Origin of the sequence: Mesorhizobium sp. B2-3-7 (genome assembly GCF_006442695.1) — a bacterium.
GTDB lineage: Bacteria > Pseudomonadota > Alphaproteobacteria > Rhizobiales > Rhizobiaceae > Mesorhizobium.
This window is the reverse complement of record NZ_VFVV01000003.1, coordinates 164505-218212: the sequence shown is the minus strand read 5'-3', so window position 1 is coordinate 218212 and position 53708 is coordinate 164505. Positions and strand designations below refer to the sequence as shown.

General features: G+C 63.0%; 61 protein-coding genes (2 of these 61 cut by a window edge). 28 read left to right on the top strand and 33 right to left on the bottom strand.

Annotated elements, in window-relative coordinates:
- Positions 1-369, bottom strand: partial view of a carbohydrate kinase family protein gene (locus FJ940_RS07915; RefSeq protein WP_140560979.1) — the 5' portion only. It extends 576 nt beyond the left edge of the window; only the first 369 of its 945 coding nucleotides appear in the window; its start codon is at positions 367-369; its stop codon lies off the left edge, out of view.
- A 282-nt stretch (positions 370-651) separates the two neighbouring features.
- On the opposite strand from FJ940_RS07915, the gene recA reads away from it, so the two are divergent.
- Entirely contained in the window at positions 652-1749 is a 1098-nt protein-coding gene (gene recA, locus FJ940_RS07910) for a recombinase RecA (protein WP_010909075.1), read from the top strand.
- A gap of 304 nt (positions 1750-2053) precedes the next feature.
- Complete coding sequence (alaS, locus tag FJ940_RS07905; protein ID WP_140656066.1) at positions 2054-4720, top strand: alanine--tRNA ligase; 2667 nt, start codon at positions 2054-2056, stop codon at positions 4718-4720.
- A gap of 150 nt (positions 4721-4870) precedes the next feature.
- Here the strand turns inward: alaS and FJ940_RS07900 are convergent, their stop codons facing one another.
- Both FJ940_RS07900 and FJ940_RS07895 read right to left on the bottom strand, forming a co-directional pair.
- Positions 4871-5497: a glutathione S-transferase N-terminal domain-containing protein gene (locus tag FJ940_RS07900; protein WP_140583362.1), complete on the bottom strand. Its 627-nt coding sequence runs from the start codon at positions 5495-5497 to the stop codon at positions 4871-4873.
- An 86-nt stretch (positions 5498-5583) separates the two neighbouring features.
- Positions 5584-6795 carry an NADP-dependent isocitrate dehydrogenase gene (locus FJ940_RS07895; protein WP_140493857.1) on the bottom strand — a complete coding sequence of 404 codons (1212 nt, stop codon included), beginning with the start codon at positions 6793-6795 and terminating at the stop codon, positions 5584-5586.
- Positions 6796-7008: 213 nt separating this feature from the next.
- Between FJ940_RS07895 and FJ940_RS07890 the strand changes: the two genes are divergently transcribed.
- The 3 genes from FJ940_RS07890 to FJ940_RS07880 are packed head-to-tail and all read left to right on the top strand — an operon-like array spanning position 7009 to position 8958.
- Positions 7009-7932 carry an RNA methyltransferase gene (locus FJ940_RS07890; RefSeq protein ID WP_140583360.1) on the top strand — a complete coding sequence of 308 codons (924 nt, stop codon included), beginning with the start codon at positions 7009-7011 and terminating at the stop codon, positions 7930-7932.
- Positions 7925-8713: a glutamate racemase gene (gene murI / locus FJ940_RS07885; protein ID WP_140493853.1), complete on the top strand. Its 789-nt coding sequence runs from the start codon at positions 7925-7927 to the stop codon at positions 8711-8713. The genes FJ940_RS07890 and murI overlap by 8 nt, the downstream gene beginning before the upstream one ends.
- A 59-nt stretch (positions 8714-8772) precedes the next feature.
- On the top strand, positions 8773-8958 hold the full coding sequence (locus FJ940_RS07880) for a DUF3008 family protein (protein WP_140493851.1): 186 nt from the start codon (positions 8773-8775) through the stop codon (positions 8956-8958).
- Between the two features lie 150 nt (positions 8959-9108).
- On the opposite strand, the gene FJ940_RS07875 is transcribed toward FJ940_RS07880, so the two are convergent.
- Positions 9109-9315 (bottom strand): hypothetical protein, encoded by a 207-nt coding sequence (locus tag FJ940_RS07875; RefSeq protein ID WP_140656064.1) that lies wholly within the window; start codon positions 9313-9315, stop codon positions 9109-9111.
- Between the two features lie 412 nt (positions 9316-9727).
- Between FJ940_RS07875 and rpsD the strand changes: the two genes are divergently transcribed.
- From rpsD to FJ940_RS07860, 3 genes are all read left to right on the top strand, one after another.
- Positions 9728-10345 (top strand): 30S ribosomal protein S4, encoded by a 618-nt coding sequence (gene rpsD, locus FJ940_RS07870; protein WP_140493847.1) that lies wholly within the window; start codon positions 9728-9730, stop codon positions 10343-10345.
- A 129-nt stretch (positions 10346-10474) separates the two neighbouring features.
- Positions 10475-11368, top strand: a complete 894-nt coding sequence (gene ttcA / locus FJ940_RS07865) for a tRNA 2-thiocytidine(32) synthetase TtcA (protein ID WP_140493845.1) — start codon at positions 10475-10477, stop codon at positions 11366-11368.
- Positions 11358-12185, top strand: coding sequence for an inositol monophosphatase family protein (locus tag FJ940_RS07860; protein WP_140656062.1), 828 nt, complete (start codon positions 11358-11360; stop codon positions 12183-12185). The genes ttcA and FJ940_RS07860 overlap by 11 nt, the downstream gene beginning before the upstream one ends.
- 46 nt (positions 12186-12231) lie before the next feature.
- Here the strand turns inward: FJ940_RS07860 and FJ940_RS07855 are convergent, their stop codons facing one another.
- The 6 genes from FJ940_RS07855 to FJ940_RS07830 form a co-directional block, all read right to left on the bottom strand.
- On the bottom strand, positions 12232-13500 hold the full coding sequence (locus tag FJ940_RS07855) for a multidrug effflux MFS transporter (protein ID WP_140631631.1): 1269 nt from the start codon (positions 13498-13500) through the stop codon (positions 12232-12234).
- A 141-nt stretch (positions 13501-13641) separates the two neighbouring features.
- Positions 13642-13977 carry a Grx4 family monothiol glutaredoxin gene (gene grxD / locus FJ940_RS07850; RefSeq protein WP_013532137.1) on the bottom strand — a complete coding sequence of 112 codons (336 nt, stop codon included), beginning with the start codon at positions 13975-13977 and terminating at the stop codon, positions 13642-13644.
- A gap of 153 nt (positions 13978-14130) precedes the next feature.
- Complete coding sequence (locus FJ940_RS07845) at positions 14131-14364, bottom strand: BolA family transcriptional regulator (protein ID WP_140493839.1); 234 nt, start codon at positions 14362-14364, stop codon at positions 14131-14133.
- Between the two features lie 122 nt (positions 14365-14486).
- Entirely contained in the window at positions 14487-15020 is a 534-nt protein-coding gene (locus FJ940_RS07840) for a hypothetical protein (protein WP_140656059.1), read from the bottom strand.
- Between the two features lie 47 nt (positions 15021-15067).
- Positions 15068-17299 (bottom strand): phosphoribosylformylglycinamidine synthase subunit PurL, encoded by a 2232-nt coding sequence (gene purL, locus FJ940_RS07835; protein ID WP_140656056.1) that lies wholly within the window; start codon positions 17297-17299, stop codon positions 15068-15070.
- 221 nt (positions 17300-17520) lie between these two features.
- Complete coding sequence (locus FJ940_RS07830) at positions 17521-18927, bottom strand: PLP-dependent aminotransferase family protein (protein WP_140656053.1); 1407 nt, start codon at positions 18925-18927, stop codon at positions 17521-17523.
- Between the two features lie 94 nt (positions 18928-19021).
- Here FJ940_RS07830 and FJ940_RS07825 point away from each other — a divergent pair, with 94 nt between their 5' ends.
- Positions 19022-19267: a DUF1127 domain-containing protein gene (locus FJ940_RS07825; protein ID WP_140493830.1), complete on the top strand. Its 246-nt coding sequence runs from the start codon at positions 19022-19024 to the stop codon at positions 19265-19267.
- Between the two features lie 18 nt (positions 19268-19285).
- Here FJ940_RS07825 and FJ940_RS07820 read toward each other — a convergent pair whose 3' ends face one another.
- The 6 genes from FJ940_RS07820 to purC all read right to left on the bottom strand — a co-directional run bounded on the left by FJ940_RS07820 (position 19286) and on the right by purC (position 22537).
- A complete protein-coding gene (locus FJ940_RS07820; protein WP_140493828.1) occupies positions 19286-19942 on the bottom strand; it encodes a Pr6Pr family membrane protein in 657 nt (218 codons plus the stop codon).
- Position 19943: 1 nt separating this feature from the next.
- Positions 19944-20354, bottom strand: a complete 411-nt coding sequence (locus tag FJ940_RS07815) for a hypothetical protein (protein WP_140517698.1) — start codon at positions 20352-20354, stop codon at positions 19944-19946.
- 41 nt (positions 20355-20395) lie between these two features.
- Entirely contained in the window at positions 20396-21064 is a 669-nt protein-coding gene (purQ, locus tag FJ940_RS07810; protein WP_140656050.1) for a phosphoribosylformylglycinamidine synthase subunit PurQ, read from the bottom strand.
- Positions 21065-21170: 106 nt separating this feature from the next.
- Complete coding sequence (locus FJ940_RS07805; RefSeq protein WP_246670994.1) at positions 21171-21395, bottom strand: hypothetical protein; 225 nt, start codon at positions 21393-21395, stop codon at positions 21171-21173.
- Between the two features lie 38 nt (positions 21396-21433).
- On the bottom strand, positions 21434-21673 hold the full coding sequence (purS, locus tag FJ940_RS07800; RefSeq protein WP_140517697.1) for a phosphoribosylformylglycinamidine synthase subunit PurS: 240 nt from the start codon (positions 21671-21673) through the stop codon (positions 21434-21436).
- 69 nt (positions 21674-21742) lie between these two features.
- On the bottom strand, positions 21743-22537 hold the full coding sequence (purC, locus tag FJ940_RS07795; protein WP_127282327.1) for a phosphoribosylaminoimidazolesuccinocarboxamide synthase: 795 nt from the start codon (positions 22535-22537) through the stop codon (positions 21743-21745).
- A gap of 275 nt (positions 22538-22812) precedes the next feature.
- On the opposite strand from purC, the gene FJ940_RS07790 reads away from it, so the two are divergent.
- Both FJ940_RS07790 and FJ940_RS07785 read left to right on the top strand, forming a co-directional pair.
- Positions 22813-23133, top strand: coding sequence for a DUF1476 domain-containing protein (locus tag FJ940_RS07790; RefSeq protein WP_140493820.1), 321 nt, complete (start codon positions 22813-22815; stop codon positions 23131-23133).
- A gap of 163 nt (positions 23134-23296) precedes the next feature.
- Entirely contained in the window at positions 23297-24070 is a 774-nt protein-coding gene (locus FJ940_RS07785) for an HpcH/HpaI aldolase/citrate lyase family protein (protein ID WP_140493818.1), read from the top strand.
- Positions 24071-24093: 23 nt separating this feature from the next.
- Here FJ940_RS07785 and FJ940_RS07780 read toward each other — a convergent pair whose 3' ends face one another.
- Complete coding sequence (locus tag FJ940_RS07780) at positions 24094-24648, bottom strand: alpha/beta hydrolase (RefSeq protein WP_140656047.1); 555 nt, start codon at positions 24646-24648, stop codon at positions 24094-24096.
- A gap of 244 nt (positions 24649-24892) precedes the next feature.
- On the opposite strand from FJ940_RS07780, the gene FJ940_RS07775 reads away from it, so the two are divergent.
- The gene (locus tag FJ940_RS07775) at positions 24893-25705 is read left to right on the top strand and encodes a VOC family protein (RefSeq protein WP_140493814.1); all 813 of its coding nucleotides are present in this window, start codon (positions 24893-24895) and stop codon (positions 25703-25705) included.
- 58 nt (positions 25706-25763) lie between these two features.
- Here the strand turns inward: FJ940_RS07775 and purB are convergent, their stop codons facing one another.
- The 3 genes from purB to FJ940_RS07760 are packed head-to-tail and all read right to left on the bottom strand — an operon-like array spanning position 25764 to position 28377.
- On the bottom strand, positions 25764-27071 hold the full coding sequence (gene purB, locus FJ940_RS07770) for an adenylosuccinate lyase (RefSeq protein ID WP_140522066.1): 1308 nt from the start codon (positions 27069-27071) through the stop codon (positions 25764-25766).
- Positions 27072-27130: 59 nt separating this feature from the next.
- A complete protein-coding gene (locus tag FJ940_RS07765; RefSeq protein WP_224519150.1) occupies positions 27131-27655 on the bottom strand; it encodes a hypothetical protein in 525 nt (174 codons plus the stop codon).
- Positions 27652-28377: a DUF2259 domain-containing protein gene (locus FJ940_RS07760; protein WP_140493810.1), complete on the bottom strand. Its 726-nt coding sequence runs from the start codon at positions 28375-28377 to the stop codon at positions 27652-27654. Before FJ940_RS07760 ends, FJ940_RS07765 begins: the two co-directional genes overlap by 4 nt.
- A 138-nt stretch (positions 28378-28515) precedes the next feature.
- Here FJ940_RS07760 and FJ940_RS07755 point away from each other — a divergent pair, with 138 nt between their 5' ends.
- Positions 28516-28770, top strand: coding sequence for a DUF2171 domain-containing protein (locus FJ940_RS07755; RefSeq protein ID WP_140493808.1), 255 nt, complete (start codon positions 28516-28518; stop codon positions 28768-28770).
- 11 nt (positions 28771-28781) lie between these two features.
- Here FJ940_RS07755 and FJ940_RS07750 read toward each other — a convergent pair whose 3' ends face one another.
- Together FJ940_RS07750 and FJ940_RS07745 are read right to left on the bottom strand one after the other, a co-directional pair.
- Complete coding sequence (locus tag FJ940_RS07750) at positions 28782-29801, bottom strand: P1 family peptidase (protein ID WP_140493806.1); 1020 nt, start codon at positions 29799-29801, stop codon at positions 28782-28784.
- Complete coding sequence (locus tag FJ940_RS07745) at positions 29801-30874, bottom strand: branched-chain amino acid ABC transporter substrate-binding protein (protein WP_140656045.1); 1074 nt, start codon at positions 30872-30874, stop codon at positions 29801-29803. The genes FJ940_RS07750 and FJ940_RS07745 overlap by 1 nt, the downstream gene beginning before the upstream one ends.
- Before the next feature lie 180 nt (positions 30875-31054).
- On the opposite strand from FJ940_RS07745, the gene FJ940_RS07740 reads away from it, so the two are divergent.
- From FJ940_RS07740 to FJ940_RS07705, 7 genes are all read left to right on the top strand, one after another.
- On the top strand, positions 31055-31582 hold the full coding sequence (locus FJ940_RS07740) for a flavin reductase (RefSeq protein ID WP_140493802.1): 528 nt from the start codon (positions 31055-31057) through the stop codon (positions 31580-31582).
- On the top strand, positions 31579-32508 hold the full coding sequence (locus tag FJ940_RS07735; RefSeq protein ID WP_140493800.1) for a MoxR family ATPase: 930 nt from the start codon (positions 31579-31581) through the stop codon (positions 32506-32508). Before FJ940_RS07740 ends, FJ940_RS07735 begins: the two co-directional genes overlap by 4 nt.
- A gap of 5 nt (positions 32509-32513) precedes the next feature.
- The gene (locus FJ940_RS07730; RefSeq protein WP_181171746.1) at positions 32514-33764 is read left to right on the top strand and encodes a VWA domain-containing protein; all 1251 of its coding nucleotides are present in this window, start codon (positions 32514-32516) and stop codon (positions 33762-33764) included.
- Between the two features lie 57 nt (positions 33765-33821).
- Positions 33822-34160, top strand: coding sequence for an XdhC family protein (locus FJ940_RS07725; protein WP_140560991.1), 339 nt, complete (start codon positions 33822-33824; stop codon positions 34158-34160).
- A gap of 6 nt (positions 34161-34166) precedes the next feature.
- On the top strand, positions 34167-34871 hold the full coding sequence (locus tag FJ940_RS07720; protein ID WP_140656042.1) for an XdhC family protein: 705 nt from the start codon (positions 34167-34169) through the stop codon (positions 34869-34871).
- On the top strand, positions 34868-36478 hold the full coding sequence (locus FJ940_RS07715; RefSeq protein WP_140493794.1) for a molybdopterin-binding/glycosyltransferase family 2 protein: 1611 nt from the start codon (positions 34868-34870) through the stop codon (positions 36476-36478). Before FJ940_RS07720 ends, FJ940_RS07715 begins: the two co-directional genes overlap by 4 nt.
- 254 nt (positions 36479-36732) lie before the next feature.
- Positions 36733-37575: an alpha/beta fold hydrolase gene (locus FJ940_RS07705; protein WP_140564733.1), complete on the top strand. Its 843-nt coding sequence runs from the start codon at positions 36733-36735 to the stop codon at positions 37573-37575.
- A 16-nt stretch (positions 37576-37591) separates the two neighbouring features.
- Here the strand turns inward: FJ940_RS07705 and FJ940_RS07700 are convergent, their stop codons facing one another.
- Positions 37592-38629: a DUF1176 domain-containing protein gene (locus tag FJ940_RS07700; protein WP_140656039.1), complete on the bottom strand. Its 1038-nt coding sequence runs from the start codon at positions 38627-38629 to the stop codon at positions 37592-37594.
- 142 nt (positions 38630-38771) lie between these two features.
- Here FJ940_RS07700 and FJ940_RS07695 point away from each other — a divergent pair, with 142 nt between their 5' ends.
- A complete protein-coding gene (locus FJ940_RS07695; RefSeq protein ID WP_140656037.1) occupies positions 38772-39278 on the top strand; it encodes a DUF1993 family protein in 507 nt (168 codons plus the stop codon).
- Positions 39279-39336: 58 nt separating this feature from the next.
- Here FJ940_RS07695 and FJ940_RS07690 read toward each other — a convergent pair whose 3' ends face one another.
- Entirely contained in the window at positions 39337-39501 is a 165-nt protein-coding gene (locus tag FJ940_RS07690) for a hypothetical protein (protein WP_140564678.1), read from the bottom strand.
- Positions 39502-39886: 385 nt separating this feature from the next.
- Between FJ940_RS07690 and FJ940_RS07685 the strand changes: the two genes are divergently transcribed.
- Both FJ940_RS07685 and FJ940_RS07680 read left to right on the top strand, forming a co-directional pair.
- Entirely contained in the window at positions 39887-40354 is a 468-nt protein-coding gene (locus tag FJ940_RS07685) for a hypothetical protein (RefSeq protein ID WP_140494990.1), read from the top strand.
- A gap of 121 nt (positions 40355-40475) precedes the next feature.
- On the top strand, positions 40476-41543 hold the full coding sequence (locus FJ940_RS07680) for an aldo/keto reductase (protein ID WP_140517684.1): 1068 nt from the start codon (positions 40476-40478) through the stop codon (positions 41541-41543).
- A 133-nt stretch (positions 41544-41676) separates the two neighbouring features.
- On the opposite strand, the gene FJ940_RS07670 is transcribed toward FJ940_RS07680, so the two are convergent.
- The 9 genes from FJ940_RS07670 to FJ940_RS07630 form a co-directional block, all read right to left on the bottom strand.
- Positions 41677-42705 carry a histone deacetylase family protein gene (locus FJ940_RS07670; RefSeq protein ID WP_140656034.1) on the bottom strand — a complete coding sequence of 343 codons (1029 nt, stop codon included), beginning with the start codon at positions 42703-42705 and terminating at the stop codon, positions 41677-41679.
- Positions 42702-43208, bottom strand: a complete 507-nt coding sequence (locus tag FJ940_RS07665) for a GNAT family N-acetyltransferase (protein ID WP_140517682.1) — start codon at positions 43206-43208, stop codon at positions 42702-42704. Before FJ940_RS07665 ends, FJ940_RS07670 begins: the two co-directional genes overlap by 4 nt.
- Before the next feature lie 52 nt (positions 43209-43260).
- Positions 43261-44190 carry a 3-keto-5-aminohexanoate cleavage protein gene (locus FJ940_RS07660; RefSeq protein ID WP_140656031.1) on the bottom strand — a complete coding sequence of 310 codons (930 nt, stop codon included), beginning with the start codon at positions 44188-44190 and terminating at the stop codon, positions 43261-43263.
- A 4-nt stretch (positions 44191-44194) separates the two neighbouring features.
- Complete coding sequence (locus FJ940_RS07655) at positions 44195-45580, bottom strand: aspartate aminotransferase family protein (protein ID WP_140493775.1); 1386 nt, start codon at positions 45578-45580, stop codon at positions 44195-44197.
- Position 45581: 1 nt separating this feature from the next.
- A complete protein-coding gene (locus tag FJ940_RS07650) occupies positions 45582-47222 on the bottom strand; it encodes a N,N-dimethylformamidase beta subunit family domain-containing protein (RefSeq protein ID WP_140656027.1) in 1641 nt (546 codons plus the stop codon).
- Between the two features lie 8 nt (positions 47223-47230).
- Positions 47231-47995 (bottom strand): amino acid ABC transporter ATP-binding protein, encoded by a 765-nt coding sequence (locus FJ940_RS07645; protein ID WP_140493771.1) that lies wholly within the window; start codon positions 47993-47995, stop codon positions 47231-47233.
- Positions 47992-48651 (bottom strand): amino acid ABC transporter permease, encoded by a 660-nt coding sequence (locus FJ940_RS07640; RefSeq protein WP_140522073.1) that lies wholly within the window; start codon positions 48649-48651, stop codon positions 47992-47994. Before FJ940_RS07640 ends, FJ940_RS07645 begins: the two co-directional genes overlap by 4 nt.
- Before the next feature lie 11 nt (positions 48652-48662).
- On the bottom strand, positions 48663-49310 hold the full coding sequence (locus FJ940_RS07635; protein ID WP_140493767.1) for an amino acid ABC transporter permease: 648 nt from the start codon (positions 49308-49310) through the stop codon (positions 48663-48665).
- Positions 49311-49372: 62 nt separating this feature from the next.
- Positions 49373-50155: an ABC transporter substrate-binding protein gene (locus FJ940_RS07630; RefSeq protein WP_140564664.1), complete on the bottom strand. Its 783-nt coding sequence runs from the start codon at positions 50153-50155 to the stop codon at positions 49373-49375.
- A gap of 135 nt (positions 50156-50290) precedes the next feature.
- Between FJ940_RS07630 and FJ940_RS07625 the strand changes: the two genes are divergently transcribed.
- From FJ940_RS07625 to FJ940_RS07605, 5 genes are all read left to right on the top strand, one after another.
- On the top strand, positions 50291-51250 hold the full coding sequence (locus FJ940_RS07625) for a LysR family transcriptional regulator (protein ID WP_140564662.1): 960 nt from the start codon (positions 50291-50293) through the stop codon (positions 51248-51250).
- A gap of 128 nt (positions 51251-51378) precedes the next feature.
- Entirely contained in the window at positions 51379-51627 is a 249-nt protein-coding gene (locus FJ940_RS07620) for a ParB N-terminal domain-containing protein (RefSeq protein ID WP_006206067.1), read from the top strand.
- 206 nt (positions 51628-51833) lie between these two features.
- Positions 51834-52790 carry an alpha/beta hydrolase gene (locus FJ940_RS07615; RefSeq protein WP_140656024.1) on the top strand — a complete coding sequence of 319 codons (957 nt, stop codon included), beginning with the start codon at positions 51834-51836 and terminating at the stop codon, positions 52788-52790.
- A 148-nt stretch (positions 52791-52938) separates the two neighbouring features.
- Positions 52939-53334: a GFA family protein gene (locus FJ940_RS07610; protein ID WP_140564659.1), complete on the top strand. Its 396-nt coding sequence runs from the start codon at positions 52939-52941 to the stop codon at positions 53332-53334.
- Positions 53335-53578: 244 nt separating this feature from the next.
- Positions 53579-53708 carry the 5' portion of a hypothetical protein gene (locus FJ940_RS07605; protein WP_140493757.1) on the top strand. Its footprint extends 68 nt past the window's final position, so only the first 130 of its 198 coding nucleotides appear in the window; it begins with the start codon at positions 53579-53581; its stop codon lies beyond the right edge, outside the window.

Here is a 53708-nt window from a genome sequence, read left to right as displayed (position 1 = left end):
CTGCTTTGCAAATGCCAGTTCATAAAGCGCCATGTCGGCAAAGCCGACGAGCAGTTCGCCCTCGCGGTCGATCAGCGCCGTATAGCTCGGCGTCGTGCGGTCGAGGAACACCGCGGACAGGTCGGCAATGCCTGCTTCGGCGATGGCGCGCGAAACCGTGTCGGCGGCGGCATCGCCGCCGCGCACCGACAGCAACGAGCCCGAGACGCCTCGCCGCACCGTGCTGCGCAATGCGTTGAAGACGCCGCCGCCAACGTCCTCGCGCATCGTGCCCGGGTTGGAGGCAGCCGGCACGTAAGCGCCGGACACCTGGCCGCGCCTGTCGATATGGGCGCCGCCCACCGCCAGGACTCTTGGAGATCTCACCATGCGCCGATATGACCTTTGTTGGCGGTCACGCACAAGCGCCATGCTGTGCGACGGAGCTTCGCAGGCAACAACCAGCGATTCGTGAGGCCGGCACGGCGAACCAGCCTGGCCTAATATTCGGGTCATGCTGGAGCCGAATCGTGAGACAAAAAAAGAACAAATCAGGATGTTGTTTATTTTTCAAATGCTTGATCCCTCTTGCCAAATGAGAACAAAAAAGGTACAAATAACCAAGGATTACGGATTGTCCGGCCTTCATTGACGACTACGGGGTGATGTATCATGGCTCAGAACAGCTTGCGGCTTGTAGAGGATAAGGCAGTGGACAAATCAAAGGCTCTGGATGCGGCGCTGTCGCAAATCGAGCGGGCTTTCGGCAAGGGCTCGATCATGCGGCTCGGCGCGAACGAGCAGGTCGTCGAGATCGAAACCGTGCCGACCGGCTCGCTCGGCCTCGACATCGCGCTTGGCGTCGGCGGCCTGCCGCGCGGCCGCATCATCGAGATCTACGGGCCGGAAAGCTCGGGTAAGACGACGCTGGCGCTGCACACGGTGGCGGAAGCCCAGAAGAAGGGCGGCATCTGCGCCTTCGTCGATGCCGAGCATGCGCTCGATCCGGTCTATGCCCGCAAGCTCGGCGTCGATCTCGAAAACCTCCTGATCTCGCAGCCTGACACTGGCGAGCAGGCGCTTGAGATCTGCGATACGCTGGTGCGCTCCGGCGCCATCGATGTGCTGGTGGTCGATTCGGTCGCGGCGCTGACGCCGCGCGCCGAAATCGAGGGCGAGATGGGCGATTCGCTGCCCGGCCTGCAGGCCCGCCTGATGAGCCAGGCGCTGCGCAAGCTGACCGCCTCGATCTCGCGCTCCAACACCATGGTCATCTTCATCAACCAGATCCGCATGAAGATCGGCGTCATGTTCGGCTCGCCCGAAACCACCACCGGCGGCAATGCGCTGAAATTTTACGCCTCGGTGCGTCTCGATATCCGCCGCATCGGCTCGGTCAAGGACCGCGACGAGGTCGTCGGCAACCAGACCCGCGTCAAGGTGGTCAAGAACAAGCTGGCGCCGCCCTTCAAGGTGGTCGAGTTCGACATCATGTACGGCGAAGGCGTGTCGAAGACAGGCGAGCTGGTCGATCTCGGCGTCAAGGCCGGCGTGGTCGAGAAGTCGGGCGCCTGGTTCTCCTACAATTCGCAGCGTCTCGGCCAGGGCCGCGAGAACGCGAAGCTGTTCCTGCGCGACAATCCCGATACGGCGCGCGAGATCGAACTTGCGCTCAGGCAGAACGCCGGACTGATCGCCGAGAAATTCCTTGAGAATGGCGGCTCCGAAGGTGGCGATGATGGGTTCGAGGATGAAGCCGGCGCGATGTAAGCGTTCGCCGGCGCAATTCAAGCGTTCGCCGGCGCGATCTAGCGTTCGGTTTATGGCCCGAGTTCGGCCATAATCCCGGTTCATCAATTTGAGCTTATGTAATCGAGTTCTGTAGTATTGCGTTTCAAACCGCCGGCCCCGTGCCGGCGGTTTGCGTTTTGGGTGGCTGGTGAACCGCGAATTGGCCGGCTTGCGTGTTTCTGGACAGGGTGCCAAGCGGCGGCTAAAAGGCCAGCTCCATCTTCTAAAGCAGAGCCCATTTTCCGCCGGTCCGGCCGGCGGCTCTCTCGAAAAGGCAGCATTCATGAGTGGCGTGAACGAGATCCGGTCGACATTTCTCGACTATTTCCGCAAGGAGGGTCACGAGGTCGTGGCGTCGAGCCCGCTTGTACCGCGCAACGATCCGACGCTGATGTTCACCAATGCCGGCATGGTGCAGTTCAAGAACGTCTTCACCGGCCTGGAGAAGCGGCCCTATTCGCGTGCCACGACCGCCCAGAAAAGCGTTCGCGCCGGCGGCAAGCACAACGACCTCGACAATGTCGGCTACACCGCGCGCCACCTGACCTTCTTCGAGATGCTCGGCAATTTCTCCTTCGGCGACTATTTCAAGGAGCGCGCCATCGAGTTGGCCTGGAACCTCATTACCAGGGAGTTCGGGCTTAAGAAGGACAAGCTGCTCGTCACCGTCTACCACACCGACGACGAGGCGGCCGGCTTCTGGAAGAAGATCGCCGGCTTTTCCGATGATCGCATCATCCGCATCCCAACCTCCGACAATTTCTGGGCGATGGGCGACACCGGGCCGTGCGGGCCATGCTCGGAAATTTTCATCGATCGCGGCGAGCACATCTGGGGCGGTCCGCCCGGCACCCCGGAGGAGGATGGCGACCGGTTCCTGGAATTCTGGAACCTGGTGTTCATGCAGTACGAGCAAGTGACGAAGGACGAGCGCATCGACCTGCCGCGCCCGTCGATCGACACCGGCATGGGGCTGGAGCGCATGGCCTCCATCCTGCAAGGCGTGGAAAGCGTGTTTGAGACCGACCTGTTCCGCCATCTGATCGATGCGGCGTCGTCCGCGCTCGGCCGCGGTCCCGACGCCGAGACCGTCGCATCCTATCGCGTCATAGCCGATCACCTGCGCTCGTCCTCGTTCCTGGTCGCAGACGGCGTGCTGCCATCGAACGAAGGCCGCGGCTATGTGCTGCGCCGCATCATGCGCCGCGCCATGCGGCATGCGCAATTGCTCGGTGCGAACGAGCCGCTGGTGTGGAAGCTGGTGCCGGCGCTGGTTCGCGAGATGGGTCAGGCCTATCCGGAACTGGTGCGCGGCGAACAGCTGATCACCGAGACGCTGAAGCTTGAGGAGACCAGGTTCCGCAAGACACTGGTGCGTGGCCTCGGTTTGCTGTCGGAGGCGACGGAAAAGCTCGGCGCCGGCGACATGCTGGACGGCGAGACGGCCTTCAAGCTTTACGACACCTATGGCTTCCCGCTCGACCTGACGCAGGATGCGCTGCGCCAGCGCAACATCTCGGTCGATCTTGCCGGCTTCACCAATGCGATGGAGCAGCAGAAGGCAGAGGCGCGTAAGCACTGGGCGGGCTCCGGCGAGGCGGCGACCGAAGCGGTCTGGTTCCCGGTGCGCGAAAAATCCGGCGCTACCGAATTCCTCGGCTACGAGACCGAGCAGGCGGAAGGCATTATCCAGGCGCTTGTCCGCGACGGCAAGACCGTCGACAGCGCCGGCAAGGGCGAAGCGGTAGCCGTAGTCGTCAACCAGACGCCGTTCTATGCCGAATCCGGCGGCCAGATGGGCGACACCGGAACCATTTCAGGCGAAGGCTTCTCGATCGAGATTTCCGATACGCAGAAGAAGGCCGACGGGCTGTTCGTGCATCTCGGCAAGGTGGTCAGCGGCACTGCCAGGACGGGTGCCGCCGTCGAGCTGAAGGTTGACCATGCGAGGCGCTCCAGGCTGCGCGCGAACCATTCCGCGACGCATCTGATCCATGAGGCGCTGCGCGAGGTGCTGGGCACCCATGTGGCACAGAAGGGCTCGCTGGTCGCGCCCGAGCGCCTGCGCTTCGACATCTCGCACAACAAGCCCATCTCGCCCTCGGAACTCGAGGAGGTCGAGCGCATGGCCAATGAGATCGTGGTGCAGAACAGCCCGGTGATCACGCGCCTGATGTCGGTCGACGATGCCATTGCCGAAGGCGCCATGGCGCTGTTCGGCGAGAAATACGGCGATGAGGTGCGCGTCGTGTCTATGGGCACGGGCCTACATGGCGCCAAGGCCAATCGCCCCTATTCGGTCGAGCTTTGCGGCGGCACGCATGTCAGGGCAACCGGTGACATCGGCCTGGTGCGCGTCGTGTCCGACAGCGCCGTCGCCGCAGGCGTGCGCCGCATCGAGGCGCTGACGGGCGAGGCCGCGCGCAAGCATCTCGACGAACAGGACCGGCGGCTGAAGGCGGCCGCGGCAACACTGAAAATCTCGCCGGCCGACGTGCCGGCGCGTGTTGAAGCCCTGCTCGAAGAGCGCAAGAAGCTCGAGAAGGAGCTCACCGAAGCGCGCAAGAAGCTGGCGCTGGGCGGCGGGTCGCCCGCTGACGCGCCGGCCGCCAACGAGACCGTCGCGGGCGTCGGCTTCCTCGGCAAGTCGGTTTCCGGTGTCTCGCCGAAGGATCTGAAGCCGCTCGCCGATGCCGGCAAAAGCTCGCTCGGCTCCGGCGTGGTCGTGTTTGTCGGTGCGGGCGAGGACAACAAGGCGAGCGTCGTGGTCGCTGTCACCGATGATCTCGTCGGCCGCTTCAGCGCCGTCGACCTGGTGCGCGTCGCCTCCGCGGTACTCGGCGGGCAGGGCGGCGGCGGCCGGCCCGACATGGCGCAGGCCGGTGGCCCCGATGCCTCGAAGGCCGACGACGCGATTGCTGCGGTGAGGGCGGCGCTGGAGGCGGCGTGATTCATTGCAGAATTGGGGGGCAACGCTCCAGGCCGGTTGCTTCCCTTCGAGGTCGCGCGGCCCCTCATGATGGGCGGCGCGACATCAATGATCGGTTATCCGCGAAATCGTTGACCTGAATCGAATATCGCTGCGCTGCGCTGTCGCAGATCAGCCGGCCTTTTCAGTCCTGGCAAAGCTTGTCTGTTTAGCAATACAATCCCACCAGTCCTGTATGTCGGCAAAGCGAGCCAGCAGTTTGCGCCCTTCCGCCACCCTGACGAAATAGCCGATGATCGGTGCCGCATGCAGGTCGGCGAGCGTCAGTTGATTGCCGAGCAACCACGGCCCCGGGGATCTCAATGATGAGAGCACCTGAAGGACCGCTCCTGCTTGTCGTAATCCGCTGACAATCAGCGCTTCGTCAGGCGACGCCTTCTCCAGCCGCTCCACGGCGACGTCCCAGACCATGGCCCGATAGCCATAAGCGTCGAGCATGCCGATGATCTGGTTCATCCGCGCGCGGCCGCGCGGATCGTTCGGCTGCAAGGGCGGTCCGTCGAAAGCTTCATCGACATAGCGCGTGATCGCGCTGGCCTCGAACAGGCGAAAACCGTCATGCTCGAAGGCCGGGATGCGGCCGAACGGGTGGTGCTCGAAATACCAGCCGGGGATGCCCTCGGCGGCAAAGACATCGACCGGCACAAGCTCATAGTCGACGCCCTTCTCCTCCAGCGCCATGCGCGCTATGCGCACGTAAACGCTGTAGTCCGCGCCGTAGAGGACCGGTTTGGCCATGTTGCCAGTCCTTTGCTTTCGATTTCGTTGGCCCAAAAAAGCGAAGGCTCCTTCCGGAGCCTTCGGCGTGTTGAACCCGCGGGTGCCTACGCCATCGCCTTCTGCAAATTCTCGTCGATCTTGTCGAGAAATCCGGTGGTCGACAGCCAAGGCTGGTCGGGGCCGATCAGCAGCGACAGGTCCTTGGTCATGAAGCCGGATTCGACCGTCTGGATGCAGACCTTTTCCAGCGTTTCGGCAAAACGCTTCAATTCGGCATTGTCGTCGAGCTTGGCGCGGTGGGCCAGCCCTCGGGTCCAGGCGAAGATCGAGGCGATCGAATTGGTCGAGGTTTCCTCGCCCTTCTGGTGCTGGCGATAGTGGCGCGTCACGGTGCCGTGCGCGGCTTCCGCTTCCACCGTCTTGCCGTCCGGCGTCATCAGCACCGACGTCATCAGGCCAAGCGAGCCGAACCCCTGCGCCACCGTGTCGGACTGTACGTCGCCGTCATAGTTCTTGCAGGCCCAGACATAGCCGCCCGACCATTTCAGGCTGGAGGCCACCATGTCGTCAATCAGGCGGTGCTCGTACCACAGCTTCTTGGACTTGAACTCGGCCTCGAACTCAGCCTCGTAGACCTCCTGGAAAATATCCTTGAAGCGGCCGTCATAGGCCTTGAGGATGGTGTTCTTGGTCGAGAGATAGACCGGGTAGTTGCGCAGCAGGCCGTAGTTCAGCGAAGCGCGGGCGAATTCGCGGATCGACTCGTCGAGATTGTACATGGCCATGGCGACGCCGGCGCCGGGCGCGTCGAACACGTCGTGCTCGATCACCTGGCCATCCTCGCCGACGAACTTGATCGTCAGCTTGCCCTTGCCGGGAAAACGGAAATCGGTGGCGCGGTACTGGTCGCCATAGGCGTGGCGGCCGACGATGATCGGCTTGGTCCAGCCGGGTACCAGCCGCGGCACGTTCTTCATGATGATCGGCTCGCGGAAGATGGTGCCGCCGAGGATGTTGCGAATGGTGCCGTTCGGCGATTTCCACATCTTCTTCAGCTTGAATTCCTCGACGCGCTGCTCGTCGGGCGTGATGGTCGCGCATTTCACGCCGACGCCGTATTTTTTGATGGCGTTGGCCGAATCGACGGTCACCTGGTCGTTGGTGGCGTCGCGATGCTCGATGCCGAGGTCGTAATATTCAAGCTTGAGGTCGAGATAAGGGTGGATCAGCTTGTCCTTGATGAACTGCCAGATGATGCGGGTCATCTCGTCGCCGTCGAGTTCGACGACCGGGTTCGCCACCTTGATCTTCGCCATGGAAAGAATGCCTCGTTGCTGGGAAATGGGACGGCCTTGCCCGCGTGGCGTTCGGCCGGGGATGCGCCCCTATATCAAAGCGTTTTTGGCCGCGCAAACGACGATCGGTCACGAAAGCGAAGCGATCGCCCCGCCATTTGCGAATGGTTCATTTTCGCGGCCGAATATGGCAGGGGACGCTGAAATGCCGCAAACAGCAGTTCATTGACAATCATGCCCGTCACCAAAGATTCCGATACCGCTTCAGTCGCCAGCCCCGCCATCATCCTCGTGGAGCCGCAGCTCGGCGAGAATATCGGCATGGTTGCGCGCGCCATGGCCAATTTCGGCCTGGTCGAACTTCGCCTCGTCAACCCGCGCGACGGCTGGCCGAACGAGAAGGCGCGGGCGGCGGCCAGCCGCGCCGACCATGTCATCGACGCCGTCAAGGTTTTCGACGATCTCGCCACGGCGATGGCCGACCTGAATTTCGTTTTCGCGACCACCGCAAGGCAACGCGACGGCTTCAAGCCCGTGCGCGGGCCGGTCGAGGCGGGCAGGGTGCTCCGGGCTCGCCATGGCATGGGTCAGCGAACCGGCATCCTGTTCGGCCGCGAGCGTTTCGGCCTCTATAATGACGAGGTTGGCCTCGCCGACGAGATCGTCACTTTTCCGGTCGATCCCGATTTTTCCTCGCTCAACATCGCCCAGGCCGCGCTTCTCATGTCCTACGAGTGGATGAAATCCGGCCTCGAGGACGAGACCAAGACCAACTTTACGGGTCCGGACATGAAGCCGGCCAGCAAGGAAGAACTGCACGGCCTGTTCGCCTATCTCGAAGGCGCACTCGAAGCGCGCGGCTATTTCCGGCCGGCGCCGAAGAAGCCGAAGATGGTTGACAATCTGCGCGCCGTATTGACCCGGGCGGGATTTGCCGAGCCGGAGCTCAAGGTGCTGCGCGGCATCATCTCGTCGCTGGACAGGTTCTCGCCGGCGATGCCGCGCGGCGACGGCTCTCCGGGAGATGATCCAAGGCGCCTTCCGGCAGCGGCGCGCGCCGGCGGTCCCGGCCGCAAGACCAATGCGGATCGTCAGGTGGCCGATGACGACGACAACCCCGCGCCGCCGCTCGGCGGCAAGGGAACCGACAATGACTGATCAGCCGATCCTGATGTTCGATTCCGGCATTGGCGGGCTGACTGTGCTGCGCGAGGCGCGCGTGCTGATGCCCGACCGCCGCTTCGTCTACATCGCCGACGATGCCGCCTTCCCCTTTGGCGCCTGGGAGGAACCGGCGCTGCGGGTCCATATTCTCGACCTGTTCGGCAAATTGCTGGACCGGTTCGCCCCGGCCATCTCGGTCATCGCCTGCAACACCGCCTCGACGCTGGTGATCGATGCGTTGCGCGAGAGATTTCCCGGCCATCCCTTTGTCGGCACCGTGCCTGCGATCAAGCCGGCGGCGGAGCGTACCCGCTCCGGCCTCGTCTCCGTGCTGGCGACGCCCGGCACGGTGAAACGGCAATACACGCGCGACCTGATCAGCAAATGGGCGCAGAAGTGCCATGTCCGGCTGGTCGGTAGCGACCGCCTGGCGGGGCTGGCCGAAGCCTATATGCGCGAAGGGTTCGTCGACGAGGAAGCCGTGCGCGCCGAGATCTCCCCGTGTTTCATCGAGCGCGACGGCATGCGCACCGACATCGCCGTGCTCGCCTGTACGCACTATCCTTTTCTGGTTAACCGCATGCGCAAGACCGCACCCTGGCCGGTCGACTGGATCGATCCTGCCGAAGCGATCGCCCGGCGGGCGATGTCGCTGCTGTCGCCGGTCAATGGGCCGTTGCCGCATGGTGAGCCGGACATCGCGGTCTTCACGTCCGGCAAGGCGGATTTTGCCACCAGCCGTTTGATGCAGGGCTTTGGACTGGCGGTCGCCTGATTTCCGGAACATTGGCGAGGCCGTTTCGTTTTCTCCCAGGCAATGAAGGGAGAAAAACCATGCCTGCCACCTCGAAAGCCCAGCAGAAGGCCGCCGGCGCCGCATTGTCGGCCAAGCGCGGCGAGACCAAGAAGAGCGAGCTCAAAGGCGCTTCCAAAGGGATGTACGAATCCATGAGCGAAAAGCAGCTCGAGGAATTCGCCGAAACCAAGCGCAAGGATCTGCCGGAGAAAAAGAAGCACTGAGGGAAGCGCTATTTGGCAACGACCTTCTTGAAGGGTTCGTCCAATGGCAAGAAATAGGCCGGCGACGGGGTCGCAGGCCTTGATGTTATTGTCGGGTCAATGGCCGACGTAATCAGCGCCAGTGGCGGCTGTTAGCGCCAGTGGCGGCTGTTAGCGCCAGTGGCAACGTCGCACTTTTTGGCGAATGACATGGCGGTGACCATGGCGCCAGACGACGCGCTTCCTGACCACGATCCGGCATACCTGATGAGGCCGGTGGCCTTGCCAATGCCTTGCCATCGCCGGCTCAGGAGTAATGACGGCCATCGATCCGGCCAACACCGTCGCACCAGTCAGGCTTAGAAAGAACTTCTTCATCCGAATTCAGGCTCCTCTGCTCAAGTCCCTTCCTGGAGCGGTTCAGCTTCGGGGAATCGCCGCCCCGCTCCGGTTTTTTACACAATCCCGGGTAGAAACCGCTAGCGCTTTCCGGGAATTGTTCTAATACCGCGGGCGGCGCCAGTTGGAACCTTGACATCGGTTAAATCTCTGTTTAACAGCGCTCCCAACACCGGGCCGCAACGCCCGGTGGTTTGTTTTGCATGCGCAAGACCCCGACGGAAGCCAGTCTGTTTTCCAAGGTCTTGTTTGAACTGACGTGTCCCGTGGGTTTTTCGCCGCGTTGCGTGGAAAAACCCTGTCAGGTCTCGAAAACGGAGGCCAGAGGAGGGCGCGTTTCCTTCACCCGGACCATGAGGCTCCGGGTTATGTTGTTTTGAAAGGGAATGCGATGAGCAAGCGCGAATCCGCGAAGTACAAGATCGACCGCCGTCTCGGCGAAAACATCTGGGGCCGCCCGAAGTCCCCGGTCAACAAGCGTGAATACGGCCCCGGCCAGCACGGCCAGCGCCGCAAGGGCAAGCTTTCCGATTTCGGCCTGCAGCTGCGCGCCAAGCAGAAGCTGAAAGGCCACTATGGCGACGTTTCGGAAAAGCAGTTCCGCAAGGTCTATGAAGAGGCCGATCGCCGCAAGGGCGACACCTCGGAGAACCTGATCGGCCTGCTCGAGTCGCGTCTGGACGCGGTCGTCTATCGCGCCAAGTTCGTTCCGACCATTTTCGCCGCCCGCCAGTTCGTCAACCACGGCCACGTCAACGTCAACGGCAAGCGCGTCAACATCGGCTCGTACCGCTGCAAGCCGGGCGACGTCGTCGAAGTGCGTGAAAAGTCGAAGCAGCTGGTGATCGTCCTGGAATCGGTCGGCCTCGCCGAGCGCGACGTGCCGGACTACATCGAAGCCGATCACAACAAGATGACCGCGACCTTCTCGCGCATCCCGGGCCTGGCGGACGTTCCGTTCGCCGTCCAGATGGAACCGAACCTCGTCGTCGAATTCTATTCGCGTTAAGCGAAGGCTTTTTGCGAGACCGGAAGGGGCCGCCCATCGAGGCGGCCTTTTCTTTGTCGGCCATGTCCGCTAATCCGGGCGGCAACGAAGCTCCGAACGTTCGTTGCTCCAGGATTTGGAACCGACGCCATGAACATGCTGCCAGACGCTCAATCGCTTGAGCAGGCCGCCGACATCGAAGGCGGTTTTCACCCGCTGTTCGCCGATGTGCCGTCTTCGGTCGAGTTCAACAAATTGCGCAAGCGGCTGCTGCGGCTGACCCGCCAGGCGATCGAGGATTTTTCGATGGTCAGGCCAGGCGAGCGCTGGCTGGTGGCCCTGTCGGGCGGCAAGGATTCCTACGGCCTGCTTGCCATGCTGCTGGACCTCAAATGGCGCGGCCTGCTGCCGGTGGAGCTGCTGGCCTGCAATCTCGACCAGGGCCAGCCGAACTTTCCCAAGCACATCCTGCCCGATTACCTCAATGCCCACGGCATTGCACACCGCATCGAATACCAGGACACCTACTCCGTCGTCACCGACAAGCTGCCGCAGGGCAGCACCTATTGCTCGCTCTGTTCACGCCTGCGGCGTGGTCATCTCTATCGCGTAGCCCGAGAGGAGGGGTGCTCGGCGCTGGTGCTCGGCCATCATCGAGAGGACATTCTCGAAACCTTCTTCATGAACCTGTTCCACGGCGGCCGTCTCGCCGCCATGCCGCCAAAGCTGCTCAACGACGAGGGCGACGTCATGGTGCTGCGGCCGCTGAGCTATTGCGCCGAAATCGATCTGGAAAAGCTCGCCGCGGCGATGCGGTTCCCGATCATCCCTTGCGATCTCTGCGGCAGCCAGGAAGGTCTCCAGCGCAACGCCATGAAGGCCATGCTCGACGATATCGAAAAGCGCATGCCCGGGCGCAAGGACACGATGCTGCGTGCGTTGTCCAACACCAGGCCGTCGCATCTGCTCGACAGGAAACTGTTCGATTTCGCCGCACTCGATGAAACGCTCTCCAGCAGGCAAGACATTTCCGATGACATTTGACGATACCGCGATCGACTGGCTGGCCAGCACCCTGGCCGAAGCAGCCGAAGCCGAAATCATGCCGCGCTTTCGCCGGTTGGGCGGCGGCGACGTCCGCCAGAAGACGTCGGCCGCCGACCTGGTGACGGAAGCCGACGTTAGTGCCGAGCGGCTGATCACCGCCAAGCTGCGTGAGCGCTACCCAACGGCCATGATTGTCGGCGAGGAAGCCTGTTCCGACAATCCGGCGCTGCTCGACGGTCTTGGCGATGCCGATCTGGCTTTCACCATCGACCCGGTGGACGGCACTTTCAATTTCGCTTCCGGCGTGCCGTTGTTCGGCGTCATGCTGGGTGTCGTGGTCCGGGGTGAGACCGTCGCAGGCATCATCCACGATCCGGTCGGCAAGGACTGGCTGATCGGCGCCAGGGGCGCCGGCAGTCATATCAGGCACGCGCATGGCAACCTGGAAAAAGTGCGTGTCGCGGCGCCCGTGCCGATCTCGGGAATGACCGGCTCCGTCTCCTGGCAGTACATGGCCGAACCAGAGCGGTCGCGGCTGGCGCGCAACCAGACGAAAATCCTGTCGCAATTCGCCTATCGCTGCGCCGCGCATGAATATCGCCTGCTGGCCAGCGGCCATGCCCATTTCGTCGTCTACAACAAGCTGATGCCGTGGGACCATCTGCCCGGTGTCCTGATCCATGCCGAGGCCGGCGGCCACGCCGCGCGTTTCGACGCCAGTGCCTACCTACCGTCGCATGTCGGCGGCGGCCTGCTTGTCGCACCCGACCGGGAAAGCTGGCGCGAGTTGCGCAGCGAACTCTGGACGCAATAGCCGGCTGCCAATTCGATTACCAGCCGAGCGCCGCAAAGGCGACAATTCAATGCAGATCGGCAATGTGCCCCGAGACGGGTTGATTCTGCGGCTGGAACATCTTGCCGCGTTCGGCGATGAAGATCATCAGCAGGGCTGCGACCGAGACGCTGCAGAAGCCGGCGGCCAACGGCGTCACCGTGCCGTTGAAAGCCTGGCCGATCAGCGTGCCGAGAATGCCGCCGAGAAACGTCTGCATGAAGCCCAGGATGGACGAGGCCGTGCCGGCCAGTTGGCCGAGCGGCTCCATGGCGAGCGCGTTGAAATTCGCGCCGAGCGCGCCGAAAGGGAGCATGGCGCAGGCAAAGAAGGTGACGAACAGCCAGAGCGGCATCTTCATTTCCAGCGAAACCACCAGCCAGGCCAGGCTGATGACCAGAAACAACAGCAGCGCGCTCTGCGACAGGCGGCGCATGCCGACGCGGCCGACAAGACGCGAATTCAGGTAGTTGGAGAAGGCGAGCACGCCGGCAACGCCGGCGAAGATGACCGGAAACAATTCGCCGACATTGAATATGTCGACATAAATCTGCTGCGCCGAGGCGATGAAGCCGAACATGGCGCCGAAGATGAACGTACTGGCGAAGGCATAGCAGATCGCGACGCGGTTGGTCAGCACGATGCGGAACCCGCCGACAATGGCATTGACGGTCAATGGCCGGCGATATTCCGGATGTAGCGTCTCGGGCAGGCGCAGCAGCGACCAGGCCGAGACGACAAGCGCGCCGACGGCCATGGTGACGAAGATCAAATGCCAGGTCGCGAACAGCATGATGAACTGGCCGATGCCGGGAGCAATCACCGGGATCGCCATGAACACCATGAAGATCAGCGACATCACCTCGGCCATGCGCCGGCCATCGAACGTGTCGCGCACGATCGAGACGGCGATGACGCGGGTCGCGGCCGCACCGATGCCTTGCACGGCCCGGCAAAGTAGAAGCGTTTCAAAGCTTGGCGATATGGCGGCCGCGGCGGCCGCCGCCACATAAATGATCAGGCCGGCGACAAGCGGCGCACGGCGCCCGAATCGGTCCGAGAGCGGTCCGAAAAACAGCTGTCCGCCGCCAAAACCCAGAATATAGGCGGTGATGACATATTGCCGGTGGTTTTCGTTCTCGACGCCAAGCGAGGCGCCGATCTGCTGCAGCGCCGGCAGCATGATGTCGATGGCCAACGAATTGAGCGCCATCAGCGCTGCGCACAGCGCGATGAACTCCCAGCGCGGAATGGGCAATTTGCTTGCCGATTGCGGTGCTGACGTCTGCTGGTCCACGGCAAGTCCGATCTCTCAAACGAAAACGCGCCGGTGGCCCGGCGCATTGGCTCGTCCTGGTCCGGGTCCCGGACGCAAAATTGCCGAGGCGGGGCTGCCCCGGTGCTCAGGGCATGTCGACGGCGACATGCCCAACCGAAATCAGGCGGCGCCTTTGACGCTCACGCCCTTCTCGACAAGGAATGTCTGCAACTCGCCCGCCTGGAACATTTCGCGCACGATGTCGCAGCCACCGACGAATTCGCCCTTTACATAGAGCTGAGGGATCGTCGGCCAGTTGGAGTACTCCTTGATGCCCTGGCGCAGTTCGGCCGAATCCAGCACGTTCACGCCTTTGTAGTCGGCGCCGATATAGTCGAGGATCTGGACAACCTGGCCGGAAAATCCGCACTGCGGGAAACCGGGCGTGCCCTTCATGAAAAGCACGACGTCGTTGCCCTTCACTTCGTTGTCGATGTAGTCGTTGATGCCGCTCATGGAATATCCTTTCCCGCCTGTGGGAGTCAGGCTCGAAGCTTTTCCATCAGATAAACCCATAGGTTGCCCGAAACAAGACTTTAGCCGCGTGGTGGCCTGAATGGCGCAAAAGATGCGGCGTTTTGGGCCAAGCGACTTTGGCGTTGGAAGCCCCTAGTCCGGCACGCTGGTCTGCAGCGCCAGCGCGTGCAGCACGCCGCCCATATTGCCCTTCAGCGCGTCATAGACCATCTGGTGCTGCTGCACGCGGCTTTTTCCGCGAAAGCTCTCGGCCACGACTTCGGCCGCATAGTGATCGCCGTCGCCGGCAAGGTCACGGATGGTCACCCTGGCATCCGGGATGCCCTCCTTGATCAGTTTTTCGATGTCGCGGGCATCCATTGCCATGGCAAGTTCCTGTTTTCGGGCGGGCTGCGGCATGGCTGCCCGTGCGATGAGAGTCGGAGTGAACCTAAAGCCTTTCCGGCCGGGATTGAAGCCGTTCCGTCCAGCCCCAGCGCGATTGTGGCTCACGACGCGTTCTCGCTCTGACCGCCGGCGTCGTCCGCGGGGTCGTCCTCGGGCGTCGAGAAGGTCCGCCCAAGGCTGAAGGTCAGCACATAGAGGGGAAGGTTGATCGCCAGGTTGGCAATCGGCAGGTAGGCGGTCATCCGCCAGACGGGCGAGAAGAACGGCTGGCCGTAGCCATCGCAGGCCAGCGAGGAGCCATACTCCCACAGTGCCCCCAATGCGGCCGCGACGGCGAAAAGTTTTATGCAGGTGAAGATGTGCCTTGTCCGTGCCCGGTCCGGCAGAAGCCGGCTCCAAAGCACCAGGCAGACAAGCGGAACTGCATAGAAAAGGTTTTGCAGGCCAAGCATCGGAAGCGTGTCGTTGGCCGCGGCGAGGAACTCCGCGCGTGTATCCAACCGGGCGCAGACCTCGTTCGATGTCGTCGACAGCAGGAAAAAGACGAACGGGCCGAGAAACCAGAAGAAGAACAGCGATGGCCAGAAGACGACTGCAAGCAGTGCCCGGACGGCCAGTTTCCTGTGGTTGAGCATGATTTTTCCGAAAAAATCGGTTCCCACTTTTCGGGATCACGCTCTGCTCAAATGGCCTGATCCATGAAGCGCGGGAACCAGCCTTCGTGCGCGGCGGTCAATTCGCCGAGCGGGATCGCCCGTGCCTCGCCGAGTTTCAGCGTGTCGCCGCCGGTCGAGCCGATCCAGGGCGCGAAAATGCCGAGTTCGCTTTGCTGTTTGCGGATCGCGTCCCAGTCCTTACTGTCTGGATCGATTGACAGCGTCAGGAGATAGCGGCCCTGGTCCTCGCCGAACCAGACCGGAATAGGATCGGTGCCGGCCAGTCCGGGGACCGTCGCGCCGATGCCTGATGCCATCGCCATCTCGGCCAGCGCGACCGCAATGCCGCCGTCGGAAACGTCGTGAGCCGCGGTGACGATGCCGGACGCGATGAGGGCGCGCACATGGTCGCCGACACGCTTTTCATGGTCGAGGTCGACCGGCGGCGGCGGGCCGTCGCTGCGGCCGTGGATGTCGCGCAAGTAGACCGATTGGCCGAGATGCGTGCCCCATGAGGCCGGCGCGCCGACCAGCAGGATCATCTGGCCTTGCGCCGCGAAGCCGGCCCGCACCATCTTCGACCAGTCGGCGATCAGCCCGACGCCGCCGATGGTCGGCGTCGGCAGGATGCCCTGGCCATTGGTTTCGTTGTAGAGCGAGACATTGCCCGAAACGATCGGGAAGCCGAGCGCGCGGCAGGCATCGCCAATGCCCTTCACCGCGCCGACCAACTGACCCATGATCTCCGGCCGTTCCGGATTGCCGAAATTGAGATTGTCGGTGGCGGCCAGCGGCAGCGCGCCGGTGGCGGTCAGGTTGCGCCAGCATTCGGCCACCGCCTGCTTGCCGCCCTCATACGGGTCGGCCTCGCAATAGCGCGGCGTCACGTCCGACGAGAAAGCCAGCGCTTTGGTCGGATGGCCTTCGACCCGCACCACGCCGGCATCGCCACCGGGAAGCTGCAGCGAATTGCCCTGGATCAGCGTGTCGTACTGTTCCCACACCCAGCGGCGCGACGACAGGTCGGGCCCGCCGAGCAGCTTCAGCAGTGCGTCGGCGACATCGGCCTGCGGAACGTCATTGGCCGCAAGCGGCGCCGGCTTCTTCGGCTCGACCCATGGACGGTCATATTCCGGCGCCTTGTCGCCGAGATCCTTGATCGGCAGGTCGGCGACCTGGCCGCCTTGATGCAGAACGCGGAAGCGCAGATCGTCGGTCGTCTTGCCGACAATGGCGAAGTCGAGCCCCCATTTGTGGAAGATCGCCTCGGCCTCCTTTTCCTTTTCGGGGCGCAGCACCATCAGCATGCGCTCCTGGCTTTCCGACAGCATCATCTCGTAGGCGCTCATGCGCTCCTCGCGCACCGGCACCTTGTCGAGCTCGAGCTCGATACCGAGATTCCCCTTGGCGCCCATCTCGACCGCCGAGCAGGTAAGGCCGGCAGCACCCATGTCCTGGATGGCGATGACCGCACCGGACGCCATCAGTTCGAGACAGGCTTCCAGCAGGCACTTTTCGGTGAAGGGATCGCCGACCTGCACGGTCGGGCGCTTCTCGTCGATCTTGTCGTCGAATTCGGCCGAGGCCATGGTGGCGCCGCCGACGCCGTCGCGACCGGTCTTGGCGCCGAGATAGACGACCGGCAGGCCGACGCCCTTGGCCTCCGACAGGAAAATCGCGTCCGTCTTGGCAAGACCCGCGGCAAAAGCGTTGACCAGGATATTGCCGTTGTAGCGGGCGTCGAAATTGACCTCGCCGCCGACCGTCGGCACGCCGAAGGAGTTGCCGTAGCCGCCGACGCCGGAAACCACTCCCGCCACCAGGTGCTTGGTCTTGGGATGATCGGGAGCACCGAAGCGCAAGGCGTTCATCGCCGCGATCGGCCGCGCGCCCATGGTGAAGACATCGCGCAATATGCCGCCGACGCCTGTCGCCGCCCCTTGGTAGGGCTCGATAAAGGAGGGGTGGTTGTGGCTCTCCATCTTGAAGACGACGCAGTCGCCGTCGCCGATATCGACCACGCCGGCATTCTCGCCCGGTCCCTGGATGACCCGCGGGCCGGTCGTCGGCAGCGTGCGCAGCCATTTCTTCGAGGATTTATACGAGCAATGCTCGTTCCACATCGCCGAGAAGATGCCAAGTTCGGTGAAGCTCGGCTCACGCCCGACGAGGTCGAGGATGCGCTGGTATTCGTCTGGCTTCAGCCCGTGCGCGGCAATGAGCTCGGGCGTGATCGGCACGGAATTGGAAATGGTCATGGGCGGCGGTTTTTATCCGTGGGAGCTTGGGATTTTGAGTCTCCTCTTATCGCAAGCTTTGCGGCCGATACACCCATGGACCGACGAAAAGTGGCTGAATCCGGAGAAAGCCGCGGCGCCTTGAACGCGCGTCCCACCGGACCGGACTCAACCGATGCGCCTCGGTCTTGCCTGGAGGCATGCCGTCGTCCTGAACCGCCGGCGCTCCAAGGCGATGCGGATCAGGAAAAGCTGTCGTAGCCGGCGCGGCCTTCGTCGAGGAGCCTCCGGATCGCCGCAACGCCGTCCGCGATGTCCTTGCGCTGCCTCGGCTGCGAAATGCCGAAGCGCACAGCGTGGAAGACCTGCTCGGAACGGCCCGCCTTGAACTCGTCCTCGTCGTCGATCAGCACGCCGTGCTCGAGGCAGGCGTTCTTGAACGTGCCGGAAAGCCAGGGGTCGGGCAAGGTCAGCCAGACAAAGGGTATATTGTCCCGCGACTTGAATTCGAAGCCGGCCAAAGTCTCGCGCACGATGGCGGTGCGGGCGTTGATTTCGGCGATGGCCCGTTTGCGTATGTCCGCGGCCTGGCCCGACAGCACCAGCCGGGCATTCACCTCGGCCAGCAGGAAAGGCATGCCGCCGGTCATCATCTTGTGGGCAACGCGGATGCGATGGCGATAAGCAGGCGGGCAGGAAAGCCAGCCGCCGCGAACGCCAGCCGCTACCGATTTCGACAGGCCGCCTGCGACGATGGTGCGCTCGGGTGCATAGTCGGCCAGCATTGGCGTCGGATCTTCGGTCAGGCCGCCGTAAAGATCGTCCTCTATAAGAACGACATTGTATTCACGCGCGATCCGCGCGATTGCCTCACGTCGCGCTGCCGGCAGGATCGCCAGCGTCGGATTCTGCACCGTAGGCATCAGAAAGATCATCTTCGGATGCTTTTGCGCGCAGACGCGCTCGAAATCGTCGGGGTCGAGACCCTGATGGTCCGATGCCACCAGCGCCGTGCGACGACCGATCAGGCCGGCGCTGCGCGAAATCTGCGAATAGGTCAGGTGCTCGAAGGCGACGTAATCGCCGGGCGTGGTCAGTGCGGCGATCGCCGCCATGACAGCGGCATGGGTACCGAGCGTCGGCACGATCGTATCGGCGCTCGGTCGAAACGAGTTGCGCGACAGCCAACTGGCGCCGGCCTCGAACCAGCGCTCGGGAAAATCCCGCGTGTAGCTCGAAATCTCATGCGCATGATCCGAAGCCGTGCGCGACAGCACTTCGGTGACGATGGCGCCCTGGCCGACATCGGGCGCCGCGGTGCTGTCGAAGCGCAGCTTGCCGCGCGGCGCATCGATGTCGCGCGTGCCTTGCGCGTCCGGCGCTATGAAGTCGGGCTTCGCGTTCTGCCGGCCGAGGACATAGGTGCCGCGCCCGACCTCGCCGCTGACCAGCCCGCGCTCGCGCAGCAATTGATAGGCCCTGCCGACCGTGCCGACGGTTGCGCCGATGTCATAGGCGAGATCCCGCTGCGGTGGCAGCTTTGCCCCGGCGTCGATCACGCCGCGGTCGATATCTGACTCAATGCTGTCAGCAAGGCGCTGATAAAGCGGGCCGGAGCTGGCCGTGAGGTCGGGAAGCCAATTTGTCATGGTGACAATTTTGTATATTGCGTCGAACGATGAGTCAATTCACATGCGTTGTGTGGAATAAAAGAGTGCAATTTGCAGCTTTGGTAGAGCGAAGATGGATACAATCGAGACAATCAGCCAGACAACCGCAGGATTGTTCGCCGCGCGACCTGTGGACCGCGGCGGCTTTGTCAGCCGCATCGTGCGTATGGTCAAATCGCTGGGGCGCTGGATCGACGGCCTGCTGGAGCGCAGGCGCAGCCGGCTCGCCTTGCTGGACATGACCGACGACCAGTTGAAGGACATCGGCATTTCCCGCTGCGACGCCCATCGCGAAGGGATCAGGCCATTCTGGGAATGAACAGGCGCGATGCAATGTTCAATCCTGCTTGCGTGGCTGCACAACTGGCGCCCTGATCCGCGACAGGCCGCGGTCCGCAAGCACGGCGCCAACGCACAGCGCCAGGAAAAGGGCGGTGATGGCCAGCGAGGCGATGGCGACGCTGGCGATGCCGTACCTGGCGACATCGAGGAACGGGTAGGGCACTTCGCCTGTTATGGACGCCCCCGCCAGCGCATAGGCCAGATAAGCGAGCGGATAGAGCATCCACCAGGAAACGTCTCGCCATCGCGTCTTGCCGTCGGCACCGGCGGCCAGCCACCACAGCACGAACAGTGCAGGCGTCACATAGTGCAGCAGCACGTCGCACAGCAGGAACAGGCCCTGCGGCTGCCAGAGGCGTGCCAGCACGGTGGCGTAGACCATGAAGACCACGGTGATGGCGACGGCGACGCCTGCCCGCATCCGCGCTCCGGCAAAGGCCGGAAACCAGGCATGGCCGGCGGGCGACAGCAGCGACGCATGGACGAGCACCGCACCGATGTTGGTCAGGATGGTAAAGAAGCTGAAGTAGAAGACGACCGAACCGATCAGGCCGCGGCCGGCTTCCATCGAGGCCGGAACGGTGATCGAGAACTGCAGGAAAAGACCGGCCAGCCCTGCGACCAGACCCGCGACCTGCAGCAGCCGGCCCATCTTACGCGGCGGCGGCGCAGGCCGGATTGCCGGCCTGCCAGCGGGCGATGTCGGAGCCGATGCGCGCGCCGAGCGGCTCGGCCATCAGCGGACCGAACACGTCTACACGGCTCGAATTGCCTTGCGCCTGCACCACCAGCAGCGGCTTGCCGCCATAATGCTTGGCCGGCACCAGCAGGAAGCGCGGCGTGCCGCTGAACGAATTCAGCTCATTGGCCATCTGGTAGGATTTGAAGGCCGGGTCCTTGCTGGCGATCCAGCATTTGTGGGCGGAGATCGCCACCTGTTCCATGGCCAGCAGCGCCGCGCTCTTGCCGGAAGGCGGCGGAGCGCTCTTCGGACCCGACTGGCAGGATGCCAGCGCAAGGCCGGCGGCAGCCAGGAGAGCAAAGCGAGCAATCGTCAGTCTCATCGTCAGGCCGCCCCCAGGTTCTGAAAGAATTTCGGAAGATATCAGGCGGCGATGCCGAGCGCGCCTTCGAACAACGCCCGGCCGTCATTGCCGCCATGTGCCGCTTCGATCAGGTTCTCGGGATGAGGCATCAGGCCCAGCACATTGCCCTGGCTGCTGATGATGCCGGCGATGTCGTTGATCGAGCCGTTGGGGTTGGTGCCGTCCGCATAGCGGAACACCACCTGGCCTTCGCCTTCCAGGCGTGCAAGCGTCTCGGCATCGGCGAAGTAGTTGCCGTCGTGATGCGCCACCGGCGAACGGATGATCTGGCCCGGCTGGTAGCGGCGGGTGAACATGGTGTTGGCGTTGGCGATCTCGAGCTTCACCTGCCGGCAGACGAATTTGAGCGAGGAGTTGCGCATGAGCGCTCCCGGCAGCAGGCCGGCCTCGACCAGGATCTGGAAACCGTTGCAGACGCCGATGACCATGACGCCTTTGGCCGCCTTTTCAGCAACCGCCCGCATCACCGGCCTGCGCGCCGCGATCGCGCCGCAGCGCAGGTAGTCGCCGAAGGAGAAGCCGCCGGGAATGGCGATCAGGTCGACATCCGGGATTTCGGTGTCGGTCTGCCAGACCGTGGCTGGCGCCTTGCCGGAAATCTTGGTCAGCGCCGCGATCATATCGCGGTCGCGGTTAAGGCCAGGCAAGAGGACGACGGCTGATTTCATTTTGTTGGCACCCTGATCGTTTGGGTCAATCTGATCTGTCTCGTGAGGAACGCCATTTAGTCAGCTATTTCGACGAACCATGAAGGCAATCTCTCATGGTCTTGGATCATAAGGCGTTTGTGCCTTTTTCGGCCAGTTCGCGCAATTCGAGGCGCTGCTCGATTCGCTCCAGACGTTGATCGATACGGCTTGTTATTGAGTAGATATTGTTGATGTCTGTCTGCGTGCTCAACGCCTGCAATCTGATCGCGACGATCTCGTGCTTAACCTCGCCGAGACCATTCTCAAGTCGATCCATTCGCGAATGAATTTTCTTCAGCAGTTCGTACATCGTCGGTGACTTCGGGCATCCGTGCCTCCGGCGCAACCTCAGGTAAGCGTCACACTATAGTTCTCAATCACCGTGTTCGCCAGCAGTCTGTCGCACATGGCCTTGAGATCGGCCTCGGCCTTGGCCTTGTCGGTCCCGGCGAGCTCGACGTCGAACACCTTGCCCTGCCGCACCGAGCCGATGCCGTCAAAACCTAGCCCCGACAGCGCATGCTCGATCGCCTTGCCTTGCGGGTCCAGCACGCCGTTCTTGAGGGTTACGGTGATACGGGCTTTCATCGATGCTCCTGAATGATCGGTATCGGTCTGCGCCGGACCTGCCGTTTCCGGCAAGCCCGTTGCTGGCAATTAGTGCTTCATGCCCTTCGGCGGCTCGCTCGACGCGACGAGCACCGGTCCGGTTGGACGCGGCGGCTCGTTCTCGTTCATGATACCGAGACGGCGGGCGACTTCCTGGTAGGCCTCCACGAGGCCGCCCATGTCGCGGCGGAAACGGTCCTTGTCGAGCTTGTCCTGCGTCGCCACGTCCCACAGCCGGCAGGAATCGGGCGAGATCTCGTCGGCGACGACGATGCGCATCATGTCGCCCTCGAACAGGCGTCCGCATTCGATCTTGAAATCGACGAGCTGGATGCCGACGCCCATGAACAGGCCGGACAGGAAGTCGTTGACGCGAATGGCCAGCGCCATGACGTCGTCGATTTCCTGCGGGCTCGCCCAGCCGAAGGCCGTGATGTGCTCTTCAGAGACCATCGGGTCGTCGAGCGCATCGGCCTTGTAATAGAATTCGATGATCGAGCGGGGCAGGACCGTGCCCTCCTCGATGCCAAGGCGCTTGGACAGCGAACCGGCGGCGACATTGCGCACCACCACTTCGAGCGGGATGATCTCGACCTCCTTGATCAGCTGCTCGCGCATGTTGAGCCGGCGGATGAAGTGGGTCGGAATGCCCATCCGGTTGAGATGATTGAAGATGTGCTCGGAAATGCGATTGTTAAGCACGCCCTTGCCATCGACGACTTCGTGTTTTTTCTTGTTGAACGCGGTTGCGTCATCCTTGAAGAACTGGATCAGCGTCCCGGGCTCAGGGCCTTCATAAAGTATCTTGGCCTTGCCTTCATAAATGCGGCGGCGATTTTTCATTTGATTTTTCTCTGGATTTGCGGGCAGGCGGCAAGCGACCAGTTCCTGTCCGTCTGCCTAAATTAGTGTGGCGACGGTGGCGTTCAATGCCGGTGTCTATCGTAATCGCCTTGTTTGCTCAATCGGCAAATCCTTTCAATCAACTGCTTTCGGGACCGAAATGCCGCAGCGCAGCAAGCCACGAAGCGTATTGACCGGCCGCCAGCCTTTTGGTTTGTGCTTCGCCATCACATATTCATCAATGCCAGCGAATCGATTTCCATCGGAGGGACGCCATGAGCAACATGAAGGATCGCGAAGAGGGTTTTGAGCGCAAATTCGTGTTCGACGAGGAGCTTCGGTTCAAGGCGTCGGCGCGCCGCAACAAGGCTCTCGGCCTGTGGGCCGCGGAAAAGCTCGGGAAATCCGGCGCCGAGGCCGATGCCTACGCCAAGGAAGTGGTTGTTTCCGATATCGAGGAAGCCGGCGATCACGACGTCTTCCGCAAGATCCGCAAGGATTTCGACGCTGCCGGCGTCAGCCAGTCGGACCATCAGATCCGCCGCACCATGGACGAATTGATGGCGCAGGCCATCGAGCAGATCAAGAACACCTGATCCGGCCGAAGCAGGTTCCGCAAAAATGTCCCACAATTTTGCGACGGAACCTGCGGCAAAAGAATGACTGGACCAATCAACCGCCCGGCCCAGCCGGGCGGTTTTTCTTTGCGTTTCCCGTCGTTTCCGGCTGAAACTGCGATCCTTAGCGAGGAAAGAGCCGATGTCCCTGAAATCCCGCCTTGCGGCCGATGAAACGCTGGTCACCGCATGGTCAGGCGTGCCGGACGCGCTGACCGTCGAAATCCTTGCCAGGCAGGGCTTCGATGCGGTCACGCTCGACATGCAGCATGGCGGCCATCATGAAGACAGCGTGTTGCGCGGCCTGGCGCCCGTGCTTGCCACCGGCAAGCCGGCATTGGTGCGTATTCCCGTCGGCCGTTTCGACATGGCCAGCCGGGCGCTCGATTTCGGCGCCGAGGCGGTGATTGCGCCGATGGTCAACTCGGTGGCGGATGCAAAACTGTTCGCTGCGGCGATGAAATACCCGCCGGTGGGCGAGCGCTCCTGGGGCCCCACCTATGCCTTCCCACGCCATGGCAAGGGTGATCATGCCGAATGGCTGCGCGACAGCAACCAGCGCACCATGGCCTTCGCCATGGTCGAGACGCGGGCGGCGCTCGATGCGCTGGACGGCATCCTCGATACACCCGGTATCGACGGCATTTTCCTGGGGCCATCGGACTTCTCGATTGCCTGGTCGAACGGCACGACCGTCAATTCGACGCTCGAAAGCATGATGGAAACGGTGGGTTCGATCGCCGAGCGTACCCGCAAGGCCGGCAAACATGCGGCGATCTACGTCATCGAACCGGCCATCGCCGGCCGCGTCGTGGCGATGGGCTACCGCCTGCTGGCCACAGGGTCCGAGCACGCGCTGATTTCACTAGGGGCGAAGACGCTGTTGAAAGGCATCAAGGATTCGATCGGCGGCTGAGAGCCGCGATCCGGTCGGGGTCGTCAGGCCTTCAGTTCGGTGAGAAATTTGGCGAAGGTCATCGAACCTTCGGGCCATGGGCCGAAGCCTGAATCGGTGTTGAGGTGACCGGCTTCACCGGCATCGATGAAGAGAGACCCCCAGGCGCCGGCAATGTCCTCGGCGACGTGGAAGGCGCAGAACGGATCGTTGCGGCTGGCAATCACCATGGACGGGAAGGGCAACGGCTCGCGCGAGTAGGGGCCGAACGTCATCAGGTGCCTTGGCCGTACCTCCGGATTGGCGACATCGGGCGGCGCCACGAAGAATGCGCCGGCGACCGGCTTGCGAAACTGCGGGATGGCTTGCACCGCCGCGGCAACGCCAAGGGAATGCGCGACGAGGACGACGGGCTTTTCGGCTTCGTTGACCGCTTTAGCCACGCTCGCCGTCCAGTCCTCGCGCACGGGCTTCGACCATTCCGCCTGCTCGACGCGCCGCGCGGTCGACAGCTTTGACTGCCAGCGGGTCTGCCAGTGCTCGGGTCCGGAGTTAGTGTAGCCCGGGATGATGAGAATATCTGCGTCTTTGACTTTCATGGCGCTGAGATAGCGAGCGTGATTGCCTCATGCAACCGCCGATGGACGCGCTCCTGCTTGCAATGGTGAACACCATGTTCGCTTTTCGCTGTCTTGTGTGAACGATCACGATCGCCGATTTGTCCTCTGGAAAGAAACAGCCGTGAAGGACCGCATTTGGTGCTGACACGATGTACAATGATCGCCGGCGCCGGGCTCCTGACCTCGGGGTTTATGCCAAAGCGTCGCCGCAACGGAGACAATCATGAGCGAACTGCCCTTTGCCGCCACCACGCCGGTGAGCGTTGCCCGGGTCGGGCTGAAGGCGCGCGACGCCGAAAGCCTAGCGGCCTACTATCGCGCTGTTGTCGGCTTGCAGGAATTGAGCCGCGCCGATGGCGCGATCACCCTGGGCGCCGCCAACCGTCCGCTGTTGGTGCTGGAGCCGGACGCCTCGGCCAAGCCTGACGATCCGCGCAGCGCCGGCCTGTTCCACACGGCTTTCCTGCTGCCCAGCCGTGCCGATCTCGGCCGCTGGATCAACCACGCCATATCAGACAAGATCGCCATAGAGGGCGCTTCGGACCATCTGGTCAGCGAAGCGCTGTACCTCACCGATCCCGAGGGCAACGGGATCGAGATCTATGCCGATCGCCGTCCGCAGGACTGGACGTGGAACGGCGACAAGATCGCGATGGCGACCGAACGGCTGAACATTCCTTCGGTCGTCGCCGAAGTGCCGGCGGGCGACGCGGGCTGGCAGGGAGCGCCTGAAAACAGCATTGTCGGCCACGTCCACCTGCGCGTCGGCCGGCCGGAAGAGGCGGAAGCCTGGTGGAACCAGGAATTCGGCTTCGACACGGTGGCGAAGTATGGCGGCCAGGCTGTGTTCCTGTCGTCAGGCCACTACCATCATCATATCGGCGCCAATGCGTGGCAGAGCGCCGGCGCCGGCCGCCGCGATCCGACCCGGTCAGGCCTTGCCTGGGTCGAGATGCGGTCCGACAACGTGGCCAGTGAAACGACCCGCGAAGATCCGTGGGGCACGGTGATCAGGACCGTTCCCGGCAAAGCGTGATCGGCAGTTACGTCCTGCGGTACCTTCTCCTCGTAGCGACGGGGAGAAGGAAAGCCCCTCAGGCCTCTCCGAACACCCGCCGGAAGATCGTGTCGACATGCTTGGTGTGGTAGCCCAGGTCGAATTTCTCGCGGATCTCGGCTTCCGGCAAGACGGCGGTGACGTCATTGTCGGCCAGTAGTTCTTCAAGAAAATCAGCGCCTTGCTCCCACACCTTCATGGCATTGCGCTGCACCAGCCGGTACGCATCCTCACGAGAGACACCGGCTTGCGTTAATGCCAGCAGCACGCGCTGTGAATGCACCAGGCCGCGGAACTTGTTCATGTTCTTCAGCATGTTGTCGGGATAGACGAGCAGTTTGTCGATGACGCTGGTCAGCCGCGCCAGCGCGAAATCCAGCGTCACCGTCGCATCCGGGCCGATCATGCGCTCGACGGAGGAATGCGAAATGTCGCGCTCGTGCCAGAGCGCCACATTCTCCATCGCCGGCAGCGCGAAGGAGCGCACCATGCGGGCAAGGCCGGTTAGGTTCTCGGTCAACACCGGGTTGCGCTTGTGCGGCATCGCCGACGAACCTTTCTGGCCAGGCGAAAAATACTCTTCGGCTTCCAGCACCTCGGTGCGCTGCAGATGCCGGATCTCGATCGCCAGCCGCTCCACCGACGATGCGATGACGCCGAGCGTGGCAAAGAACATGGCATGGCGGTCGCGCGGGATCACCTGCGTCGATACCGGCTCCGGCTTCAACCCGAGCTTTGCCGCGACATGCTCTTCGACATAAGGCTCGATATTGGCGAAGGTGCCGACCGCTCCCGAAATGGCGCAGGTGGCTATGTCCTCGCGAGCATGCACGAGCCGCTCGCGGCAGCGCGAAAATTCGGCATAGGCTTGCGCCAGCTTGACGCCGAAGGTGGTCGGCTCGGCATGGATGCCGTGGCTGCGGCCGATGGTGACGGTATCCTTGTGCTCGAAGGCGCGGCGCTTCAGCGCCGCAAGCAGCGCGTCGATGTCGGCCAGCAGCATGTCGCTGGCACGCGTGAGCTGCACCGCGAAACACGTGTCGAGAACGTCCGAGGATGTCATGCCCTGATGGATGAAGCGGGCGTCGGGTCCGACGAATTCGGCGAGATGGGTGAGAAAAGCGATGACGTCGTGCTTGGTGACGCGCTCGATCTCGTCGATCGCATCGACGTCGAACTTCGCGGCATTGCCTTTTTCCCAGATGGTCTTCGCCGCCTGTTTCGGGATGACGCCGAGTTCGGCCAGCGCGTCGCAGGCATGAGCCTCGATCTCGAACCAGATGCGGAACCGGGTTTCGGGCGACCATATGGCCACCATTTCCGGCCGGGAGTAGCGAGGGATCATCGGTCAGTCCTGACGTGTCGAGAAATTTGCCCGCGTCCTAACAGAGGCGGACAAAATGCTCAACGCCGCCGCCGCGCAAACCAGAGGCTGGCGGCAAACAAGGCGAGGAACCCGATCGGGAAATAGAGCCTGATGCCCAGCACCACGAACTGGTAGAGCGCCACCGCCATCGTGAAGACGAACTGAAGCCCCCAGGTGAGGGTGAAGGTGGGTGCATGCCATGCGGCATAGTAGGACCGGTATTGCAAGGCATACAGCCCGGCGGTCAGGCCGATCGTCGCGGCGGCGAGACCCACGAATGCCGCCGCGAAGGCGACTTCCCAGCTCCTTCCGCGCGAGACCAGCCGTGCCGCGAACAGGCCAACAGGAAAGGCCAGAGCGCCGCCGCCTGCAAACAGCAGCGTCACGGTGCGGATTTTATCTGGCGTCACCCAACTTTCCAGCAACAGGTTGAGGAGCGCGCTGGCGCCCATCGTGGCGGCCCAAAGCAGCGCGCCGAGCAGCGCCGTGCCCGGCGTTGGTATGGCGCCGCGGAGGCGGCCCAGGGCGCGATGACGCCTGGCGGGGTGGACGAGCGGTGTCACAGGCGGCCGGTCACCGCGATCCAGCGATAGTCCGGGCCTTCGAAGCCATATTGGCGCACCGCGATCAGCACCGCATAGGCGCTGGGATTGTCCATCGAAAATGTCTGCACGGCTCCGATGCGGTAGCCGTTCGGGCAACCCCGGCTCTTGGGGATCGATTTGTCCTCGTGCAACAGCTTCGTCGTACCGCCGGCTTGCGCCTCGACGCGCAGCAGCCGAAAGCCATTGATCTCACCCTGGCTCTCGCAGCCCTTAGTCTCGTTCATGCCGATCTCGTCCAGCCGGAACTCGAGCGGCTGGTCGACTGGCGAGAAGATCGGACGCGGATTGACCGCCATCCGATGCGGGTCGGCGGACATCTCCGTTACCGGGTTGAAGCCTGCGGTGATGCCCTTGTTCGCGGCCAACTCCGCCTGGCTGACGACCGCTTCGCCCTTCTCGCGGGCCTGAATACGAGCCGCCGTCAACGTGGCGTTCTCGTCGTCGAGCCGGACGCGAATAGGCGTTCCCTGGAGAAAGCTGTCGTTGCTGGTGTCGATATAATAGCGATTGGCGTAGGGAAATCCCGATCCATCCTGCACGCCATATTCTTCGAACGCGAAGATGCCGCCGTCCTTGGTGAAGCCCAGGATTTCAAGCTCGGCGACGTCCCCGGCCCGGGCGGCGACGACTGCGCAAAACTGCGCAAGCAGGCAAACGGCAAACAGAAGAAGGTTTTGCATGAGGTTTTCCGCCGGCCAACGATATCGCCATTCCCTATCACGACAAGATACCGGCGTCGCGCTGCCCGATAAAGCAAGCGCCATGCATCCAATCGCGGCCTCGTCTGTTATTGTCGGCAGTCCCAATGGAGAACCACCATGACCGACACCAGCAAAATTCGTGAGCATATGGAAGTGATCGGTGCCGATGGCGTTCATGTCGGCACGGTCGACAAAGTCGAGGGGCAGCGGATCAAGCTGACCAAGTCCGACAGCGGCATGGGCACGCATAAGGGGCACCATCATTTCATTCCCCTGAGCCTTGTCGCGGAGGTCGAGGGAAAGAAGGTCTGGCTGTCGGCGAATTCCGACGTCGCGGTCACTTTCGAGGAAGAAAAGTCCGACCCCACCTGATCGCGTATAAGTCAGCGCGAAGACCAGACCGGAAACAGATCGCCCTCGGCGGGCGTCGCGGCGAAAACGCCGCGCGTGATGGCGCGCGCCATCGTGGCGCCTGCCGCGGCATAAAGGTCGATTGCCGCGTCGGCTTCGAGCCGGATACCGCTCCTGCCGGTCGCCAGCGCGAAGACCAGATCGCCATCGGCCGGCGTGTGCGTCGGCCATATGGCCCGCACGAAACCGTCATGCGCTGACATGGCCAGGCGCTTTGCGGCGGCCTTGGTGAGAACGGCATCGGTGGCGATAACGGCGATGGTGGTGTTGCCGCCGGCATCCGCTTTGCCCGTGAACGTCTTGTCGCGAAACTTCAAGAGGATGCTTTTGGCGTCGTCCGGCATTGGCGAGGGATAGCCAAGCCCGCCGAATTCATCGCCGATCTCGAACGGAGCCGCCCAGAAATGGCGGCTTCGGCTGATGGTCACCGAGCCGATCGGATTGACCGCCGCCAGCGCGCCGATGGTGACGCCATTGTCAAGCAGCGTCGAAGCCGAGCCAAGCCCGCTCTTGAGACCGGAGGTCAGCGCGCCGGTGCCGGCGCCGGTCGTGCCGATCTGGAAATCCGAACCGGCGGCCTGCACCGTCTCGTAGCCGAGGTCGCGGTATGGCGGATAGCGGCCCCAGTCCTTGTCGCCGCCATTGCGCAGGTCGAACAGGATCGCCGCCGGCACGATCGGCACGCGAAAGCCGCCGACCTCGAAGCCGATGCCACGCTCGCGCAGTGCTGCCTGTACGCCGGACGCTGCGTCGAGGCCGAAAGCCGACCCGCCCGACAGCACCACGGCATGGACCGTCTCAACCGAATTGTGGGGTTCGAGCAGGTCCGTCTCGCGCGTGCCCGGCGCACCGCCCAGGATCTGGACGCCGGCTACGGCCGGTTCGTCGCAAAGGACCGTCGTCACGCCGGATTTCAGTCGGGCATCGGAGGCATTGCCGACGCTGAGACCGGCGACATCGGTGATCAGGTTGCGCGGGCCGGTGCGAAACATCAGTTGCTTTCCAACGGTACGAAGCGGGCGCCATCGAACCGGAAGACGCGGTACGGATTCCGGCTGAGGTCGCCCTTCGCATCAAAGCGCACCGGCCCGATCGCCGTGGTGAAATCATGCCCGATGAGCGCTTCCGCAAGCGGCCTGCCGGAGCTTGCGGCTTCCGCCATCGCCGCCTTGGCGGTTTCTACCGCCGCATAGGCCGGCAGCGTGTAGCCGTCCGGCACGATCTTCTGCGAGGCAAACACCTCGAGCACCTTGGGATTGGCGACATCGGCCCATTCCGGGGGAGCGATCATCAGCGTTCCCGTGGCATAGGGCACCGCGCCGGGCGGAGTGCGCAGGTTCTCGCCGCCGGCGAATACGATGCCGGCGTCGAGTTGCGCGGCGTCGCGACCCATGATGGCGATGTCGTCGCCGTCGCCACCGGCAAAGACATGGGTTGCGCCGGCCTTCTTCAGCCGGCCAATCAGACCGATCTGGTTGTCGAGCTGCGGCCGGAACGTATCGACGAACACCGGCTTCAGCGCCGCCTGTTCGGCCGCCGCCCGCAACGTCTCGGCGATCTCACGGCCGTAGATGGTGCCGTCATCGATGACGGCGAACAGTTCGTTCTGCCAAAGCCGGGTAAGGGTGGTGGCGACGGCATTGCGCTCGTCGTCGCCCCTCGGTCCGAGCCGGTAGACCGGCCAGCCGGTCTTGGGACGACGGTCAGTCAGGCTTTCGGTTCGCACGCCAACGGTGATGACGGCGATGCCTGCGTCCTTCAAGATCGGCATCGCCGCCTCGATCGCTTCCGTACAGAGAAATCCCACGACGACATTGACCTTGGCGGTCGCGAATTCCCGGGCTGCCGCGGCACCCCCATCGGCCGTGCAGGCATCGTCGATGGTCTTGAGCTCGATGCCGTTCGCCTGGGCCGCCACTTCGGCGCCGGCTTCGATCTGCCTGCCAAGGATCGCCGAGGATCCGGAGAGCGGCGCGGCAACACCGACGAGCAGCGTCTGGGCGTTGGCGGCGCCGGTTAGCAGCAGCCAGGCCAGCGCGGCAGATATCGTTGCCCCGGGTCGCATCCTGTCGAAGACTTCCTCCAAGCGAGCCCGGATGGTCCCGGCGCCACTCCCGCCAAGACCTAAAGGCTGCCCGGTCTTGGCGCAACACGCGAATTTCGGGATATGGGCCAAGCACTTCGCTTGTGGCTTGTCATATCTAGCCATATATAGCGATAGGGTTCAGGCTATGGAAAATCTCCGGTGTTGAAGAAGAACGACATTGGGCCGCAGGCCTATCGCGACGCGATGAGCCATTTTGCCGGTCACGTCCATGTGGTGACCACCGACGGGCCGGCCGGCAAGCGTGGCGCGACGGTCATCGCCGCCTGTTCGGTTTCCGATACGCCGCCGACCATTTTGGTCTGCCTGAACCGTGAAAATCCCAAGAACGAGCCGTTCGTGAAAAACGGCAGGTTTGCCTTGAACACGCTTGCCTCGCACCAGGAGCCGCTGTCGATCGGCTTTTCCGGCATCACCGGCCTGCCGGTCGAGGAACGTTTCGCGCTCGGCGAGTGGGATGTGATCTCCACCGGCGCGCCGACCTTGAAGGGCGCGCTCGCCGTGTTCGACTGCGAACTGATCGACACGAAGGACCTGGCCACCCATCGTGTGCTTTTTGGCAAGGTGACAGGCCTGCGCATGGGCGATAATTTGCGGCCGCTGATCTATCACGCCCGCGGCTACCACGTTTTGGAAAGCGGGGCAGAGGCGTCCACGGAGAAGGAATGACCGAGCTAAAACCGCGCCCCGTGCCGCGGACGATCGACGAGACGCTCGATCTCTTGACCGGCGCGGACTATGTGGCGGACCGGTCGTTGGCCACCGTGCTTTTCCTGTCGCTGCGCATGAAGCGGCCGCTGTTCCTCGAGGGCGAGGCCGGCGTCGGCAAAACCGAGATCGCCAAGGTGTTGGCAGAGGCGCTCGGCCGCCGGCTGATCCGTCTGCAATGCTATGAGGGTCTCGACGTCTCGTCCGCCGTCTATGAGTGGAATTATGCCGCGCAGATGATCGAGATCCGCATGGAGGAGGCGGCCGGCAAGGTTGACCGCTCCGACATGGAGCGCAACGTTTTCTCGGAAAAATACCTGATACGCCGTCCGGTGCTCGATGCGCTGACCGGCAAGGCCGGCGCCGCCCCGGTTTTCCTGATTGACGAGCTCGACCGTACCGACGAGGCGTTCGAGGCGTTCCTGCTCGAGATCCTTTCCGATTTCCAGGTGACGGTGCCCGAACTCGGCACGATCAGGGCGGAGGAGCCGCCGATCGTCATCATCACCACCAACCGCACCCGCGAAATCCATGACGCGCTGAAGCGGCGCTGCCTCTATCACTGGGTCGATTATCCCAGCGCCGAGCGGGAGTTGGAGATTGTGCGCCGCAAGGTGCCGCAGGCGAACAGCCGGCTTTCGGCCGAGGTGGTCTCCTTCATTCAGAAGCTCCGCCAGATCGAATTGTTCAAGATGCCGGGCGTTGCCGAGACCATCGACTGGGCCGGCGCGTTGACCGAACTCGACAAGGTCGCGCTCGACCCGGAAACCGTCTCCGACACGATCGGCGTGCTGCTGAAATACCAGGACGACATTGCCCGCATCGGCGAGGGCGAAGGCCGGCGTATCCTCGACGAGGTGAAGGCCGAGCTTTCGGCGGCGGAGTAGGGCTCATGGCCATGCCTCGCGCGGAACCCAGGGAGGCGACTGTCGACGGTCACATCGCCGACAACATCGTCTATTTCGCCCGTGTCTTGCGCAAATCAGGCATGCGCGTCGGTCCGGCCTCGGTTAAGGATGCCATCGAGGCGGTACTTGCCACCGGCATCGGCGCGCGCGACGATTTCTACTGGACGCTGCATGCCGTGCTGGTGTCGCGGCATGAGGACCATGCCATCTTTGACGAGGCCTTCCGGCTATTCTGGAAGTCGCGTGAGCTGATCGAAAAGATGCTGGCGATGCTTTCGCCGGTGGCGCCCGATACCAGGGAGAAGCAGAAGCCACGCGCGGCCGAAAGCCGTGTCAGCCAGGCCATGTTCGCAGGCCACAGCAGGAATCAGCCGGCGCAGGAAATCCCCGAGATCGAGGTCGACGCGCGCTTTACTTTCTCCGGCAACGAGGTGCTGAGGGCCAAGGATTTCGCTCAGATGAATGCCGCCGAGATGGCCGACGCCAGGAAAGCGATCGCCGAACTGCGGTTGCCCTTCGATATGGTGCGGACGCGCCGTTTCGAGGCCGATTCGCACGGTCGCCGCATCGATCCGCGTGCCATGATGCGCTCGGCCGCACGCACTGGGGGCGAACTGATCCTGCCGAAATTCCGCTCGCTCCGCGAAGTGTATCCGCCGTTGGTCGTGCTTGCCGACATTTCCGGTTCGATGAGCCAGTACACGCGCATCTTCCTGCATTTCCTGCATGCTCTGACGGAAAAGCGCCGGCGCGTGCACACTTTCGTTTTCGGCACCAGGCTCACCAATCTGAGCCGACAGATGCGCCATCGCGATCCCGACGCCGCCCTGGCCGACTGTTCCACCGCGGTCAAGGACTGGTCGGGCGGCACGCGCATCGGCGACACGCTGGCCGAGTTCAACCTGATGTGGTCGCGTCGCGTGCTGGGACAGGGCGCGGTGGTGCTTTTGATCACCGACGGGCTGGAGCGAGACGAGGTCGACGGCCTGTCGGAGGAAATGGAGCGTCTGCACAAATCCTGCCGGCGGCTGATCTGGCTGAACCCCTTGCTGCGCTTTGACGGTTTCCAGGCGCGCGCCCGCGGCGTCAGGGCGATGCTGCCGCATGTCGACGAATTCCGTGCCGTGCACAATCTCCACGCGCTCGCCGATCTCTGCGCCTCGCTGGACCGGAAGCCTGGATATGCCGTCGATCCGCGGCGATGGATGGAGGGTGGCGCGAGGCGCGCCGCGTAGCCATATGCTGCTGAACACACATATTTCCGGGAAAAACAGACCCTGAGAGAAGCAACGATGAGCGACAGCATTTATCTCGACGAGGCCCGTGACCCGCTGATCATCGCGGAAGGCTGGATGAAGGAAGGCAAGGATGTCGCCATCGCGACCGTTGTCGAGACCTGGGGTTCCGCGCCACGCCCGGCCGGCAGCCATCTGGTCATCGACGCCGACGGCAATTTCCACGGCTCGGTTTCGGGCGGCTGTGTCGAAGGCGCCGTGGTGACGGAGGCCATGGACGTCATCGGCACCGGCAAGCCCAGAATGCTGGAATTCGGCGTCGCCGACGAGACCGCCTGGCAGGTGGGCCTTTCCTGCGGCGGCCGCATCAAAGTATATGTGGAAAGGCTAGGCTGATCTTCAATGGATCCCTATGCGCTGAAAACACTCAACGCCGAGCGCCGCGCCCGCCGCGCCGCGATCCTGGTCACCGATCTTGGTGACGGCCGCGACCGTATCGTGCGCGAAGGCGATCCGGTCGCCGGCGATCTCGGTGCCGCGATCAGCAAGGCGTTCCGCACCGGGAATTCCGGCTCGGTCGAAGCGGAAGGGCGGACCTTTTTTCTCAACGCGCATCTGCCGCATCCTCGCCTGGTGGTGATCGGTGCCGTGCATATCAGCCAGGCGCTGGCGCCAATGGCCAGGATCGCCGGCTATCCAGTCGAGATCATCGATCCGCGCACGGCTTTTGCCACGTCGGACCGCTTTCCCGATGTCGCTTTGCACGCCGAATGGCCTGAGGAGGTCCTGCAACGACAGCCACTCGACAGCTACACGGCAGTCGCTGCCATCACCCACGATCCCAAGATCGACGATTTCGCGCTGAAGGCGGCGCTCGACGCCAGGTGCTTCTATGTCGGGGCACTCGGCAGCAGGAAAACCCATGCCAAGCGTGTCGAGCGCCTGTTGGCGCTGGGCGCCAGTTCCGAGCAGATCGGTCGCATCCAGGCGCCGATCGGTCTCGATATCGGCGCGGCCAGCCCCGCCGAGATCGCCGTCGCCGTGCTGGCGCAGGTCATTCACGCGTTTCGCTCGCGCGGCCTTGAAGCCAGGGAAGCCGCAGCGTGAAATTCGGCCCGGTTCCTATCGAACAGGCCGAAGGCGCCGTGCTTGCGCACGCGACGACGGTCGGCGAGCGACGTTTCCGCAAAGCGCATCGGCTGAGTGCAGAGGATGTCGGGGTGCTGAAAGCGGCGGGCATCAGCGAAGTCGTCGCGGCCGTGCTTTCTCCCGGCGATCTGGGCGAAGACGCCGCCGCCGAACGGATCGCGACCGGTATGCGCCACCGCAATGTCGCGGCCAAGCCTGCCGCGACGGGGCGGGTCAACCTCCATGCCGAAGCCGCTGGCGTCTTCACCGTCAACAGCGCGATGATCGACGCCATCAATGCCGTCGATCCAACCATCACCATCGCCACGCTTGGCCAGCATGCGCCGGTCGAAAAGGGCCAGATGGTGGCAACCGTGAAGATCATTCCCTTCGCCGTTGGGTCGGCGCTGGTCGATGCGGTCATGGAAATCTGCGCCGGCGGCGAGATCTTTGCCGTCAATGCCTATCGGCCCATTCGTGTCGGTGTTATCCAGACCGTCTTGCCGGGCGTCAAGCCGAGCGTGCTCGACAAGACGCTGCGCGTCACCGAGGCACGGCTGGCGCGTTCGGGCGGGCGGCTGACGGCCGAGCGCCGCACGCCGCACGAGGTTGCGCCGGTTGCCGAGGCGGCCGCCTCGCTGGCGCGCGATAACGACATGGTCGTGATCTTCGGCGCTTCGGCCATGAGCGATTTCGCCGACGTCGTTCCGGCCGCGATCGAGGAAGCGGGCGGTACTGTCATCCGCGCCGGCATGCCGGTCGACCCCGGCAATCTACTGGTGCTCGGCAGGCTCGCCGGCAAGCAGATCATCGGCGCGCCGGGCTGCGCCCGCAGCCCCAAGGAGAACGGCTTCGACTGGGTGCTCGACCGGCTGATCGCCGGCCTCGACGTAACGGCGACCGACATCGCCGGCATGGGCGTCGGCGGCCTGCTGATGGAAATCCCGACACGCCCGCAGCCGCGCGAACCGCTGCCGGCCGTAAGCCGGCTCAAGGTCGGGATCGTGCTTTTGGCGGCAGGCCGTTCGAGCCGCATGGGCGGGCCGAACAAACTTATGGCGCTTTTCGACGGCCAACCGTTGGTCCGCCGTACAGCAGAGCGTGCGCTCGCCTCGAAAGCTTCGGGCACGATCGTCGTTACCGGCCACCAGCGTGAGCGGGTGCGCGGCGCGTTATCGGGCCTGGACGTGACTTTCGCCGACAATCCCGATTTTGCCGATGGGCTCTCCACCTCCCTGAAAGCCGGTATGGCCTATCTGCCGGGAGATGCCGCCGGTGCGATGATCGTTCTCGGAGACATGCCGGGTGTCTCGACCGGCGATCTCGACCGGCTGATCGATGCGTTTCGCGGGGCGGGAGGCAATTTGGTCGTCCGCGCCTCGCACCTTGGCAAACGCGGCAACCCGGTACTTCTGCCGCGCTCGCTGTTCCCGGCTGTCGCCCATCTCGAAGGTGATACCGGCGCACGCCATCTGGTCGAGGCCGGAGGACTTGACGTCGTCGATGTAGAGATCGGCGAGGGCGCGTCCGTCGATGTCGACACTCGCGAGGCGCTGGAAGGCGCCGGCGGCGTGCTGCAGGATTGACAAACCCGGGCCGAATTACGCAAGCCTGCGGTATGGCTTCCGGTTTCATTTCGTTAATGTCAACGCTTCTACCCCCCTCTGGCCTGCCGGCCATCTCCCCCTCAAGGGGGGAGATTGGACATCATTTCGGCTTTCGCCAATCTCGACGGCCGGCAGAAGGGCGCCCCCGCCGAAACTGCCAATCTCCCCCCTTGAGGGGGAGATGGCCGGCAGGCCAGAGGGGGGTGCTCACGCTCCCTGCCTTTCTGATTTCGATATTTTTCCTGTTTTCTGCTGCCCAGGCCTCTGCTCTCCAACTAAAACCCTTCAAGGACGATCTGTTCGCCTATCCCGCGACGCTCTCGTCAGACGGCGCCTACACGGTGATCGACTACCGCGAGATGCGCGACATCAACCAGCGCGACGAGGTGCCGGAAAAGCGCGTGCATGCACAGTATACCGATACCGGTGTGCGCAAGGTGCAGCAGGATCTGCTGTTGAAAACCGATGCCGGCGACGTCCGGCACATCGCCGTAGGCAAGACGCAAGGGGCTTCCGTCATCGTGCTCTACCTGCACGGGCAGGGCGGCAGCCGCAAGCAAGGTGTCGATGACTTCACTTTCGGCGGCAATTTCAACCGCATCAAAAACCTGATGGCAGGCAATGGCGGCCTTTATCTCAGCCCTGACTTCCCCGATTTCGGCGACAAGGGCGCGGCACAGGTCGCGGCGCTGATCGATCACTATGCGCAACAGTCGCCGGGCGCGAAGATCGTCGTCGCCTGCGGCTCGATGGGCGGCGCATTGTGCTGGAAGCTTGCCGCCCGCACGGACACGGGCAGGCAAATCGGTGGGCTTCTGCTGCTTGGCTCGCTGTGGGACGAGAGTTTCTTCTCCAGCCCTGCCTTCAGGCGCCACGTGCCGGTTTTCTTCGGTCAGGGCAGCCATGACGTGGTCTTTCCCGTGGCAAACCAGGAAGCCTTCTTCCGGTCCATCATCGCCAAGTCGAAAGCCTATCCGACCCGCTTCGTGCGCTTCGAGACGGGCACGCACGGCACCCCCATCCGCATGGTCGACTGGCGCGGCGCGTTGAACTGGATGCTGTCGAAGGCGCCCTGATCGGACGCCGCACGGCTCAGGGAGCGGTGTTGTAGTCGACAACCGTCTGCGGGTTTTCCTCGCCGTCATAGGAGGCGTCGACGTCGTACTGGACGAGCGAAAAATCGCCGTTGCGGAACAGATAGGTGCCTGCTGACGAGGCATCGCCGGCGCCGCGCCACTTGTTGAAGGTGGTGATCGTGTGGGCGTCCTGGTCGTAGCTGGAATTGGTCGCCCAGCCAGTGGTCCGGAAGCCGACGATGTGCATGGATTCGACCATGCCTTCGCTGTCGTTGTTCACGTAGCGGATGTCCATCTCCGGTTCGGTGAACTGCAATTGCCTGACACCGTTCGCCTCGTCGGTCATGTAGTAGATCGAGCTTTCATTGTAGGCGGCCGCCGAGCAGGAAAAATGGAACAGGCGCGTTTCCTTGTCGGGATCGCCGGCCGCCGCATCCTTGTCCCTGTATTTGATGGAAAAAATCTCCGGCTCCTTGGCCGCGAGATCCTTGTCGCACTGGTCGCTATAGCTGGCCAGGAAAGCCTTCTTGGCCTGCTCCAGCGCTGCATCCCTCTTCGGCGGCGGCGGGCCGTCGCCACAGCTAGCCGGCACAGCCTCCTCGAAATCCGCGCTCGACGGCTTCAGCGCTCCGCTGTCGATGAAGATCGGCTGGAATGGCGGCGCCTGAATCTGGGCATTGACCTGGCGCAGTGTGTAGCAGCCGGCAAAGACCTTCGCCTCGCCCTTCTTGTCGGTTGCCTGGATGGCGACCGGCACGCTGTAGTAGATGCTGCCTGCCGCGCCCTCATTGGATACGGCGCCGGTCCTGACATCCACCTTGTCGGTACCGTCATAGCCCTTGACGAAGCTGTCGAAGTCCTTGGCCGGCTTGGTATCGCCATAATAACCCCAGGCACGTGCGAATTCATGCCGGTTGATGGCACTGTAGAGCGAGCGGACAACTGCCTCGGCGCTCGACCTGTCATCGACGTAGGGCGCCTCGTCGGCAGGTGCCGACTGGGCGATCGAGGCAAGGGAGAACAAGGCAGTCGCTGCGAGAAAAGCGTGTCTCATCGGCAATCTCCACGCGGTAACGGAGATTCTACCACGGTGATTGCGGCGACGTGGTGACGCCTTGCGGGTATCGCTTGAAGAATCGCCCGGGAAGGCGCTAGTTCGCGCTCGCGGCGCTTCAACTGCCCCGGGAGATAATTGCGTGACCCTATCCATGTATGAAGTATCGGTGGCTGTGTTTTCGGCCCGGTTGAAAGCGCTGTCCAGCGTGCTGTCCACGGCCGAACAGAACGCCGGCGAGCGCAAGATCGACCCGCAGGTGTTCTTGACGGCGCGGCTGGCGCCCGACATGTTCGCGTTGACCAGGCAGGTGCAGATCGCCACCGACCACGCCAAGGGAGCCCCATCGCGGCTCGCCGGCCGGGAGGTTCCCAAATACGAGGACAACGAGGCGAGCTTTGCCGAATTGCAGGCGCGCATCGCCAAGACGCTTGACCATCTGGCGACGTTCTCCGCGGCCGATCTGGAAAGTTCGGACGAGCGAATTGTCGAGGTCAGGCTCGGCGGGCGCGAGGTTTCGATGGCCGGTCTGCAGTACCTCCTGCATCTGGCCATGCCCAACTTCTATTTCCACCTCACCACCGCCTACGACATTCTTCGCCATAATGGTGTGCCGCTGGGCAAGGCAACGTTCCTGGGCTCGCGTTGACGGATCACGCCTTCAAGGGGGTGCCCGGCCGGAGCCGGAATATCCCTGGCTGGCCGAACTAGCGGACGGACATTTCGCGGGCGACGCGCGGGAAATCGGCGGGCTTGATGCCGATGTCGGCGCGGTCCGCATTGCTCATGGAATGCAGCAGCGCGAGCGCGGCACGATAACGCAGATGTTCCTGCGGCCGTGGCCGTGCGAACATTTCAGTGAAGAACCCCATAATCCAGGCCCCTGTTGGACCTCCCAGCGTCCGAGTATAGGGGATTCGTGACAATTGTGCAGTGCAGCATTTGCATGCCTGCCATGCTCAGCAAAATTTTCTGCCATGATCCTGCATCGCCTGAAACTTTCGCAGATCGCGAATCGTATCCCTGTTGCTGGCACATGGCCGGTTTTTCCTCGCCGCTTCTGGCGAATTCCGGACTGCACCAACCGCAGTCCGGCTTTTTGTGACTGACCGGGCGTGGTCCAGCCCCGTAAACCTTCAATTGTTAAAATCGGCGGCATGCATTTTTAACGAGCGGACCCTAAGGTGGATGTCTCGGACACACCGTGAGACTGGGGAGGCTGACATCGTTACCAGCGCCAAGCGGGATTTCGCTTCGTTGCTCGATGATCTCTTCGTTGCCTCCGACAAGGACGGGGGAGGCGAAGAGGCCGCCACTCGCCCGTCGATTCCGTTTGACTATCTTTCCGTCGCCGACGAGCTCCATTCGGGCCGCATCAAGGTTTCTGGCAGCGGATTTGCCACGGAATATCGCGAGGCAGGCGCGGATCTCGCCGCAGAATTCGCGGCCCTGCTCGATCATGCGAAGCTGGCACTTGCGGGCGAAGAGACAAGGCCCGAAGAAAAACTGCCGCCGATCGATCCCGAATCGATTGCCGTGGAATTGGGATTGGACACGCCTAAGGCTGTCGCCGATTTTGGCCGCATGCGCCGCAGCTTCGCCTTTTCGAACCATCCCGATCGCGTCGCGCCGCACCTGCGCCAGCGCGCCATGATCCGCATGCAGGTGGCTAACATGCTGATCGACGAGGCCAAGCGGCGCGCCCTGGCAGGGGCTCGCCGCTAGCGCAGTCTGGTTCACGCAAAAGTCGGTTTGCCGAGGCTTGGAGAGCGCCTCTGCTTTCTTGTAGGATGAAAATTCCTTCCCCGCGCAGCCGCGCAAGCTTTTCCCGCCGGAGCACACTTCCATGCACAAACGCCGTCTCGGTCGGACCGATCTTCTTGTCACCCAGATCTGCCTCGGTTCGATGACCTGGGGCCAGCAGAACACCGAAGCCGACGGCCACGCCCAGATGGACCTGGCCTTTTCGCGCGGGGTGAATTTCATCGACACTGCCGAGCTCTACCCGATCCCGCCCAAGGCGGAGACGCAAGGGCGGACCGAGAAGATCATCGGCAGCTGGATGAAGGCAAAGGGCAACCGCGACAAGGTGATACTCGCCTCCAAGGTCGTCGGTCGCACCGCAAACAGCTGGTTTCGCGGCGACAGGCCGTCGCAGCTGGTGCGCGCCGATATCTTCGATGCCGTCGACAAGTCCCTGGCCAGGCTCGGCACGGACTATGTCGATCTCTACCAGATCCACTGGCCGGAGCGGGACATACCCTGGGGCGCCAATCCGACGCGCGTCGGGGCCGTGGCGCGCCGCGCTGATTCCGTCGGGGCGCCGACCGGAGAAACGCCGATCGCGGAGACGCTTGCCGTCTTCGATGACCTGGTGAAGGCCGGAAAGATCCGCCATTTCGGCCTGTCCAACGAGAGTTCCTGGGGCGTCATGCGCTTCATTGCAGAGGCTGACAAAGCTATTGGTCCACGGGTCGCCTCGATCCAGAACGCCTATAATCTGGTCAACCGGACCTTCGAGGTGAACCTCGCCGAAGTCTGCGATCGCGAAGAGGTGTCGCTGCTTGCCTATTCGCCGCTCGCGCAGGGCTATCTCTCAGGCAAATACGATCACGGCGCGCGCCCGCAGGGGTCGCGCTCGCAGCTCTTCAACCGCGGCCAGCGTTACGAGACCCCCAATGCCGCCGAGGCGCAGCTTGAATACAACGAGCTGGCGCGCTCCTTCGGCCTGGAGCCGGCGCTGTTCGCCAACGCCTATGTATCGAGCCGGCCCTTTGTCACGTCGAACATCATTGGCGCGACGACCATTTCGCAGCTGGAAATGGCGCTGTCTTCAGTGGAGGTTGTCTGGACCGAAGAGATGCAGAAGGCAGTGGACGCCATTCATCAGCGGGTCGGCAATCCCTGTCCTTGATCGACTCGGAAGTTGAATTATCTGGGAATAACAGCGCGATGGAGACGATGGTGGATTTTCCGATCGAAACATTGCGTGGAAAATTTCCCGCTCTCGCTCTGACCGATGGAGGTCTCAGGCGCAGCTCGACCTGTCAGCGTGCCTTGGTGCCGAACCCGGTCAGGAAAGCGGTGAGGTTGTCACAGAGTTCGTCGCAGAGATAGCCGCCTTCCTGAACGATTGTCGTCGGCAGGCCGAGCTTGGCGATGGCTTCGCCGATGCGCGAGAAACCTGGCGTCGTCACCGAAAGCCCGCCGAACGGATCACCCTCGAATGCGTCGAGCCCGAGCGCCACGACCAGCGCGTCGGGCGCGAAGGCGCGGATACGCTGGAACGCCACCTGAAGCGCTTCCAGAAACGCCGCGTCGGCGGATTTGCGTGGCAAGGGCAGGTTGAAATTATAGCCGAGACCGGGGCCTTCGCCGCGCTCGTCGGCATGTCCCCAGAAGAACGGATAGAAGCGCACCGGGTCGGCATGCAGCGACACGGTGAGCACGTCGGGCCGCGCATAGAAGATGCCTTGCGTGCCGTTGCCGTGATGCAGATCGACATCGAGGATCGCAACCCGTGCCGCTTGGCGGCGCAGTACCTGTGCTGCGACGGCCGAATTGTTGATGAAGCAGAAGCCGCCGGCGACGTCGGCGAACGCATGGTGACCGGGGGGGCGGCAAAGCGCATAGGCGGCCGGCGCGCCCGCCATCACCGCTTCCGCCGCCTCGACCGCGCTCCAGGCGCTCCACAGCGCGCTTTGCCAGGTCTCGCCAGAGATCGGGCAGGCCGTGTCGGCCATGTGGTACCCAGCCTGGCCGACCGCGGAGGCCGGATAGGAGCCGTTGCGCGCGATCGGGTGAATGTTGGGGATCACTTCAGCCGAGGCACCCTCGATGCGTTGCCAACGCGTGTAGATATGCTCCAGGAAATCGAGATATTCGGGCGTGTGCACCGCCGCGACCGGACCAAGTCCGTGATTGCGCGGCCGCTCGATCGTGCAGCCGGCCGATTTTGCGCCTGCTAACAATCTCTCGACGCGCTCCGGCTTTTCGGGATTGGGCTGCGGGGCGCCGCTGGAAAGGAAAGCCTTGGGGTCGTGGCGCTTCTGCTCCTGCGCGTAGAAGGCTTTCATTCTTTTTCCTCCGGCGCGTCGGCAAAGGCGAAGAAAGCGTCGCCGATGATCTTCTGCGTCTGCTCGTAGCTCGACCAGGCGATGCCCAGCCTTTCATAAAAGGCCTTTGCGCTCTCATTGTCGGTATCGACGGACAATCTGAGATAAGCGCCGCCTTGCTTGCGGCACTCGGTCGCGACGCGCCGCAGCAGGCGCTCGCCGATCCTGCGACCGCGAAACCGGTCCTCGACATAGAGGTCCTGCACATAGACGCCGGGCCGCCCCATCCAGGTCGAGAAGATCGGGAAATAGAGGCACAGTCCGGCGAATTCGCCATCGACTTCGGCGATCAGGGTCGAGAAGGCAGGTCTTTCGCCAAAGCCCCAGGTCCTGAGATCGTCTGGCGTTGAGACGATTTCTTCGGGCGCGCCGATATGGGTGCCGAGCTTCAGAATTGCGGCATGGATGGTTTCGACGTCTTCGATTCGTCCGGGGCGGAGGAGGATTTTTTCCGGACTTGTCATGGCAAGCAGGGAGCCAAGGTGTGACGGAGCACTATCATCTCAGCCAGTCGCATTAAAACGCTACCCTGTCGCCACCCTTCAGCCCCAGCATGTCGCGTGCTTCGGCCGGGGTGGCAACCTCCAGCGACAGTCCATCGAGAATGCCACGGATACGGCGCACCTGATCGGCATTGGATTTCGCCAGCTGGCGGCCGTCGTAGAGACTGTCTTCGAGCCCGACACGGACATTGCCGCCCATGGCCGCGGCGATAGAGATCAGCGGCATCTGGTGGCGGCCCGCGGCCAGCACCGAGAACTGGTAGCTGTCGCCGAACAGCTTGTCGGCGATGCGCTTCATGTGGATGAGATTGTCCGGATCGGCGCCAATGCCGCCAAGAATACCCAGCACGAACTGGACGAACAGCGGCCCCGACACCAGCCCCCGGTCGCGGAAATGCGCCAGCGAATAGAGATGGCCGACATCGTAGCACTCGAATTCGAAACGCGTGCCACAACCCTTGCCCAGTCTCTCGAGAACGCCCTCCATGTCGGCGAAGGTATTCTTGAAGATCGTGTCGCGTGTGGCTTCCAGCAACTTCGGTTCCCATTCGTGTTGCCATTCCCTTGGCTTGTCGAGCATCGGGAACAGCGCGAAATTCATCGAGCCCATGTTGAGCGAACACATTTCGGGCTCGGCCCGCAAAGGTGCCGCCAGCCGCTGGTCCAGCGTCATCAGGGAGGAGCCGCCGGTTGTGATGTTGATCACCGCCGACGTCGCCTGCTTGATGCGCGGCAGGAACTGCATGAACACGTCCGGATCGGCCGTAGGCCGTCCGTCTTTTGGGTCGCGGGCATGCAAGTGCAGGATCGAGGCGCCGGCCTCGGCCGCGGCGATGGCATCCGCCGCGATCTGGTCCGGCGTTACCGGCAGATAAGGCGACATGGACGGTGTATGCACCGAGCCGGTGACGGCGCAGGTGATGATGACCTTTCTCGGCGCCATTGTTTTATCCCCGGCCTTCGACCGGAAGGTCGAGTTCGGCAGCCAGGACTTCGAGCGAGTCGCCGATGATGGAGATGATCTCGCCGACCTGCTCGCTGGTGACGATCATCGGTGGTGCGACCATGAAATTGTCGCCGTCGACACCGCCCTTGACCTTGCGGCCGTAGATGATCAGCCCGCGCTCATAGGCGAGGTCGAGCAGGCGCTGCGTCGCCTTCCTGCTCTGGTCGATCGGCCGCAGCGTTTCGGGATCGGCAAGCATCTCGGCGCCGGTGAGCAGGCCCTTGCCGCGCACGTCGGCGATGAACGGGAAGCGCTCGGCTAGCTCTCGCAATCCGTCCATCAGCACATCGCCCATGGCGGCGGCATTGGCGATCAGGTCGAGGCGGTCCATTTCGCCGAGCACGGCCAGCCCTGCGGCGCAGGCGAGCGGATTGCCGGCATAGGTATGGCCGTGCTGGAAGCCGCCGGAGGCGAGCAGCGGCTGCACCAGCCGCATCGGCGCCGCCAGCGCGCCGAGCGGCGCGTAACCCGATCCCAGGCCTTTTGATAGCGCGACGATGTCCGGCTTGCAGTTCCAATGGTCGCCGCCGAGGAATTTTCCCGTGCGGCCGGCGCCGCTCATCACTTCGTCATGGATGAGCAGGATGCCGTAGCGGTCGCAGATTTCGCGGATGCGCCCATAATAACTGTCCGGCGCGACAAGCGCCGCTGTCGCCGCGCCGCCGATCGGTTCCATGATGAAGGCGACCACGCTCTCCGGCCCCTCGGCCAGGATCTTCTCCTCCAGCATGTCGGCATAGCGGAGACCGCGCTGTTCCATCGAGAGATTGTCGCGGTCGCGCCAGGCCGCCGGTGCCGGCACGGTCGGCATCACCCGCATCATTGGCGTGAAGGTCTCGGCCAGCGCGTAGTCGCCGGTGATCGACAGTGAACCCAGCGTGCCGCCGTGATAGGAGGGGAAGCGCGTGATCACCTTCCAGCGGCTGGCCTGGCCGGTGGCCACCGCCCACTGCCGCGCCAGCTTGATGCAGGATTCGGTCGCTTCCGAGCCGCCTGAGACGAAGAAGATGCGATCCATGCCTTCGGGCAGCTTGCCGGCCAGCTCACGCGCCAGCTCTTCTGCCGGTTCGTTCTCGAAATGCAGCCGGTAGGCGAAGGTGGCGCGGTCCATCTGCCGCTTCATGGCGTCGAGCACATTGCGGTTGGAATGACCGATATTGGCGACCATCGGGCCGCTTGATCCGTCGATGAAGCGGCGGCCGTCCTGCGTCCACATATAGATGCCCTCGGCACGGTCGATCAGCGGCCGGCGCAGGCTGGAGAGATAGAACAGATGCGATTGGCGCCGGGCTTCGGTGTCCGGGGCGGCGGTCTGGGCTTTCGACATGTCAGGACTTTCCGAGATAACGATCGAGGACATTTTGGGTAACGCGTTCGACCATCGGGTCCTGCCTCAGCAGGCCGGCGACCCATTCGCAGCTTCCGGCGTGGAAGACCTCGCCCTTGCCGCGCGGGAAATTGACGATCATGCCGTTGCCGCGTTTGACTTTTTCCAGATTGGCGTCGCTCCGATCGCCGAACAGCGTCTCGGCGCTGAAGCGACCATCCTCGTCGGTGAGAAACTGATCCTCGATCGGGATATCGGCGCTTTCCTCGACCTGGCTGGCCATGCCGACGGCGAGAACCTGCAAGCCGTCCGGTGCGCCGCTGGTCGCGGTCGGGTAGGGAAGGCCGCCGCGGATTTCGAAATCCAGCCCGTCGACCTCATAGCCATAGACATGGCTGTCGGCGCCAAGCAGGTCGCCATAGTAGATGCCGGTTCCGGCAAAGGCCCAGTGCTCGGGCCGATACACGGGAAAGCCGCGCACGCCGCGTGGCGCGCAGCCGCCCCATCCGGCATAGAGGCCGCGTGTGGCGTTGAGCCCGAAGGTCGCCGAACCCGGCCGGCCGATCTCGGGCGCCTCCCAGGAATTGGTGGCGCGGGTGACGTCGCCGCCGCGATAGGCGGGGTCCTCGGCTCGGGCGCGGTATTTGTAGCAGACCTGCCGCCGGCCTTCATCCTCCAGCCGCGTCTGCCACATGAAGTTGCCGGCGAAGCGCGCCGCATGGCCGCCACGTTCGACGTAGCTGTCGACCGCATCGCGCATTTCCCAGGTCCAGTACTCGTCATGGCCGACAAAGACGGCGCAGTCGTAGCCATCGAGAATGTCGGGCGAGAAATGCAGATCGTGCTGGCTGGCGAGATCGACGGCGTAGCCCGCCCGTTCGGCGAAGCGGAAGAAGTGGCTGTCATAGCTCGCCCAGCCCGACGATGCGTATTTCTTCGAATGGCCGGTGGCGAGCGCCCATTCCATGTGTGGATAGCGCGGCACTGTCTTCGGCGGCACCGCGACTTCCAACGGCACACGCGGCGCCTCCTTGGGCAGCACGACGAAGCCGCGGCACCAGGGGCGCTGCGTCGAGACGATCGGAGAATATTCGTTACGGTCCGGCCCGGTGATGCCCTGGTAGTGATTGGAGCCGCCCCAGGTGTTGTAGGCGAGCCAGGTGCCTGTCGCCGCCACCTGCAGCACACGGCCTGGCTTCTTGCCGGGCAGGGGCGCGACGATGAAAAGATGATGGGATTGGATCGGCTTGCCGTCGCGGCCTTCAGCAGTCAGCGTCACCCGGTAAGCGCCGGACGGCCAGTCGCTGCCGACGCTGAATTCGAACGAGGCTTCCCAGCCGCAGCCTTCGGCCGAGCACTGGTCTGGACTTTCCTGCCAACGCGCCGCAATGCCGGACTTCTCGAACACCTTTGTCTCGGTGCCGCCGTCGCGGACGATCGTCATGCTGAAGGACGGAGCCGTCGAACTGACATGCAGCGTCACTGTCTCGCCGGCGCGGTAGGAAAAGCGGTCGCTGTAGCACCAGATTTCGCCGCGCTCGCCATCCATGCCCGGCCACTCATAATAGTGGCCGCGCACTGCGTGCCGGCGCTGCTCCGGCGTCAGTCCGAAATCGGGGAATTCAGTGGTCAATCTGATCATCGTCGTACTCAGGCGGAAAGGTATTTCTTGAGGAAGGTGCGGGTGCGTTCTTTTTGCGGGGCGCGGAAGATGTCGCCCGGCGGGCCTTCTTCCACCACCACGCCGCCATCCATGAACAGCACCCTGTCGGCCACTTCGCCGGCAAAGCGCATTTCGTGCGTTACGATGAGCATGGTCATGTGCTCGGCGGCAAGCTGCTTCATCACCGCGTTGACCTCGTCGACCAGCTCCGGATCGAGCGCCGAGGTGGCCTCGTCGAACAGCATCACCTTGGGCTGCATGGCCAGCGCGCGGGCAATCGCGACGCGCTGCTTCTGCCCGCCCGAAAGACGCGAGGGATAGGCGTCGATCTTGTCGGAGAGCCCGACCTTGGACAAAAGACCAAGCGCCAGCGCACGAGCTTCGGCTTTCGGCATGCTTTTCAGGATCACCGGCCCCATCGTGATGTTCTCGATCACGGTCAAATGCGGGAACAGGTTAAAGTGCTGGAACACCATGCCCATCTGCTGGCGCACCTTGTTGATGTGCCTTTCGAACGCCTGGCCATGCAGCTTCTGGTTGACCTGCAGGCCGTCCAGCCAGACCTCACCGCTGTTCAAACCCTCGAGATGGTTGATGGAACGCAGCAGCGTGCTCTTGCCGGAGCCGCTCGGGCCGATGATTGCGACGATCTGCCCACGTTCGACCGATAGGTCGATACCTCTGAGGACCTCGACGGCGCCAAACGATTTGCGTGCGCCGCGGACCTCGACCATCGGCCGCTGCGTGCTCATCGGGAAACCTCCACATGTCTTTCGAACCTATGCAGGGCCGCTTCGAGCGCGAGGTTGAGAATGTAGTAGAGCGCGGCGGCAGTGATGTAGAATTCGAAAGGGCGAAACGTTTCGCTGATCGCCAGTTGCGCCGAGTGAACCAGCTCGGCAATGCCGATGACCGAGACGATGGAGGATTCCTTCAACAGCGCGATCAAATTGCTGCCGATCGGCGGCGCCGTGTTGCGGATGGCCTGCGGTATCACGACATGGCGCAGCGTCTGCCACTTGCCGAAGCCGATGCTGCGTGCACCTTCCGTCTGGCCGACATCGACGGCCACGATGCCCGCGCGGATGACATCGGCATTGTAGACGGCAAAATGCAGTCCAAGGCCGACAATGCCGGCCACGAGGGCAGGGATGTCGATGCCGACCTGCACCAGGCCAAAATAGATCAGGAAGAGCTGCAACAGCAGCGGCGTGCCCATGAACACCCACATGAAGGCGCGCACGGGGTAGGCCAGGATTGCCGGCGCGTAGAGTACGACAACCGCAAAGAAGATGCCGCCGGCGAAGCTAAGCGCTCCCGCCGAGACCGTCAGCACTGATGTCCACCAGGCGCCGGTCAGCAGAAGATCCCAGTAGGGCGCGATGACTGTGAAATCCAGGCCTTGCATCGTGTTCTGCCTCAGACGATCGCGAAGCGTTTGTCGAGCATGTCGACTATGCGGGCGACGGCATAGACCATGATCATGTAGAGCAGGGCCGCGACGCCGAAGATTTCGAACGGCTTGTAGGTGGAGCCGATGAAGCGCTGCGCGGTGTAGGTCAATTCCACGACCGAGATGGTGGACACCAGGGCCGAGCCTTTCAGCAGCGCAACCGTGTTGACGCCGAGCGGGCGGATCATCAGCCTGGCGGCTTGCGGCAGCACCACCTTGCGCAAGGTCTGGAACCGGCCGAATCCGATCGTGCGGGCTGCCTCCGTCTGGCCGCGGTCGACCGCCACCACCGCGCCCCGGATTGATTCCGCCATATACGCGCCGATATTGAGGCCGAGGCCGATCACGCCGGCCGCGAACGGATCCAGATTGATGCCGATCTGCGGGCCGCCGAAATAGAGCACGAAGAGCTGGATCAGGCACGGTGTGCCGCGAAACAGGCTCACATAGAGCGTGCCGACGGCCCGCAGGATCGCCGATCTCGACATTCTTGCGGTCGCGGCAAGTGCTGCCACGGCCAGCCCCAGAACCAGGGCCAGCGCTGTCAGTTCCAGCGTCACCAAGGCGGCTTCCACGAAGAACGGGAAGACGCGCTGCATCAAGGAGAAATCCATGGAATGGCCCGGCGCAGTGGCTTTCGGCTTCAGGCGGCCTGGACCGCCGAAGCCTGGCGAAGTTAGCGGATGTCGCTGCCGACCCAGTGCATCGATATCTTCTCGTAGGTACCATCGGCCATCATGCCGTCCAGCGCCTTCTGCATGGCGGCCTTGAGCTCGGGATTGTCCTTGCGGATGGCGATGCCGATGGCGACGCTGCCGCCTTCGATACCCGGCGTGTCGAGCTTGCGTACCTTCTCGCCGGTCTCCTTGACGGCGACCATGACCGGAATGTTGTCGACGACGATGGCGTCGACGCGGCCCGCCTTCAGCTCAAGCAGCAATTCCGGCAGCCCCTTATAGGTGCGGATGTCCCAGCCGCCCTGTTGGCGCGCCCATTTCTCATGTGTTTCGCCGAGCGTCACGCCAAGGGTCTTGCCCTTGAGTTCGTCGAGGCTCTGCACCTTGGAATCCTGGTTGACGAAAACCGCACGGCCGGCGTGATAGTAGGGGCCGACGAAATCGACCACCTTCTCACGCTCCGGCGTGATCGTCATCGAGCCGACCACGGTGTCGTATTTGTTGGCGAGCAGGCCGGCGATGATGCCGTCCCAGGCGGTCGTGATGATGGTGCCCTTGACGCCGATACGCTCGGCGATGGCCTTGCCGATATCGGCGTCGAAGCCGACGACCTCGTTCTGGTCGTTGACGAAGTTGAAGGGGGGATACTGCCCGCTCATGGAAATCTTCAATTCGTCCGCCGCCTTGACCTTCTCGAGGTCATCGGCCCTGGCCGAGACGTTAGCGAAGGAAGACGCAAACAGCAGCGCCGCGACGGCAATGCCGGAAAATACCTTGTTCATTTGAAACCTGTCCTCTGGATGGAGCGCGAAGGCTTGTTCTTGGGAGGCGTTGGGGCGCACTCCTGACGGCAATGATTGCCTTTGCGGTAGCATTGCGCAAATAGATAATGGAAATAGGGAGCATAGATATCAGGAATGGCATTGCCGCGCCCCGAACGGCTGGTCTGGGATCTGGACTGGAACCTTTTGCGGACATTCGTCGTCATCGCGGAGGTGAAGAGCATAACGCGTGCCGCCGAGAGGCTGAACCTCAAGCAGCCAAGCGTCAGCAATGCGCTGCGGCGGCTGGAAGACCGGGTCGGCCGGCGGCTGGTCGAACGCGATGCGACGCGCTTCGAGCTCACCGAGGTTGGACGGCTTCTCTACGAGCAGAGCATCGAGGTGTTCGGCACCATATCGCAGCTGCCGCTCTTGATGCGCGGCATCAGCGACGATGTCACCGGCCACGTCATGATCGCGACCGCCAGCCATGTGGTCTCGCCGCTGTTCGATCGGGCGCTGTCGGAATTCCACCGCAACTATCCGCGCGCCAGCATCACCATTTCGGTCGCGGCAAGCACCGAAGTGGCCAAGCAGGTGAGGGAGCGCCGTGCTTCGTTTGGCGTCTGCCTGGTCAGCCAGCGCGATCCGGCGCTGCAATACGACATGGTCTATCGCGAGTTCTTCGGCTTCTTTTGCGGGCCGCGGCACAGGCTCTATGGGCAAACCGGACTGACGCTCGCCGATCTCCGCGACGAGCCGTCAGTATCGTTCCAGACCGACCATATTTCGGATGCGCTGCGGCCGGTCGCACTGTTGCGTAGCGAAGCACGGCTGAACGCCGATGTCGTGGGCGTTTCGTCCAGCCTGGAGGAGGTGCGGCGCATGATCGTCGCCGGGCTCGGCATCGGCCCGCTGCCGCTGCATGTGGCGCGGCGCGATGTGGCCGACGGCGCGCTGTGGCGGCTGCCGCCCTATGATGCGCCGCCGGCCATCGATATCTTCCTGCTGGTCAATCCGGACAAGGCGATGAACCGCGCCGAGAAGGCGTTGCTGTCAGGGCTGCAGGCGTTGATTGCCGAGACGCCGTTCGAGGACCGTATCTACAAAGGCTGATACGCAATATCGACTGCGCGGCGGCAGACAAACCCGGTTGCCTCCGCCCTATTCGTCGCCATGCCCTTGGCCCTCGTCAACAAAGCGACTATCTCAGGACAAGGCGGCGTTCCGCCCCGGGGGTCGACATGCTCAGAGTGCAGAAGGTCAAGGTCGACGACATCTACGTGCCGACAGCGCGTAAGAAGACGCTGCATCCCGAGACGGTCCGTCATCTCGCTGAGGACATTCTGGAAAATGGCATGAAGATGCCGATCCAGGTCCGTCACGACGGCAAGCGTCATATCCTGGTAGAAGGCCTGCATCGGCTGGAAGCGGCCAAGTGGCTCGGCGAGACCGAGATTGATGCCTATCTGGTGCAAGCCAAGCGCCACTGACGCGTCCTCGATTTCGCCGTTGATCCCCATCCACGGGAAAGCCCCGGAATTTCTCCTTGATGATGTCGGTTTGCATTTCGCTGGTTCGTCCTTGGGACGGAAGCCGGTCAGACCAATATTCTCGATCGGTTTTCGCCCAGGTTGGGGCCGATGCACCAGCCAGCTCAAGAACGCACCGACACACGGACAGACTGGAGGAGATCGATATGTCCAAAGCCCTGCTTTTCGCCATTCTTGCTTCGGCCACGGCGCTTCTCGCCTGTCCGGGCATCGCCAACGCAAACGAGGTAAAATCTGCCATGACGACCGAAGCGAAGACACCGCCGAAGCCTGAAAAATCCGGCCTGCTGCCGATCAACGGCCTGAATTACTATTATGCCGTCTACGGCAAGGGTGAGCCGCTGCTTCTGCTGCATGGCGGTCTCGGCACAGCGGACATGTTCGCCCCCATCCTGCCGAAGCTTGCCGAGCATCGCACTGTCATCACCGTCGACCTGCAAGGCCATGGCCGCACCGCGCTTGGCGACCGGCCGTTCACGCTGGAGGCGATGGGCGACGACATGGCTGATATCGTCAAACGGCTTGGTTACGGCGAGGTCGACGTCATGGGTTATTCGCTGGGCGGCGGTGTCGCCTTCCGGATGGCCGTCCAGCACCCCGAAACGGTGCGCCGGCTTGTGCTGGTCTCGACCGGCTATGCCGCCGACGGTTTCTATGACGAGATGCGCCCGCAGCAGGCGCAAGTGAGCGCGGCAGCGGCCGATTTCATGAAGGACACGCCGATGTACAAATCCTACGTCGCCGTGGCGCCGCATCCCGAGGAGTTCCCGAAGCTGCTCGATACGCTCGGCAACTTCATGCGCCAGAACTACGACTACTCGGCCGATGTTCCCAAGCTGAAGATGCCGGTCATGCTGGCCTACGGCGACAGCGACATGTACAAGCCCGAGCACGAGATCAAGTTCTACCAGATGCTCGGCGGCGGTTTGAAGGACGCCGGCTGGATGCGTGAAAACCTGTCACGGAACCGCTTGGCGATCCTGCCCAACCGCACCCACTACGACGTCTTCTTCGCTCCAGAGCTGACGGCCGCCGCGCTGCCGTTCCTCAACGGCGAGACCAAGGTGAAGAGCTGGGACGAGGTGGTCGGCGAAACCGAATAGCTTGCCGGCATTGGCTGCCGGCGGTCTCCCTTGAGGCGGCCGGCAGTTTTATCGCTGCAGTCGATGGGATCGTATCAATGCTTTTGAATTGACCCGATATCCGGCCTCGATAGTCTCGCATCAAATCTTCTCGGGAATGGATACGGCAATGGCTAACTATCAGGGCGGATGCCTGTGCGGGGCGGTGCGTTATCGCGCCGACGTCGAGCCCGTCAACGAACGCATCTGCCATTGTCGGCTTTGTCAAAAGGCGATCGGCGCCGCCTTCAATGCGCGTGTGCTGTTTCGCATCGACGATGTGACGGTCGAAGGGCCGTTGGCGACCGCGAACAGCTCGCCGGATATTAAACGCGGGTTTTGCCCAAGCTGCGGTACGACGATGTTTTCGCGGCGCGATGCCGCCGGCATTATAGGCGTCACCACCGGGTCACTCGACGATCCGTCCGTCTTCAAGCCGCAGATGCACATCTGGACCGCCTCCAAGCAGCCCTGGGTGGTGCTCGATGACGGCTTGCCGCAGCACGAAGGCGCGCCGCCTGCCTGAGGCCTCCGGCCTCCCTTCCCGCCTTATGAAAGAAGGTGGATCGGCGCTTGAGCGCCGAAACCGATGAGCTGTGCCGGATGAAGCGGGCCAACAGAAGGGTGAAATTACGTGACCGTGACAAAAATTAATCGAAACAGTCACGAAATAACCGAAACAGTCACGCGAAAGCCGGCAAAGCGTCATTGGCGAGCCATCATTGTCTCCCTATTTAACCGGCGCGGGCCGGCATTCGAGGAGACGACGGATGAACGACAGCATCAGTACCCTGGACGAGCTTTTGAGCGATCCGATGGTCCTGCTTGTGATGGAGCGCGATCGTGTGCGCCCGGAACAGGTGCGCATGCTGCTCGAACGGGCGCGTCGGCCTTCCGTCG

What these genes read in the sequence shown, in the direction of transcription:
- purS (WP_140517697.1), bottom strand. Translation starts at nt 21,673, where the DNA reads ATGAAAGCCCGTATCACCGTAACCCTCAAGAACGGCGTGCTGGACCCG.
- FJ940_RS07665 (WP_140517682.1), bottom strand. Translation starts at nt 43,208, where the DNA reads ATGACAAGTCCGGAAAAAATCCTCCTCCGCCCCGGACGAATCGAAGAC.
- FJ940_RS07900 (WP_140583362.1), bottom strand. Translation starts at nt 5,497, where the DNA reads ATGGCCAAACCGGTCCTCTACGGCGCGGACTACAGCGTTTACGTGCGC.
- recA (WP_010909075.1), top strand. Translation starts at nt 652, where the DNA reads ATGGCTCAGAACAGCTTGCGGCTTGTAGAGGATAAGGCAGTGGACAAA.
- rpsD (WP_140493847.1), top strand. Translation starts at nt 9,728, where the DNA reads ATGAGCAAGCGCGAATCCGCGAAGTACAAGATCGACCGCCGTCTCGGC.
- FJ940_RS07780 (WP_140656047.1), bottom strand. Translation starts at nt 24,648, where the DNA reads ATGAAAGTCAAAGACGCAGATATTCTCATCATCCCGGGCTACACTAAC.
- FJ940_RS07775 (WP_140493814.1), top strand. Translation starts at nt 24,893, where the DNA reads ATGAGCGAACTGCCCTTTGCCGCCACCACGCCGGTGAGCGTTGCCCGG.
- FJ940_RS07880 (WP_140493851.1), top strand. Translation starts at nt 8,773, where the DNA reads ATGCCTGCCACCTCGAAAGCCCAGCAGAAGGCCGCCGGCGCCGCATTG.
- FJ940_RS07820 (WP_140493828.1), bottom strand. Translation starts at nt 19,942, where the DNA reads ATGGGCCGGCTGCTGCAGGTCGCGGGTCTGGTCGCAGGGCTGGCCGGT.
- FJ940_RS07735 (WP_140493800.1), top strand. Translation starts at nt 31,579, where the DNA reads ATGACCGAGCTAAAACCGCGCCCCGTGCCGCGGACGATCGACGAGACG.
- FJ940_RS07755 (WP_140493808.1), top strand. Translation starts at nt 28,516, where the DNA reads ATGACCGACACCAGCAAAATTCGTGAGCATATGGAAGTGATCGGTGCC.
- FJ940_RS07670 (WP_140656034.1), bottom strand. Translation starts at nt 42,705, where the DNA reads ATGAAAGCCTTCTACGCGCAGGAGCAGAAGCGCCACGACCCCAAGGCT.
- FJ940_RS07815 (WP_140517698.1), bottom strand. Translation starts at nt 20,354, where the DNA reads ATGAGACTGACGATTGCTCGCTTTGCTCTCCTGGCTGCCGCCGGCCTT.
- FJ940_RS07830 (WP_140656053.1), bottom strand. Translation starts at nt 18,927, where the DNA reads ATGACAAATTGGCTTCCCGACCTCACGGCCAGCTCCGGCCCGCTTTAT.
- FJ940_RS07625 (WP_140564662.1), top strand. Translation starts at nt 50,291, where the DNA reads ATGGCATTGCCGCGCCCCGAACGGCTGGTCTGGGATCTGGACTGGAAC.
- FJ940_RS07875 (WP_140656064.1), bottom strand. Translation starts at nt 9,315, where the DNA reads ATGAAGAAGTTCTTTCTAAGCCTGACTGGTGCGACGGTGTTGGCCGGA.
- FJ940_RS07805 (WP_246670994.1), bottom strand. Translation starts at nt 21,395, where the DNA reads ATGTACGAACTGCTGAAGAAAATTCATTCGCGAATGGATCGACTTGAG.
- FJ940_RS07655 (WP_140493775.1), bottom strand. Translation starts at nt 45,580, where the DNA reads ATGTCGAAAGCCCAGACCGCCGCCCCGGACACCGAAGCCCGGCGCCAA.
- FJ940_RS07860 (WP_140656062.1), top strand. Translation starts at nt 11,358, where the DNA reads ATGACATTTGACGATACCGCGATCGACTGGCTGGCCAGCACCCTGGCC.
- ttcA (WP_140493845.1), top strand. Translation starts at nt 10,475, where the DNA reads ATGAACATGCTGCCAGACGCTCAATCGCTTGAGCAGGCCGCCGACATC.
- purB (WP_140522066.1), bottom strand. Translation starts at nt 27,071, where the DNA reads ATGATCCCTCGCTACTCCCGGCCGGAAATGGTGGCCATATGGTCGCCC.
- FJ940_RS07645 (WP_140493771.1), bottom strand. Translation starts at nt 47,995, where the DNA reads ATGAGCACGCAGCGGCCGATGGTCGAGGTCCGCGGCGCACGCAAATCG.
- FJ940_RS07635 (WP_140493767.1), bottom strand. Translation starts at nt 49,310, where the DNA reads ATGGATTTCTCCTTGATGCAGCGCGTCTTCCCGTTCTTCGTGGAAGCC.
- FJ940_RS07700 (WP_140656039.1), bottom strand. Translation starts at nt 38,629, where the DNA reads ATGAGACACGCTTTTCTCGCAGCGACTGCCTTGTTCTCCCTTGCCTCG.
- FJ940_RS07620 (WP_006206067.1), top strand. Translation starts at nt 51,379, where the DNA reads ATGCTCAGAGTGCAGAAGGTCAAGGTCGACGACATCTACGTGCCGACA.
- FJ940_RS07630 (WP_140564664.1), bottom strand. Translation starts at nt 50,155, where the DNA reads ATGAACAAGGTATTTTCCGGCATTGCCGTCGCGGCGCTGCTGTTTGCG.
- FJ940_RS07640 (WP_140522073.1), bottom strand. Translation starts at nt 48,651, where the DNA reads ATGCAAGGCCTGGATTTCACAGTCATCGCGCCCTACTGGGATCTTCTG.
- FJ940_RS07760 (WP_140493810.1), bottom strand. Translation starts at nt 28,377, where the DNA reads ATGCAAAACCTTCTTCTGTTTGCCGTTTGCCTGCTTGCGCAGTTTTGC.
- purL (WP_140656056.1), bottom strand. Translation starts at nt 17,299, where the DNA reads ATGACCATTTCCAATTCCGTGCCGATCACGCCCGAGCTCATTGCCGCG.
- FJ940_RS07890 (WP_140583360.1), top strand. Translation starts at nt 7,009, where the DNA reads ATGCCCGTCACCAAAGATTCCGATACCGCTTCAGTCGCCAGCCCCGCC.
- FJ940_RS07725 (WP_140560991.1), top strand. Translation starts at nt 33,822, where the DNA reads ATGAGCGACAGCATTTATCTCGACGAGGCCCGTGACCCGCTGATCATC.
- alaS (WP_140656066.1), top strand. Translation starts at nt 2,054, where the DNA reads ATGAGTGGCGTGAACGAGATCCGGTCGACATTTCTCGACTATTTCCGC.
- grxD (WP_013532137.1), bottom strand. Translation starts at nt 13,977, where the DNA reads ATGAGCGGCATCAACGACTACATCGACAACGAAGTGAAGGGCAACGAC.
- FJ940_RS07730 (WP_181171746.1), top strand. Translation starts at nt 32,514, where the DNA reads ATGGCCATGCCTCGCGCGGAACCCAGGGAGGCGACTGTCGACGGTCAC.
- purQ (WP_140656050.1), bottom strand. Translation starts at nt 21,064, where the DNA reads ATGAAATCAGCCGTCGTCCTCTTGCCTGGCCTTAACCGCGACCGCGAT.
- FJ940_RS07825 (WP_140493830.1), top strand. Translation starts at nt 19,022, where the DNA reads ATGGATACAATCGAGACAATCAGCCAGACAACCGCAGGATTGTTCGCC.
- purC (WP_127282327.1), bottom strand. Translation starts at nt 22,537, where the DNA reads ATGAAAAATCGCCGCCGCATTTATGAAGGCAAGGCCAAGATACTTTAT.
- FJ940_RS07690 (WP_140564678.1), bottom strand. Translation starts at nt 39,501, where the DNA reads ATGGGGTTCTTCACTGAAATGTTCGCACGGCCACGGCCGCAGGAACAT.
- FJ940_RS07660 (WP_140656031.1), bottom strand. Translation starts at nt 44,190, where the DNA reads ATGGCGCCGAGAAAGGTCATCATCACCTGCGCCGTCACCGGCTCGGTG.
- FJ940_RS07790 (WP_140493820.1), top strand. Translation starts at nt 22,813, where the DNA reads ATGAGCAACATGAAGGATCGCGAAGAGGGTTTTGAGCGCAAATTCGTG.
- FJ940_RS07895 (WP_140493857.1), bottom strand. Translation starts at nt 6,795, where the DNA reads ATGGCGAAGATCAAGGTGGCGAACCCGGTCGTCGAACTCGACGGCGAC.
- FJ940_RS07610 (WP_140564659.1), top strand. Translation starts at nt 52,939, where the DNA reads ATGGCTAACTATCAGGGCGGATGCCTGTGCGGGGCGGTGCGTTATCGC.
- FJ940_RS07615 (WP_140656024.1), top strand. Translation starts at nt 51,834, where the DNA reads ATGTCCAAAGCCCTGCTTTTCGCCATTCTTGCTTCGGCCACGGCGCTT.
- FJ940_RS07650 (WP_140656027.1), bottom strand. Translation starts at nt 47,222, where the DNA reads ATGATCAGATTGACCACTGAATTCCCCGATTTCGGACTGACGCCGGAG.
- FJ940_RS07680 (WP_140517684.1), top strand. Translation starts at nt 40,476, where the DNA reads ATGCACAAACGCCGTCTCGGTCGGACCGATCTTCTTGTCACCCAGATC.
- FJ940_RS07845 (WP_140493839.1), bottom strand. Translation starts at nt 14,364, where the DNA reads ATGGCAATGGATGCCCGCGACATCGAAAAACTGATCAAGGAGGGCATC.
- FJ940_RS07745 (WP_140656045.1), bottom strand. Translation starts at nt 30,874, where the DNA reads ATGCGACCCGGGGCAACGATATCTGCCGCGCTGGCCTGGCTGCTGCTA.
- FJ940_RS07785 (WP_140493818.1), top strand. Translation starts at nt 23,297, where the DNA reads ATGTCCCTGAAATCCCGCCTTGCGGCCGATGAAACGCTGGTCACCGCA.
- murI (WP_140493853.1), top strand. Translation starts at nt 7,925, where the DNA reads ATGACTGATCAGCCGATCCTGATGTTCGATTCCGGCATTGGCGGGCTG.
- FJ940_RS07750 (WP_140493806.1), bottom strand. Translation starts at nt 29,801, where the DNA reads ATGTTTCGCACCGGCCCGCGCAACCTGATCACCGATGTCGCCGGTCTC.
- FJ940_RS07720 (WP_140656042.1), top strand. Translation starts at nt 34,167, where the DNA reads ATGGATCCCTATGCGCTGAAAACACTCAACGCCGAGCGCCGCGCCCGC.
- FJ940_RS07840 (WP_140656059.1), bottom strand. Translation starts at nt 15,020, where the DNA reads ATGCTCAACCACAGGAAACTGGCCGTCCGGGCACTGCTTGCAGTCGTC.